The 49650-nt window shown below is 73.5% G+C and carries 47 protein-coding genes and 1 riboswitch; of the genes, 29 read left to right on the top strand and 18 right to left on the bottom strand.

From position 1 onward, the window contains the following. Window positions 1-514 precede the first annotated feature (514 nt). The 5 genes from AB0G32_RS33800 (at window position 515) to AB0G32_RS33780 (ending at window position 5336) form a co-directional block, all read left to right on the top strand. Entirely contained in the window at window positions 515-1504 is a 990-nt protein-coding gene (locus tag AB0G32_RS33800) for a DEDDh family exonuclease (protein ID WP_361172297.1), read from the top strand. 139 nt (window positions 1505-1643) lie between these two features. Beyond that, window positions 1644-1877 carry a hypothetical protein gene (locus tag AB0G32_RS33795; RefSeq protein WP_361172294.1) on the top strand — a complete coding sequence of 78 codons (234 nt, stop codon included), beginning with the start codon at window positions 1644-1646 and terminating at the stop codon, window positions 1875-1877. 70 nt (window positions 1878-1947) lie between these two features. Further along, on the top strand, window positions 1948-2742 hold the full coding sequence (locus AB0G32_RS33790; RefSeq protein ID WP_361172306.1) for an SURF1 family protein: 795 nt from the start codon (window positions 1948-1950) through the stop codon (window positions 2740-2742). Window positions 2743-2790: 48 nt separating this feature from the next. Beyond that, window positions 2791-4575 (top strand): glycoside hydrolase family 15 protein, encoded by a 1785-nt coding sequence (locus AB0G32_RS33785; RefSeq protein WP_361172291.1) that lies wholly within the window; start codon window positions 2791-2793, stop codon window positions 4573-4575. A gap of 5 nt (window positions 4576-4580) precedes the next feature. Further along, on the top strand, window positions 4581-5336 hold the full coding sequence (locus AB0G32_RS33780) for an SDR family oxidoreductase (RefSeq protein WP_361172288.1): 756 nt from the start codon (window positions 4581-4583) through the stop codon (window positions 5334-5336). Window positions 5337-5350: 14 nt separating this feature from the next. On the opposite strand, the gene amaP is transcribed toward AB0G32_RS33780, so the two are convergent. The 5 genes from amaP to AB0G32_RS33755 are packed head-to-tail and all read right to left on the bottom strand — an operon-like array spanning window position 5351 to window position 7685. Continuing rightward, complete coding sequence (gene amaP, locus AB0G32_RS33775; RefSeq protein ID WP_361172285.1) at window positions 5351-5929, bottom strand: alkaline shock response membrane anchor protein AmaP; 579 nt, start codon at window positions 5927-5929, stop codon at window positions 5351-5353. 7 nt (window positions 5930-5936) lie between these two features. Next, a complete protein-coding gene (locus tag AB0G32_RS33770; RefSeq protein ID WP_361172282.1) occupies window positions 5937-6581 on the bottom strand; it encodes a DUF6286 domain-containing protein in 645 nt (214 codons plus the stop codon). Next, a complete protein-coding gene (locus tag AB0G32_RS33765; RefSeq protein WP_361172279.1) occupies window positions 6578-6970 on the bottom strand; it encodes a hypothetical protein in 393 nt (130 codons plus the stop codon). The genes AB0G32_RS33770 and AB0G32_RS33765 overlap by 4 nt, the downstream gene beginning before the upstream one ends. A 5-nt stretch (window positions 6971-6975) precedes the next feature. Then, a complete protein-coding gene (locus tag AB0G32_RS33760; RefSeq protein WP_361172276.1) occupies window positions 6976-7161 on the bottom strand; it encodes a hypothetical protein in 186 nt (61 codons plus the stop codon). Between the two features lie 38 nt (window positions 7162-7199). Then, window positions 7200-7685, bottom strand: coding sequence for an Asp23/Gls24 family envelope stress response protein (locus AB0G32_RS33755; RefSeq protein WP_361172273.1), 486 nt, complete (start codon window positions 7683-7685; stop codon window positions 7200-7202). 88 nt (window positions 7686-7773) lie between these two features. Here AB0G32_RS33755 and AB0G32_RS33750 point away from each other — a divergent pair, with 88 nt between their 5' ends. Further along, window positions 7774-8490: a nucleopolyhedrovirus P10 family protein gene (locus AB0G32_RS33750; RefSeq protein ID WP_361172270.1), complete on the top strand. Its 717-nt coding sequence runs from the start codon at window positions 7774-7776 to the stop codon at window positions 8488-8490. A gap of 125 nt (window positions 8491-8615) precedes the next feature. Here the strand turns inward: AB0G32_RS33750 and AB0G32_RS33745 are convergent, their stop codons facing one another. From AB0G32_RS33745 to AB0G32_RS33735, 3 genes are all read right to left on the bottom strand, one after another. Further along, entirely contained in the window at window positions 8616-9407 is a 792-nt protein-coding gene (locus tag AB0G32_RS33745) for an enoyl-CoA hydratase/isomerase family protein (protein WP_361172267.1), read from the bottom strand. Window positions 9408-9553: 146 nt separating this feature from the next. Continuing rightward, entirely contained in the window at window positions 9554-9775 is a 222-nt protein-coding gene (locus AB0G32_RS33740) for a helix-turn-helix domain-containing protein (protein ID WP_018567695.1), read from the bottom strand. 372 nt (window positions 9776-10147) lie between these two features. Continuing rightward, window positions 10148-11746, bottom strand: coding sequence for an ABC-F family ATP-binding cassette domain-containing protein (locus AB0G32_RS33735; RefSeq protein ID WP_361172264.1), 1599 nt, complete (start codon window positions 11744-11746; stop codon window positions 10148-10150). Between the two features lie 188 nt (window positions 11747-11934). On the opposite strand from AB0G32_RS33735, the gene AB0G32_RS33730 reads away from it, so the two are divergent. Beyond that, complete coding sequence (locus tag AB0G32_RS33730; RefSeq protein ID WP_361172261.1) at window positions 11935-12330, top strand: VOC family protein; 396 nt, start codon at window positions 11935-11937, stop codon at window positions 12328-12330. A gap of 35 nt (window positions 12331-12365) precedes the next feature. Here the strand turns inward: AB0G32_RS33730 and AB0G32_RS33725 are convergent, their stop codons facing one another. From AB0G32_RS33725 to AB0G32_RS33715, 3 genes are all read right to left on the bottom strand, one after another. Beyond that, on the bottom strand, window positions 12366-13694 hold the full coding sequence (locus AB0G32_RS33725; protein ID WP_361172303.1) for a hypothetical protein: 1329 nt from the start codon (window positions 13692-13694) through the stop codon (window positions 12366-12368). A 185-nt stretch (window positions 13695-13879) separates the two neighbouring features. Then, complete coding sequence (locus AB0G32_RS33720; protein ID WP_361172258.1) at window positions 13880-14998, bottom strand: alpha/beta fold hydrolase; 1119 nt, start codon at window positions 14996-14998, stop codon at window positions 13880-13882. A gap of 94 nt (window positions 14999-15092) precedes the next feature. Then, window positions 15093-15767, bottom strand: coding sequence for a class II aldolase/adducin family protein (locus AB0G32_RS33715; RefSeq protein WP_361172255.1), 675 nt, complete (start codon window positions 15765-15767; stop codon window positions 15093-15095). 222 nt (window positions 15768-15989) lie between these two features. On the opposite strand from AB0G32_RS33715, the gene AB0G32_RS33710 reads away from it, so the two are divergent. The 9 genes from AB0G32_RS33710 to cobI all read left to right on the top strand — a co-directional run bounded on the left by AB0G32_RS33710 (window position 15990) and on the right by cobI (window position 28862). After that, window positions 15990-17279, top strand: coding sequence for an inorganic phosphate transporter (locus tag AB0G32_RS33710; protein WP_361172252.1), 1290 nt, complete (start codon window positions 15990-15992; stop codon window positions 17277-17279). Between the two features lie 32 nt (window positions 17280-17311). Further along, window positions 17312-17533, top strand: a complete 222-nt coding sequence (locus AB0G32_RS33705; protein WP_361172249.1) for a hypothetical protein — start codon at window positions 17312-17314, stop codon at window positions 17531-17533. 175 nt (window positions 17534-17708) lie between these two features. Then, window positions 17709-17851: riboswitch (cobalamin riboswitch) on the top strand. A gap of 103 nt (window positions 17852-17954) precedes the next feature. After that, complete coding sequence (locus AB0G32_RS33700; protein ID WP_361172247.1) at window positions 17955-18926, top strand: cobalamin biosynthesis protein; 972 nt, start codon at window positions 17955-17957, stop codon at window positions 18924-18926. Beyond that, the gene (locus tag AB0G32_RS33695) at window positions 18923-20431 is read left to right on the top strand and encodes a cobyric acid synthase (RefSeq protein WP_361172245.1); all 1509 of its coding nucleotides are present in this window, start codon (window positions 18923-18925) and stop codon (window positions 20429-20431) included. Before AB0G32_RS33700 ends, AB0G32_RS33695 begins: the two co-directional genes overlap by 4 nt. Further along, window positions 20428-24084, top strand: a complete 3657-nt coding sequence (gene cobN, locus AB0G32_RS33690) for a cobaltochelatase subunit CobN (RefSeq protein WP_361172242.1) — start codon at window positions 20428-20430, stop codon at window positions 24082-24084. Before AB0G32_RS33695 ends, cobN begins: the two co-directional genes overlap by 4 nt. Then, window positions 24081-26093 (top strand): putative cobaltochelatase, encoded by a 2013-nt coding sequence (locus AB0G32_RS33685; RefSeq protein ID WP_361172239.1) that lies wholly within the window; start codon window positions 24081-24083, stop codon window positions 26091-26093. Before cobN ends, AB0G32_RS33685 begins: the two co-directional genes overlap by 4 nt. Beyond that, window positions 26093-26692, top strand: a complete 600-nt coding sequence (gene cobO / locus AB0G32_RS33680) for a cob(I)yrinic acid a,c-diamide adenosyltransferase (RefSeq protein WP_361172235.1) — start codon at window positions 26093-26095, stop codon at window positions 26690-26692. The genes AB0G32_RS33685 and cobO overlap by 1 nt, the downstream gene beginning before the upstream one ends. Next, window positions 26689-28104 carry a cobyrinate a,c-diamide synthase gene (locus AB0G32_RS33675; protein ID WP_361172300.1) on the top strand — a complete coding sequence of 472 codons (1416 nt, stop codon included), beginning with the start codon at window positions 26689-26691 and terminating at the stop codon, window positions 28102-28104. The genes cobO and AB0G32_RS33675 overlap by 4 nt, the downstream gene beginning before the upstream one ends. After that, on the top strand, window positions 28089-28862 hold the full coding sequence (gene cobI / locus AB0G32_RS33670) for a precorrin-2 C(20)-methyltransferase (protein ID WP_361172232.1): 774 nt from the start codon (window positions 28089-28091) through the stop codon (window positions 28860-28862). The genes AB0G32_RS33675 and cobI overlap by 16 nt, the downstream gene beginning before the upstream one ends. 11 nt (window positions 28863-28873) lie before the next feature. Here the strand turns inward: cobI and AB0G32_RS33665 are convergent, their stop codons facing one another. Then, window positions 28874-29599 (bottom strand): ZIP family metal transporter, encoded by a 726-nt coding sequence (locus AB0G32_RS33665; protein ID WP_361172230.1) that lies wholly within the window; start codon window positions 29597-29599, stop codon window positions 28874-28876. Between the two features lie 86 nt (window positions 29600-29685). On the opposite strand from AB0G32_RS33665, the gene cobM reads away from it, so the two are divergent. From cobM to cobC, 4 genes are read left to right on the top strand one after another with little or no spacing between them, the layout of a single operon-like run. Then, window positions 29686-30555 carry a precorrin-4 C(11)-methyltransferase gene (gene cobM / locus AB0G32_RS33660; protein ID WP_361172227.1) on the top strand — a complete coding sequence of 290 codons (870 nt, stop codon included), beginning with the start codon at window positions 29686-29688 and terminating at the stop codon, window positions 30553-30555. Further along, window positions 30552-32252: a precorrin-3B C(17)-methyltransferase gene (gene cobJ, locus AB0G32_RS33655; RefSeq protein WP_361172224.1), complete on the top strand. Its 1701-nt coding sequence runs from the start codon at window positions 30552-30554 to the stop codon at window positions 32250-32252. The genes cobM and cobJ overlap by 4 nt, the downstream gene beginning before the upstream one ends. A gap of 35 nt (window positions 32253-32287) precedes the next feature. Next, window positions 32288-33193, top strand: a complete 906-nt coding sequence (locus AB0G32_RS33650) for a sirohydrochlorin chelatase (protein WP_361172221.1) — start codon at window positions 32288-32290, stop codon at window positions 33191-33193. After that, complete coding sequence (cobC, locus tag AB0G32_RS33645) at window positions 33183-34235, top strand: Rv2231c family pyridoxal phosphate-dependent protein CobC (protein WP_361172218.1); 1053 nt, start codon at window positions 33183-33185, stop codon at window positions 34233-34235. Before AB0G32_RS33650 ends, cobC begins: the two co-directional genes overlap by 11 nt. Before the next feature lie 35 nt (window positions 34236-34270). Here cobC and AB0G32_RS33640 read toward each other — a convergent pair whose 3' ends face one another. Next, a complete protein-coding gene (locus AB0G32_RS33640) occupies window positions 34271-35362 on the bottom strand; it encodes an amidohydrolase family protein (RefSeq protein ID WP_361172215.1) in 1092 nt (363 codons plus the stop codon). A gap of 236 nt (window positions 35363-35598) precedes the next feature. On the opposite strand from AB0G32_RS33640, the gene AB0G32_RS33635 reads away from it, so the two are divergent. The 5 genes from AB0G32_RS33635 to thpD all read left to right on the top strand — a co-directional run bounded on the left by AB0G32_RS33635 (window position 35599) and on the right by thpD (window position 40273). Beyond that, window positions 35599-36702, top strand: coding sequence for an aminotransferase class V-fold PLP-dependent enzyme (locus AB0G32_RS33635; protein WP_361172212.1), 1104 nt, complete (start codon window positions 35599-35601; stop codon window positions 36700-36702). 316 nt (window positions 36703-37018) lie between these two features. Next, complete coding sequence (gene ectA / locus AB0G32_RS33630) at window positions 37019-37531, top strand: diaminobutyrate acetyltransferase (RefSeq protein WP_361172209.1); 513 nt, start codon at window positions 37019-37021, stop codon at window positions 37529-37531. Window positions 37532-37607: 76 nt separating this feature from the next. Further along, window positions 37608-38879, top strand: a complete 1272-nt coding sequence (gene ectB / locus AB0G32_RS33625) for a diaminobutyrate--2-oxoglutarate transaminase (protein ID WP_361172206.1) — start codon at window positions 37608-37610, stop codon at window positions 38877-38879. A gap of 80 nt (window positions 38880-38959) precedes the next feature. Beyond that, window positions 38960-39358, top strand: coding sequence for an ectoine synthase (locus tag AB0G32_RS33620; protein ID WP_361172203.1), 399 nt, complete (start codon window positions 38960-38962; stop codon window positions 39356-39358). A 6-nt stretch (window positions 39359-39364) separates the two neighbouring features. Continuing rightward, window positions 39365-40273 (top strand): ectoine hydroxylase, encoded by a 909-nt coding sequence (thpD, locus tag AB0G32_RS33615; protein ID WP_361172200.1) that lies wholly within the window; start codon window positions 39365-39367, stop codon window positions 40271-40273. Window positions 40274-40342: 69 nt separating this feature from the next. On the opposite strand, the gene AB0G32_RS33610 is transcribed toward thpD, so the two are convergent. Together AB0G32_RS33610 and AB0G32_RS33605 are read right to left on the bottom strand one after the other, a co-directional pair. Then, entirely contained in the window at window positions 40343-41386 is a 1044-nt protein-coding gene (locus tag AB0G32_RS33610; RefSeq protein ID WP_361172197.1) for an aminotransferase class V-fold PLP-dependent enzyme, read from the bottom strand. Between the two features lie 174 nt (window positions 41387-41560). Next, window positions 41561-43090, bottom strand: coding sequence for an aldehyde dehydrogenase (NADP(+)) (locus AB0G32_RS33605; RefSeq protein WP_361172194.1), 1530 nt, complete (start codon window positions 43088-43090; stop codon window positions 41561-41563). A 103-nt stretch (window positions 43091-43193) separates the two neighbouring features. On the opposite strand from AB0G32_RS33605, the gene AB0G32_RS33600 reads away from it, so the two are divergent. The 3 genes from AB0G32_RS33600 to AB0G32_RS33590 all read left to right on the top strand — a co-directional run bounded on the left by AB0G32_RS33600 (window position 43194) and on the right by AB0G32_RS33590 (window position 45616). Continuing rightward, on the top strand, window positions 43194-43967 hold the full coding sequence (locus AB0G32_RS33600) for an IclR family transcriptional regulator (protein ID WP_361172191.1): 774 nt from the start codon (window positions 43194-43196) through the stop codon (window positions 43965-43967). Window positions 43968-43970: 3 nt separating this feature from the next. Next, window positions 43971-44093 (top strand): hypothetical protein, encoded by a 123-nt coding sequence (locus AB0G32_RS33595; RefSeq protein WP_361172188.1) that lies wholly within the window; start codon window positions 43971-43973, stop codon window positions 44091-44093. Between the two features lie 65 nt (window positions 44094-44158). After that, entirely contained in the window at window positions 44159-45616 is a 1458-nt protein-coding gene (locus AB0G32_RS33590) for a penicillin-binding transpeptidase domain-containing protein (protein ID WP_361172185.1), read from the top strand. Here the strand turns inward: AB0G32_RS33590 and AB0G32_RS33585 are convergent. The 3 genes from AB0G32_RS33585 to AB0G32_RS33575 form a co-directional block, all read right to left on the bottom strand. Continuing rightward, window positions 45613-45810: a hypothetical protein gene (locus tag AB0G32_RS33585; protein ID WP_361172182.1), complete on the bottom strand. Its 198-nt coding sequence runs from the start codon at window positions 45808-45810 to the stop codon at window positions 45613-45615. The genes AB0G32_RS33590 and AB0G32_RS33585 overlap by 4 nt on opposite strands. A gap of 68 nt (window positions 45811-45878) precedes the next feature. Then, window positions 45879-47267: a ricin-type beta-trefoil lectin domain protein gene (locus tag AB0G32_RS33580; protein WP_361172179.1), complete on the bottom strand. Its 1389-nt coding sequence runs from the start codon at window positions 47265-47267 to the stop codon at window positions 45879-45881. Between the two features lie 88 nt (window positions 47268-47355). Next, entirely contained in the window at window positions 47356-48765 is a 1410-nt protein-coding gene (locus AB0G32_RS33575; protein ID WP_361172176.1) for an NCS2 family permease, read from the bottom strand. A gap of 268 nt (window positions 48766-49033) precedes the next feature. On the opposite strand from AB0G32_RS33575, the gene AB0G32_RS33570 reads away from it, so the two are divergent. Then, a complete protein-coding gene (locus AB0G32_RS33570) occupies window positions 49034-49636 on the top strand; it encodes a SigE family RNA polymerase sigma factor (RefSeq protein ID WP_361172173.1) in 603 nt (200 codons plus the stop codon). Window positions 49637-49650: the final 14 nt, after the last annotated feature.

Below are 49650 nucleotides of genomic sequence, written 5' to 3'. Positions count from 1 at the left end.
CCCGCCCCGCGCGGCCCGCATCCGGCCGACCCGCCGGCGATCTCCTCACCCACCCGCGCAGGTTCACCGTCTCCGCACCACGCTCCCCCACCGGCCCGCCGGCGACCGACCGCCTCCGCCCGAGAGCGGCCCCCGCCACCGCCGCCCCACCCCGCGCGGCCCGCATCCGGCCGACCCGCCGGCGATCTCCTCACCCGCCCGCGCAGGTTCACCGTCTCCGCACCGCACATCCCCCCACCGGCCCGCCGGCGACCGACCGCCACCGCCCGAGAGCGGCCCCCGCCACCGCCGACCCGCCCGGTCGGCCCGCATCCGGCCGACCCGCCAGCGATCTCCTCACCCACCCGCGCAGGTTCACCGTCCCCGCACCGCACGTCCCCTACCGGTCTCCGCGCCGCACGTCCCCTACCGGTCCCCCGGCGGTCGTGCGAAGGGCTTCGCCCGCGGCGGAAGTTGGCGGTGAGCGGGGGCTCGGGGGCCGGGCTGTCAGTCGTGGCCCGTATCCTCTGGGACCATGCTCGAAGACCAGACGACGGCGGTGTCCTCCCCCACGGCGTGGCCGGCCGCGTATCCGCAGGGATACGCGGTCGTTGACGTCGAGACCACCGGCCTGGCCCGCGACGACCGGATCATCTCGGCGGCCGTATACCGGCTCGACGCGCGCGGCGAGGTCGAGGACCACTGGTACACGCTGGTCAATCCGGAGCGGGACCCGGGCCCGGTGTGGATACACGGCCTGACGAGCGAGGTGCTCGAAGGGGCGCCGCTCTTCCGGGACGTCGCCGAGGAGTTCGCGGCCCGCCTCGACGGGCGGGTGCTGGTCGCGCACAACGCGGTCTTCGACTGGCAGATGATCGCCCGCGAGTACGCCCGCGCGGAGCGCGAGGCACCGGTGCGCCAGCGGCTGTGCACCATCGCGCTCGCCAAGGAGCTGGCGCTGCCGCTGCCCAACCACAAGCTGGAGTCGCTCGCCGCGCACTTCGGCGTGGTGCAGCGGCGGGCGCACCACGCGCTGGACGACGCGCGGGTGCTGGCCGAGGCGTTCCGGCCGAGCCTGTCCGCCGCGGCGGCCGGCCGGGTCCGGCTGCCGCTCCAGGAGTGCCGGCCGCTGACCGAGTGGGCGGACCGCCCTTCGCCCCGGATCGGCCACCAGGCGGGCGGCTCCGGCGGCTACCGGCCCACGAGTTGGCGCCCGTCCCGCAAACGGCCCGCATGCCCCTATCCCAACCCGGGCCGGTACGAAGACGGCAAACCGCTCAAGCAGGGCATGCGGATCGCCTTCTCGGGTGACACCTCGATCGAGCGGGAGCTGCTGGAGGACCGGGCGGCCGAGGCCGGTCTGCATGTCGCGACCAGCCTGTCCCGGCTGACCAGCCTGCTGGTCACCAACGACCCCGACTCGGGCACCTCCAAGGTGGTCAAGGCCCGGCAGTTCGGCACGCCGGTGGTGGACGAGGCGGCGTTCGGGCAACTGCTGCGGGACGTGGAGCCGGCCGACGGCTGACGTACGGCCGGCCGGCACCGGCGGGCTCGTACGACTGTGTGACACCGGTCGGGTGAAAGCCGGACGAGACGGGTGAATGCCGGGCGACTCGCCCGGCGTCCGCTCGCCCGCGCCACCGCGACGGCTCACCCTGTGGCGCATGGCGACATGTGAAGTCTGCGGCAACAACTACGGCATGAGCTTCGAGGTCCACGCGCAGGGCGCGGTGCACGTCTTCGACTGCTTCTCCTGCGCGATCCACCGCATGGCCCCCATCTGCGAGCACTGCCGGGTGCAGATCATCGGGCAGGGCGTGGAGGTCGACGGCCACTGGTTCTGCGGCGCGCACTGCGCGCGCTCGGAGGGGAGGACGGGCGTCATCGACAAGGTGTGACGGAACGCGGCGGGCCGCCGAGCCCGCACCCGGCTGCCGACACCCCATGGCCGAGTTGTACGGTCATGGGGTGTACCGCTTCCTGTTGTCCCGGCAGTGGGTGATCCTCACGCTGGTCGCCCTGCTCCTCATCCCCACGATGATCAGGCTGGGTTTCTGGCAGCTGCACCGCTACGAGGAGCGCACCGCCCGCAACGACCTGGTCGCCGAGGCGCTCGGCGCCGACCCGGTGCCGGTGGAGCGGCTGACCGCCCCGGGGCAGAAGATCACTACCGGCGAGCGGTACCGCACCGTGTCCGCCAAGGGCCGCTTCGACACCGCCGACGAGGTCGTCGTCCGGCGCCGCACCAACGCCGACGACGAGGTCGGCTACCACGTGCTCACCCCGTTCGTCCTCGACGACGGCAAGGTCCTGCTGGTCAACCGGGGCTGGATCGCCGCGGACGGCCCCAGTCAGACCGAGTTCCCGAAGATCCCCGCCCCGCCGTCCGGCGAGGTCACCGTCACCGGGCGGATGATGCCCGACGAGACGACCGAGGCCAGCGGCATCAAGGACCTCAAGGGCCTGCCCGACCGGCAGATCATGCTGATCAACAGCGAGCAGGAGGCCGAGCGGCTGGACGCGTCGGTGCTCGGCGGGTACATCGTGCTGACCGCGCCGGAGCCGAAGGGCGGCGCCCCGGAGCTGATCGGCAGGCCCGGCAACGAGGACGCGGCGCTGAACTTCGCGTACGCCATCCAGTGGTGGCTGTTCTCCGCGGCCGTCCCGGTCGGCTGGTGGTTCCTGGTCCGCCGCGAGGTGCGCGACCGCGCCGAGGCGACGCGGGACGCCGAGGCCGAAGCGGCGCAGCCGGCCGCCGTGTAGCCGCGCCGCCGCTTGATTGCGGGGCACCCTCTTGGGAAGACGGTCCCCGTGCACCCCCGTATCGAGGACTACGCGATCATCGGCGACGAGCAGACCGCGGCGCTGGTCGCCACGGACGGCTCCGTGGACTGGCTGTGCCTGCCCCGCTTCGACTCCGCCGCCTGCTTCGCCAAGCTGCTCGGCGGTGAGGACAACGGCCACTGGCGCATCGCCCCCGCGGGCGCCGAACGCTGTACCCGGCGCGCCTACCGCCGCGACACCCTGGTCCTGGACACCGAGTGGGAGACCGCGGACGGCTCGGTCCGGGTCACCGACCTGATGCCGCAGCGCGACCGCGCCCCCGATCTGGTCCGGGTGGTCGAGGGGATCAGCGGCGAGGTGACCGTGCGCAGCACGCTGCGGCTGCGCTTCGACTACGGGTCCGTGGTGCCCTGGGTGCGCCGGACCGACGGGCACCGGGTGGCCGTCGCCGGGCCGGACTCGGCGTGGCTGCGCAGCGAGCCCGAGGTGCCCACCTGGGGCGAGGACTACGGGACGCACTCCGAGTTCACCGTCAAGGCGGGCGAGAAGGTGGCGTTCGTGCTCACCTGGCATCCCTCGCACGAGCCCCGGCCGTCGCTGGTCGACCCGTACGAGGCGCTGGAGCACAGCGTCGCGGACTGGCGGTCCTGGGTCTCCCGCTGCCGCTACGACGGCCCCTACCGGGACGCGGTGGTCCGCTCCCTCATCACGCTCAAGGCGCTCACCTACAAGCCGACCGGCGGCATCGTGGCCGCCGCCACCACCTCGCTGCCGGAGGAGCCGGGCGGGGTGCGCAACTGGGACTACCGGCACTGCTGGCTGCGCGACTCCACGCTCACCCTGGGCGCGCTGCTGGCGGCGGGCTACGTGGACGAGGCCGAAGCGTGGCGGAACTGGCTGCTGCGCGCGGTGGCCGGCTCCCCGGCGGACCTGCAGATCATGTACGGGCTGGCCGGTGAGCGCCGGCTGCCCGAGTCGGAGCTGCCCTGGCTGTCCGGTTTCGAGGGGTCGACGCCGGTGCGGATCGGCAACGACGCGGTCAACCAGCTCCAGCTGGACGTGTACGGCGAGGTGATGGACACCCTGTCGCTGGCCCGGGCGGCGGGGATGCCGGCCGAGCACCAGATGTGGCAGTTGCAGCGGGCCCTGCTGGACTTTCTGCGCACCGCGTGGCGCCGCCCCGACGAGGGGCTGTGGGAGGTGCGCGGCGGGCGCCGCCAGTTCGTGCACTCCAAGGTGATGGCGTGGGTGGCGGCGGACCGCGCGGTGCGCACCCTGGAGGACGAGCCGGAGCTCGGCGGCGACCTGGAGGGCTGGCGGGCGCTGCGCGACGAGATCCACCGGGAGGTGTGCGAGAAGGGCTACGACCCCGAGCGCAACACCTTCACCCAGTACTACGGCTCGCGGGAGCTGGACGCCGCGCTGCTGTTCATCCCCCGGGTCGGCTTCCTGCCGCCGGACGATCCCCGGGTGACCGGCACCATCGACGCGGTCTCCCGGGAGCTGACCCGCGACGGCCTGGTGCAGCGGTACAGCACCTCGGGCAGCACGGTGGACGGGCTGCCGGGCGGCGAGGGGACCTTCCTGGTGTGCTCCTTCTGGCTGGCGGACGCGCTCCAGCTGACCGGCCGCGGCAAGGAGGCGCGGGCCCTGTTCGAGCGGCTGGTGGGGCTCGCCAACGACGTGGGACTGCTGGCGGAGGAGTACGACCCGGTGGCCGGCCGGCAGCTCGGCAACTTCCCGCAGGCGTTCAGCCACATCGGCCTGGTGCACACCGCCCTCGCGCTGGCCGGGGCCGAGGGGGCAGGATAGGAAACATGGATCTTGGACTGAGGGACCGGGTGTACGTCGTCACCGGGGCCACCCGGGGCCTGGGCAACGCCACCGCGCGGGCACTGGTCGCCGACGGAGCGAAGGTGGTCATCAGCGGACGGGACGAACAGAGCGTCGCGGACGCGGCCACCGCGCTCGGACCGAACGCGGTCGCGGTGGCCGCCGACAACGCCGACCCGGAGACCGCGGGGCGGCTGATCGGCGCCGCGCGGGACCGGTTCGGCCGGTTCGACGGCGTGCTGATCAGCGTGGGCGGACCGCCGGCCGGGTTCGCCGCCGACATCACCGACGAGCAGTGGCAGGGCGCGTTCGAGTCGGTCTTCCTCGGCGCGGTGCGGCTGGCCCGGACGGCGGCGGCCGAACTGGGCCCCGGCGGCGTCATCGGCTTCGTGCTGTCCAGCTCGGTGCACGAGCCGGTGCCGGGCCTGACCGTCTCCAACGGGCTGCGGCCGGGGCTGGCCGGCTTCGCCAAGTCCCTCGCGGACGAGCTGGGCCCGCACGGCATCCGGGTGGTCGGCGTGCTGCCGGGCCGCATCGACACCGACCGGGTCCGCGAGCTGGACGGCCTGTCCGCCGACCCGCAGGCCACCCGCACCGCCTCCGAGTCCCGTATCCCGCTGCGCCGCTACGGCGCCCCCGAGGAGTTCGGCCGCGCGGCCGCGTTCCTGCTCTCCCCGGCGGCGTCGTACGTCACGGGCGTCATGCTGCCGGTGGACGGCGGCTCACGGCACGGTTTCTGACCTCGGCGACCGGGTCAGCTCACCCGCTCCGCCCGGTGCCCGACGCCCTTGAGCCGGACCTCGGCCGGCAGCGCTTCGAGGCCGGCCGAGGCGCGGGCGTGGGCGAGGGCCCCGGTGGTGAGGCCGTCCAGGGCGGTGCCGGGGTCGATGTGCGGTTCCAGGCGGAGCCGTACCCGGGCCCTGGGGGCGCCGCGGCGTCCGGTGAGCCGTACGTCGGCCCGGGCCACGCCGTCCAGCCGGCCCGCGTCGGCGGCGCACGCGTCCTCCAGCGCCCGGCCGCGCAGCACCGCGCCCTCGCCGTCGCCGGTGTCGACGAGGACCTCGCCGAGCCGGCGGCGGCGCAGCACCGCGACCAGCCACCACAGGGCGAGCAGCAGCAGGACGGCGAGCGCGGCGATCAGCACCGGCCACCACCAGCCGGCGTCCCGCCACCGGGTCCGCTCGGTCTGGCTGAGCAGCACGTCGTGGCGGGAGTCGTGGATCCACCAGGAGGGCGCCTTCACCCCGAGCCCGACGGCGAGCACCGAGCCGCCGAGCACCAGCAGCACCAGCCCGACCAGCGCGAGCAGCACCCGGTCGACAGTCCTGAGCACCGTTGCCTCACCCCTTCCGTCCGGGCCGCCGCACCTTCACCGACAGGCGGGGCGGCCGGGCCAGGCCCAGCCCCCGCACCGTGTCGCCGAGCGCGGTGTCCAGATCGGCGCGTACGTCGTCCAGTTCACGGAAGTGCGACACCGCCCGCGCCTTGGCCTTCGACCGGCGGACGCGGACCTTCGCCGACTGCACCCCGGCGACCTCCATCGCCCGGTCGCGCAGCACCGTCGCGGCGGCGTCCCGGTGCAGTCCGGCCCGGACGTCGGGGTGCGTGCGGCGCATCGGCAGCACGGCGCGCAGGCCGGGCGTCAGGGCGAGCAGCAGCAGCCACAGGCCGAGGGCGGCGGCGATCCCGGCGCCGGCCAGCACCCAGGTGTCGTCCAGCGGGCGCCGGGCGAGCTGCCGGGCCAGTTCGCGGCGCCAGGCCATGCCGGGCCGGTCGGCGCGCACGGCCACGATGTCGTACAGGAAGAGGACCGCGAGGGCCAGGAGCAGCAGCGCGACGATGCCCGCGGGGATCCGCCGCGCCGACCAGAAGCGGTGCGCCCGGCCGCCGGCCTCGGCAACCGGTGCCGGCGGCCGGCCGTCGTGGCCCTTCTCCAGGACCGGCGGCCGGGCCGTGCTGCCCTGGGGATCGGCTGGTTGGCTCATCGCGTCCTTCCCTGTGCCGCGCCGTACTCCGCCGCCGGGTGCAGCCGTTCGACCTGCACGGCGACCTCCGGCACCTTCATGCCCGTCAGCGTGGACACCCGCTCGGCGACCCGGTGCCGTACCCGGCCGCAGCGGGCGCCGACGTCACAGGGGTAGCCGAGTTCGACGTGGACCCGGATCCGGGCCACCTCGTGGCGCACCACGACGGTCGCGTGCGGGCGCTCGGCGTCCGGCGGCAGTTCGCCGACCGCCTCGCGCGCCGCCTGGGCGGCCACCTTGGCGACGACCCGGTCGGCGATCCGGGTGGCGCCGCGCTCGCCGGGCGGTACGGCGTCCTCGGGCTCGGCGGTGTCCTGTGCCGCGTGCGGCTCGGTGGCCGCACCGCTCACGCCGGTCACCGCCGGCGGTCGTCGCGGCTGCGGAAGAAGTCGCCCAGCTCCATGTCGCCCTCCAGGAGCCGGCCGACCACGAAGCCGACGGCGCCCAGGGCGGCCACCAGCAGGAAGGCGCCGAATCCGCCGAAGTATCCGGCGAAACCGAGTGCCATGCCGGCGATCATGCCGACCACGGCCATGTTCATGGTGCGCTCTCCTCAAGTCCGGAGCTGTCGGGGCCGTCTCACTGGAGCCGCGACTCCGACTGATCCTCGTCCTCTTCGTCCGGCAGTCTGACGTCGCTGACCGCGATGTTGACCTCCACGACCTCGAGGCCGGTCATCCGCTCCACCGCCGCCACCACGTTTTCCCGCACATCGCGGGCCACGTCGGCGATCGACACTCCGTACTCGACGACGATCTCCAGATCGAGCGCCGTCTGCTTCTCACCGACCTCGGCCTTCACGCCGCGCGCCACGCCCGACTTGGAGCCGCCGGGCACCCGGTCGCGTACCGCGCCGAAGGTGCGCGACATGCCGCTGCCCATGGCGTGCACACCCGCCACGTCGCGTGCCGCCATTCCGGTGATCTTCTCCACCACGCCGTCCGCGATGGTGGTCCGGCCCCGGCTGCCGGGGTCGCCGCCGCCGCGCCTGACCGACTGTCCCTTGCCCAGGCCCTCGGCCCCGAAGTCCTGCCCGGACCGGCCTCGCTCCGTTGTCTCACTCATCGCCGTACGTCCCTTCCGGTCGTCGTCCTATGACCCACGTTAAGTGTGGTGGCGCGCTCGCGCGCCGGGGATGCGGCAGGCTGGACGAATGACGACGGCCGACCGGTGGACACGGACAGTACGGGAGCAACTGGGGCTGGGCAGGTTCCTGCCCCTGGGCGGCCCGCCGGACGGGGCCTGGATCACCGAACGGGCGGCGCGCGAGGTGCTGCTGGCGGCGGTTGCCGCGCTGCCCGGGGTCCGGCTGGACCGGCTGCGCGTCGCCGCCGCCGGCCCGGACACCGCGGCCGAGCCGGCCGTACCGGCGCCGCCCAGCGGGCTGGGGCCGGGGCCGCTGCGGGTGACGGCCGACCTGGCGGCGACCGCGGCGGAGCCGTTGCCGGCGGTGGCGGCGCGGGTGCGGGAGACACTGGCGGAGGCGGCGGCGCTCCGGCTCGGTCTGACGGTGGACGAGGTGGACCTGCGGGTGACCGCGCTGCTGGACTCCGCTCCGCAGCCGGTCGCGCCCGGCGGCGGCGCCGTCCCCGAGGACGGCGAGATTCCCGGGGACGGCGAGGAAGGCCAGGTGGGGCGGGCCGTGCTGGCGGTCACGGGCGTGACCCGGCTGACCGGCACGCTGGGCCGGTCCGTGCAGTTCTCGACGCCGGAGCAGGGTGCGGTGCTGCCTCGGCGGCATGTGCGGGTGGAGTGCGCGGTGGACGCCGGTCACCGTGCGGTGGAGGTGGTCCGGCGGGTGCGGGCCGCGGTCGTGCAGGCGCTGCCGGATCACCCGTCCGTGGCGGTGCTGGTGACTGCCGTCGATTGACAGGGGGGTGCGTTGCCGGGTGCGGGTGCGTTGTGGTTGCTCGCGCCCCTTGAGGTACCTCCAGCGCGGTTGCTTTCAGGGGCGCGGGGAACTGCGCGACCAGCCACGACGCTCCCGCACCGGTGTTACTCGCCCAGCCCCGCGAGGTCTCGCAGCCGCCGCGCCTGCGCCGCGCGCTCGGCGGCCCGCTGCGCCTCCAGGTCCCTGGAGAGCGCGCCCTGGAGCAGCGCCTTGGTCTCGATCACCGCGTCGCGCGGTGCCGCCAGGACCGCCGCCGCCAGGTCGCGTACGGCGTCCGCCAGCTGGTCCGCGGGCACGGCGAGGCTGGCCAGCCCGCTGCTGACCGCTTCCTCGGCCAGGACGAAGCGGCCGGTCACGCAGATCTCCAGGGCGCGCGCGTATCCGACCAGGCCGACGAGCGGATGGGTGCCCGTCAGGTCGGGGACCAGACCGAGCGAGGTCTCGCGCATGGCGAACTGCGCGTCGTCGGCGACCACCCGCAGGTCACAGGCGAGCGCGAGCTGGAAGCCGGCCCCGATGGCATGTCCCTGCACGGCGGCGATCGACAGGATGTCGCTGCGCCGCCACCAGGTGAACGCCTCCTGGTACTCGGCGACCGCCGCGTCCAGTTCGGCGTCGCTGCCGCGCGCGAGGTCCAGGAACGACGGTTCGCCGTCGAAGCCCTCGGGCGTGAACGCCTGCCGGTCGAGCCCGGCCGAGAACGACTTGCCCTCGGCCCGCAGCACCACGACCCGCACGGAGCCCGGCAGCCGCCGTCCGGCCTCGGTGAGCGCCCGCCACAGAGCGGGGCTCTGCGCGTTGCGCTTGGCCGGGTTGGTCAGCGTCACCGTGGCGATCGCGTCGTCGACGGTGAGCCGTACGCCGTTCTGGTCGAGTACGGGGTCCTGCGCGGCCATGAGGCGCCTCCGATGCGTGCGGTCGGCTCGGTAGGCCGTACGGAGGTCCGTACGGCGCACTTAAGTGACTGCACAGTAACCACCCGGTCGGTCAAGTGTCCGACCGGGTGGCCACCATCGGAGAGCCGAGGGGCCGCCCGGGGAAATCAGGCCGAAGCGGCCTTCTTGCCCCGGGTCGCCCCGCCACGCCCTCGCAGCGTGACGCCCGACTCACTGAGCATGCGGTGCACAAAGCCATACGAGCGGCCGGTCTCCTCGGCCAACGCCCGGATGCTCGCACCGGCGTCGTACTTCTTCTTCAGGTCTGCCGCGAGCTTGTCGCGCGCGGCGCCGGTAACCCGGCTGCCCTTCTTCAGAGTCTCGGCCACCCGTGCCTCCTCATGGGAAGTGCGCTCTGGTTCTCCTCATGATCACCCCTCCGGGCCCCGATGGCCACCCATTCGGCAAGGTCGATGAGACAAGGTTGTGACGACAGGAGCGGTTCCCCACAAGCGGAATAACGAATTCCAAGACTTCGCGTCCGTACACCCGAACGGGTTGCCCGGAAGAAGTTCCTGGTCAGAAAGGCGAGACGGCCGAGCCCCCGGGGACGGGTGACTCGGCCGTGAAATCGATGTATGACACACCTCGGTACGAGGAGATCTCACACAGATGGTGGATCACGGATCGGCTGAATGATCCATACGCCGTGGATCATTCATTCGATCAAGCAAGGGCGACGGTCGGAGAAGAGACGACGATCAGGCGAGGGCGACGAGATCCGCGTAGTCGGCGCCCCAGAGGTCCTCGACACCGTCCGGGAGCAGGATGATCCGCTCCGGCTGGAGCGCCTCTACCGCGCCCTCGTCGTGGGTGACCAGGACGACGGCGCCCTTGTAGGTGCGCAGCGCGCCGAGGATCTCCTCGCGGCTGGCCGGGTCGAGGTTGTTGGTGGGCTCGTCGAGCAGCAGCACGTTGGCCGAGGAGACCACCAGGGTGGCGAGCGCCAGGCGGGTCTTCTCGCCGCCGGAGAGGACCCCGGCCGGCTTGTCGACGTCGTCGCCGGAGAACAGGAACGAGCCGAGCGTCTTGCGGACCTCGACCAGGTCCAGGTCGGGGGCGGCGGAGCGCATGTTCTCCAGGACCGTGCGCTCCGGGTCGAGGGTCTCGTGCTCCTGCGCGTAGTAGCCGAGCTTGAGGCCGTGGCCCTCGATGACCCGGCCGGTGTCGGGCTTCTCCGCGCCGCCCAGCAGGCGCAGCAGGGTCGTCTTGCCCGCGCCGTTGAGGCCGAGGATGACGACGCGGGAGCCCTTGTCGATGGCCAGGTCGACGTCGGTGAAGATCTCCAGCGAGCCGTACGACTTGGACAGGCCCTCGGCCATCAGCGGGGTCTTGCCGCACGGCGAGGGCTCGGGGAAGCGCAGCTTGGCGACCTTGTCGGACTTCCGCTCGGCCTCCAGGCCGGCCAGCAGCTTGTCCGCGCGGCGGGCCATGTTCTGCGCGGCGACCGTCTTGGTGGCCTTGGCGCGCATCTTGTCGGCCTGCGAGTGCAGCGCGGACGCCTTCTTCTCGGCGTTCTGCCGCTCGCGCTTGCGGCGCTTCTCGTCGGCCTCGCGCTGCTGCTGGTAGAGCTTCCAGCCCATGTTGTAGACGTCGATCTGGGCGCGGTTGGCGTCCAGGTAGAACACCTTGTTCACGACCGTCTCGACCAGGTCGACGTCGTGGGAGATCACGATGAAGCCGCCGCGGTAGGTCTTCAGGTAGTCCCGCAGCCAGATGATCGAGTCGGCGTCGAGGTGGTTGGTGGGCTCGTCGAGCAGCAGGGTGTCGGCGTCCGAGAAGAGGATGCGGGCCAGCTCGATCCGGCGGCGCTGGCCGCCGGAGAGGGTGTGCAGGGGCTGGCCGAGCACCCGGTCGGGCAGGTTGAGCGCGGCGGCGATGGTGGCGGCCTCGGCCTCGGCGGCGTACCCGCCCTTGGTGAGGAACTCGGTCTCCTGGCGCTCGTACTGCCTGAGCGCCTTGTCGCGGGTGGCGCCCTGGCCGTTGGCGATGCGCTGCTCGTTGTCCCGCATCTTGCGGATCAGGGTGTCCAGGCCGCGGGCGGACAGGATGCGGTCGCGGGCCAGCACGTCGAGGTCGCCGGTGCGGGGGTCCTGCGGCAGGTAGCCGACCTCGCCGGAGCGGGTGATGGCGCCGGCGGCCGGGATGCCCTCGCCGGCCAGGCACTTGGTGAGGGTGGTCTTGCCGGCGCCGTTGCGGCCGACCAGGCCGATGCGGTCGCCCTTGGCGACGCGGAAGGTGGCGCTCTCGATGAGGACACGGGCACCGGCGCGCAGCTCGATACCGGAGGCGGAGATCACGGACAGACTCCAGGGCGGGTTGGGTGGCGGGGACAGGCGGCTGAGGACGTGCCCGCCGGCTAATGCGCGAGGAGAATGGCCATGGGGCCAGTCTAACGGTGCCGTGCAACCACTTTTTCCTGCGTTGTCAGTGGCCGGTGCGAGACTCGGAAGTGGGGACCGAGCTGTTTCACGAGGGAGTGATCGGCATGGCGGGCGGAATCTTTCCGGCGCTGCAGTACACGGACGCCAAGGCGGCGATCCGCCAGCTCAAGGAGGCGTTCGGCTTCAGCGAGCTGGCGGTGTACGAGGGCGAGGACGGCAAGGTGGTCCACGCCGAGCTGGCGCTGGGCGGCGCGGCGCTGATGCTCGGCTCGAAGGGCACCGGCAGCCGTTTCGACAAGCTCATGGAGGGCTCCGGCCACACCGGGGTGTACGTCGTGGTGGACGACCTCGACGCCCATCACCGGCGGGCCGTGGAGCACGGCGTGGAGATCGTGATGGAGCCGGCCGACCAGGACTACGGCTCGCGCGACTACATGGCCCGCGATCTGGAGGGCAACATCTGGAGCTTCGGCACGTACGCCCCGGAGATACCCGCCTGAGATCCGGAGCTACCCGCCTGAGCGGCGGGGGCCGGTCAGCTTCCTCCCGTGTGGACCTGGAAGGCGGCCCGGCGGACCGCCTTGGCCAGTGCCGGGTCGGGGTGCGCGGCGGCCAGCGCCACCAGGACCTGCACGGTCCGGGGGTGCCCGACCGCCTGCACCTCCTCCAGGAGCATCGGCACGGTGGGCTGGATCGCGGCCTCCAGGTGCCGTACGAGCAGCGGGGCCTCGCCGTGGTCGGCGACGGCGGCGGCGGTGTCGACCCACAGCCAGGTGGCCTCCTGGCGGGTGAGCACCTCGTGCGCGTCCTCCGGGTCGACGCCGTCGTGCTCGGCCAGCCACAGCAGGGCGTACGGCCGCAGGGTCGGCTCCTCGGCCACCGACCGCACGTCGGGTTCGGCGGGGGCGCCGACCACGCGCAGCGCCTCGAAGGCCAGGCCGCGCAGCAGGGCGTCCTCGCCGCGGGCGGCGGCGAGGAGTTCGGTGACGGCGCTGCCCACGGGGCGGGCGGCGAGCCAGGCCCGGTACTCGGCGCGGGCCGCGTTGGGGCGGAGCTGGGCGCAGCCGCGCAGCATGTCCTCGGCGGCCTGCTCGATGTTGCCGGCGGGGCTCTGCGCGGCGACGCAGATCTGCTCCAGCTTGACCCAGACCGCCCAGTTGCCGAGCGGGGTGAGGGTGGCCTGCGCGTCGCCGTAGGTGAGCGCGCCGACGCCGGCCAGGGCGCCGAGGGCCCAGTCCAGGAGGGGGGCGAGTGCGGTGTCGTCGCCGGCCGGCTGCGCCGGGGGCTCGGCGCCGGGGCCGTCGTAGGGGACCTCGCAGCGCTCGGTGCGCAGTTCGGTGACGCGCTGCTGGAGCAGGTCGAGGAGCTGGGCCACGGGCACCGGGCCGGCCGACAGATGGAGGAAGGAGAGCACCTGGGGCATGGCCGAGACGACCTCGGCGACGGCGGCGTGCTCCTGCCCGGCCGGCTCGGGGTGAGCGAGCGACCAGGCGTCGAAGAGGGCGACCCAGCCGCGCAGTACGGCGCTGTCGTCCCGGTTCCAGGCGCGCAGCCGCCAGCCGGGGCGGGCGCTGTCGCCGTGCACTTCGACCAGTCCGGCGAGCCGGGCGATGTCCCAGTCGGCCTGGACCTGTACGGCGGTCAGGCCCAGTTCGGCGGCGGCGAGTTCGGCGGAGGCGGCGGAGAGGGTGGCCTTGCCGTCGGTGGTGCCGCTCGCCCGGCCGGGGCCGAGGGCGGTGTCCGCCCAGCGGGCGACGCGGGCGGCGGCGGCCAGTACGGAGCGTGCCATGCGGGCCAGCTCCGAGCGTGCGGGGGTGCCCTCCGGGGGGCGCGGCGCGGTGCGGCGCGGTGGCCGCTGGTTCATCGCTCTGGGGGCGGCGGCCAGGGGTCGCGGGCGGACGAGTCGGAGCCTGGAGTCGCGCGGGATACGGGACGTCACGGGTGCAGTCTTCCGGTTGACGGTCCGAAAACCCAAACGGACAGCTTCGACGGACCACGGACAAGTCCGGGGGCGGCTCCGGCGCGGGGGGCCGCGCGAGCGGCCCGGGGCTACATCAGCGGGGTCAGGAAGCGGCGCAGGGTCTCTTCGTAGGTGTCCGGGTCGGCGTTCCACATCGCGCCGTGCGCGGCGTGCGCGACGGTGTGCAGGGTGACCAGGCGGGGGTGGGCGTCGGCCAGGCGCCGGGAGAGCTGCCAGGGGGCGACGCTGTCGGCGGGGCCGTGAAAGACGAGGGCCGGGACGCCGAGCCGGCCGTGGCCGGCGGCGGGCCCGGCGTCGAGTCCGGTGCGGCCCTGCGCGGCGCGGACCGCGAGCGGCAGCAGCGCGCCCGGGGTGCGGCGGGCCGCGGCGAGGGTGCGTACGGTCGTCTGCCAGTCCAGGACCGGGGAGTCCAGGACCAGCCCGGAGATCCGGTCCCGCAGCCGGGAGCGGGTGGCGGTGCGCAGCGCCATGGTGGCGCCGGTGGACCAGCCGAGCAGGACGACCTTGCGGGCGCCGTGGCCGACGGCGTACCGGACGGCGGCCTCCAGGTCGCGCCACTCGGTCTCGCCGAAGTGCCGCAGGCCGTCCGGCGGCCGGGGCGCGCCGACGTCGCCCCGGTAGGCGAGGGCCAGCAGCGGGAACTCCAGGCGGTTCAGGAGGCCCATGAGGTTCAGGGTGTGCTCCCGGGTGGTGCCCAGGCCGTGCACCGCGATGATCCAGGTGCCGCGCGCGCCGGGCAGGAACCAGGCCGGCAGCGCGCCGAGGTCGCCGGGCACCTCGACGTCGGTGTGGCGCAGGCCGAGGGCGGTGCCCGGGTTGCCGACGTACAGGTTGGCGGTCAGCCAGGCCCGGTCGCCGGGGCCGAGGGTGCCGTGTGTGACGCCTTCCAGGCGGCGCACGACGGTGTCGGCGGGGTGCCGGTCGCCGGGCAGCACGGGGCCCACGACGGCGTGCGAGCCGTCGCCGGCCAGCCCGTACCGGCCGGGCCGCAGTGCGGCCAGGTGCCGGGTGAGGGTGATCTGTCCGGCGGCGGTGCCGTGCACCGTGAGCCGGGGTTCGGTGGGCAGGGGCCGGCCGGGCGTCGCCTTGAGGGCGGCGTCGCTGGCGAGGCGGCCGGCGGCGACGCTCGCGGCGCCTGCTGCCAGGGCCGCGGTGACGGCGGCGGTCGTTGCGGTGACGGTGCGCACAGCTCCCAGTTTCCCGGCGTGCCCCGTCGTAAGCCACCGGAAGGACGACTCCGGGTGAGGGGCGGGTGGCGCGGGCGGGCGCCGGGGCCTGCCCTCAGCCCTGCTGCCCGTAGCCGCGCAGCCGCTCCGCCACCCGGGCGAGCTGGTCCTCCGTCAGCAGGGACGGGGTCAGGCCGGGGACCGAGGAGGCGGTCAGCCACAGCCGGCACATCCACTCCAGCTGGGCGGTGCGGTCGTAGGCCTGGTCGAGGCCGGCCCCGTAGGTGATCGTCCCGTGGTTCTGGAGGAGGCAGCCGGAGCGGCCGTCGAGGGCCCGGAGCATGTGCGCGGCCAGTTCCTCGGTGCCGTACGTCGCGTACTGGGCGACCCGGACGGGGCCGCCGAGGGCCGCGGCCATGTAGTGCGCCAGTGGCAGTTCCGGGACCAGGGTGGAGACGGCCGTGGCGTGCACGGCGTGGGTGTGGACGACGGCGCCCGCGTCGGTGTGCCGGTACACCGCGAGGTGCATGGGCAGTTCGCTGGTCGGGACCAGGGCGCCGAGCACCTGCCGTCCGTCGGCCAGCGCGACGCCGGTGACGTCGTCCGGTGCGAGCCGGTCGTACGGCACGCCGGACGGCGTGACCAGGACGGTGTCGCCGACCCGGACCGAGACGTTGCCGGAGGTGCCGACCACCAGACCGTCGGCGACCGTGCGCCGGGCGGTGGCCACCAGCGCCGCCCAGGCGCGCGCCTCTTCCGGGCGCACGACCCCGCCCCGCGACTCGGACACGATGCCGCCTCCTTCACCCGGTGGTTCCCGCCCCGGCGATCCTGCCAGGCGGGGGCGGACCGGCGCACCGGGCGGGCAGTGATCCTCCGCCCGGGGAGTCGAGACCGAGGGGGGGCGGTGGCTCCGATTCCGGACACCATGAAGCCCCCCTCAGTTCATCTTCCGTTCACCCTGGTTGCCTACGTTCAACCAGCCAATGACCTCGAACGATTGCCTGGGTAAATGGAAAGCTTCTCGCTGATCCTCGCGATTGTGGTGGTGACCGCACTCGCGTTTGATTTCACGAACGGTTTCCACGACACCGCGAACGCGATGGCAACGACCATTTCGACCGGTGCGCTCAAGCCCAAGGTCGCGGTGGCCATGTCCGCCGTGCTGAACCTCGTGGGCGCATTCCTCTCCGTGGAGGTCGCCAACACGATCTCCAAGGGTCTCGTCGACGAGACCGGCATCCGTCCCGAGGTCATCTTCGCCGCCCTGGTCGGCGCGATCCTCTGGAACCTGCTGACCTGGCTGGTCGGGCTGCCGTCCAGTTCCTCGCACGCCCTCATGGGCGGTCTGATCGGCGCCGCGATCGCCTCGGCGGGCGTCGGCGCGGTGCACGGCGACGTCCTCGTCACCAAGGTGCTGCTCCCGGCGGTCGCCGCCCCGGCGGTGGCGGGCGTCGCGGCCCTGGTCGCCACCCGGCTGTCGTACCGGCTGGGCCGGGGGGCCGACGGCCGGGCGGCCGAGAAGGGCTACCGGGCCGGGCAGATCGCCTCGGCCGGTCTGGTCTCGCTGGCGCACGGCACCAACGACGCCCAGAAGACGATGGGCATCATCACCCTCGCCCTGGTGGCCGGCGGCGCCCTCGCCCCCGACTCCGACCCGCCGGTCTGGGTCATCCTGTGCGCGGGCCTCGCCATCGCGATGGGCACCTACCTCGGCGGCTGGCGGATCATCCAGACCATGGGCAAGGGCCTGACCGACCTCCAGCCGCAGCAGGGCTTCGCCGCCCAGACCAGCGCCGCGACGGTCATCCTGGCCTCCTCCCACCTCGGCTTCTCCCTCTCCACCACGCACTCGGTCTCCGGTTCGGTGATGGGGGCCGGCCTCGGCCGCAAGGGCGGGGTGGTGCGCTGGTCCACGGCGACCCGGATGGTCGTCGCCTGGGTGCTGACGCTGCCGGCCGCGGCCCTGGTCGCCGCGCTCGCCGAGTGGGTCTGCTCGCTGGGCGACTGGGGCACGGCGCTGGTCGCGGTGCTGCTGGTCGCCGCGAGCTTCGCGATCTGGCGGATCTCCCGGCGCGAGGTCGTCGACCACACCAACGTCGCCGTCCCGGACGGCGCGGAACCGGCCGGCGTGGTGACCGCGGCGGTGGCCGCGGTGGCCCCGCCGCCGGTCGGCCCCCCGGCCGACGCCCCCGACGCCCCCGGCGGTCTCCCCCCGGTCGAGAGCCTCGCGGCCGCCATCCCGGCCCAGCCCTCCGAACTCCCCGACGCCCCGGCCCGTTCGGCCGCCACCCCCGTCTGAGTCCCGGCCGGGCCGGAAGGAAGAGAAGCAGTATGGACATCGACTGGGCAGCCCTCGGCTCCGTCTTCGGCGTCGGCCTCGGGGCCACCGTCGCCCTGGTGACCCTGTTCACCCTCGGCATCGCCGGCCTGACCCGCCAGGAGCGGGCCGCCGCGCAGGGCGGCTCGGCGGGCCTCGCGGTCACCGGCGCGTACGTCTGCTTCGCGGCGTGCGCGGCGGCGGTGGCGTACGGGATCTATCTGATCGTGGCCTGAGGCGCCGCCGGATGTGTCGTCGGCCACCCCGGCCCCCGGGGTGGCGCACCCGCCTCCCCTGGTCATGTCCGGGTCCAGGGAGGGCAATCCGGACCCGCACCGGGCTCTTTCGGCCCGCGCGGGCCGCCGTACGGCCGCCCGCGCTCCTCCGTCGCAGGTCAACGGCAAGTTGACGGGTGTTCTCGGCACGTGGTGGACTTCCGGGGCCATGTACGGCGGCAGGAGAGGAAGCCCGGTGCGAATCCGGCGCGGTCCCGCCACTGTGACCGGGGAGTGCTCCCCGGGAGTCAGGAACTCTCACCGCCGGTCTCGTCGAACCAGGGCGTGGACACCCTAGTGAGGACATAACGCGATGCTCGGCCGCCGTTCAGACCGCAGGTCCGGTTCCCCCGTCTCCGATCGCGTGACCGGCTGACGTCCCGTGCGTGCCGGACGCGTCTTCGCGTACGGCGCCACCGCCGGCCTCCTCGGTGACCTGCTCCTCGGCGATCCCCGCCGCGGGCATCCGGTCGCCGTGTTCGGCCGCGCGGCCGGTGCCGTCGAACAACTGCTGTGGCGGGACCACCGGGGTGTGGGCGCCCTGCACACCGCCGTGTGCGCCGGTGGCGCCGTCGCCCTGGGCGCCGTGGCCGCCCGGGCCGTACGCCCCTGGCCCGCCGCCTCCATCACCCTGACCGCCGCCGCCACCTGGGCCGTGGTCGGCGGGACCTCGCTGGCCCGGGAGGCGTCCGCGATCGGACGGGCGCTGACGGCCGGGGACGTCGAGGGCGCCCGGGAGCGGCTGCCGCACCTGTGCGGGCGGGACCCGCAGGCACTGGACGCCGACGGGATCGCCCGGGCCGTGGTGGAGTCCGTCGCCGAGAACACCTCCGACGCGGTGGTGGGCGCGCTGGTGTGGGGGGCCGCGGCCGGGGTGCCGGGGCTGCTCGGCTTCCGGGCCGTCAACACCCTCGACGCCATGGTCGGCCACAAGTCGCCCCGCCACCGGCGCTACGGCTGGGCCTCGGCCCGGCTGGACGACGTGGCCGGAGGGCCGGGCGCCCGGCTGACCGCCGTACTGGCCGCCGCGGCCGGCGGCGATCCCCGGGGTGCCGTACGGGCCTGGCGGACCGACGCCGGCCGGCATCCGAGCCCCAACGCCGGGCCGGTGGAGGCGTCCTTCGCGGGCGCCCTCGGGGTACGGCTGGGCGGGACCCTGGCGTACGGCGGCCGGGTCGAGCACCGGCCCGTCCTCAACGGGGCGCACGGGCGGACCGTGCGCGTCGCCGACATCGACCGGGCGGTACGGCTGTCCCGGCGCGTGAGCTGGCTCGCGCTCGGCGTGTGCGCGGGCGCCCGGATCGCAGGCGCCCAGATCGCGGGGGCCCGGCTGCTGAAAGGACGTGACGCGTGAACGGCGGTCTGCTCGTCGCCGGTACCACCTCCGACGCCGGCAAGAGCGTCGTGACCGCCGGGATCTGCCGGTGGCTGGTGCGGCAGGGCGTGAAGGTGGCTCCGTTCAAGGCGCAGAACATGTCGCTCAACTCGTTCGTGACCCGGGAGGGCGCGGAGATCGGACGGGCGCAGGCCATGCAGGCGCAGGCGTGCCGGGTGGAGCCGACCGCGCTGATGAACCCCGTGCTGCTCAAGCCCGGCGGCGAGCAGAGCAGCCAGGTCGTGCTGCTCGGCAAGCCGGTCGGTGAGATGAGCGCCCGCGGCTACCACGGCGGACGGCAGCGGCGGTTGCTCGGCACCGTGCTGGAGTGCCTGGCCGAACTGCGGGGCACGTATGACGCGGTGATCTGTGAAGGGGCGGGCAGTCCGGCGGAGATCAACCTGCGCCGGACCGACATCGTGAACATGGGGATCGCGCGCGGCGCCGGGCTGCCCGTCCTGGTCGTCGGGGACATCGACCGGGGCGGTGTCTTCGCCTCCTTCTTCGGCACGGTCGCGCTGCTCGCGCCCGAGGACCAGGCGCTGGTCGCCGGGTTCCTGGTGAACAAGTTCCGGGGCGACGTGTCGTTGCTGAAACCGGGCCTGGACATGCTCCACGGGCTCACCGGGCGGCGGACGTACGGCGTGCTGCCGTACCGGCACGGGCTCGGCATCGACGAGGAGGACGGGATGGCGGTGTCGCTGCGCGGCGCCGTCCGGGAGTCCCGGGTCACCGCCCCCGTCGGCGCGGACGTGCTGCGGGTCGCCGTCTGCGCGGTCCCGCTGATGTCCAACTTCACGGACGTGGACGCGCTCGCCGCCGAACCGGGGGTCGTGGTGCGGTTCGTGGACCGGCCGGAGGAACTGGCCGACGCGGATCTGGCCGTGGTGCCGGGGACCCGGGGGACGGTCCGGGCCCTTGCCTGGCTGCGGGAGCGGGGGCTCGCGGACGCGCTGACGCGCCGGGCCGCCGAGGGCCGGCCCGTGCTCGGCGTCTGCGGCGGCTTCCAGCTCCTCGGGGAGCACATCGAGGACGACGTCGAGTCGCGCGCCGGGCACGTGGCCGGGCTCGGCGTGCTGCCGGTGCGGGTGCGGTTCGCCCGCGAGAAGACCCTCACCCGGCCGGTCGGCGAGGCCCTCGGCGAACGGGTCGAGGGGTACGAGATCCATCACGGCGTCGCCGAGGTGACGGGCGGCGAGCCGTTCCTGGACGGCTGCCGGGTCGGCCAGACCTGGGGCACGCACTGGCACGGTTCGCTGGAGTCGGACGGGTTCCGGCGGGCGTTTTTGCGCGAGGTGGCCGCCGCCGCGGGCCGCCGCTTCGTGCCCGCGCCCGACACGAGCTTCGCCGCGCTGCGCGAGGAGCAGCTCGACCGGCTCGGCGACCTGATCGAACAGCACGCGGACACGGACGCGCTGTGGCGGCTCATCGAGTCCGGCGCGCCACAAGGACTGCCTTTCATTCCACCGGGAGCGCCCGCATGAGCACTGTCTTGTTGTTGTCGACCGCCGACACGGATCTGCTGGCGGCCCGGGCCGCGTCCGGCGCCGCGTACCGGATCGGCAACCCGAACCGGGTCGACGTCCAGGAGGAACTGCCCGCGCTGCTGGCGGGCGCCGACCTCGTCGTCGTACGGCTGCTCGGCGGCAAGCGGGCCTGGGAGGACGGGCTGGCGGCGCTGAAGGCGTCCGGGGTGCCGACCGTGCTGCTCGGCGGGGAGTCGGTGCCGGACGCGGAGCTGATGGCCGAGTCGTCGGTGCCGGCCGGTGTGGTGGCGCAGGCGTTGCGCTACCTGGTCGAGGGCGGGCCGGACAACCTCACCCAGCTCGCCCGGTTCCTCTCCGACACCGTGCTGCTGACCGGCGAGGGCTTCGAGGAGCCGCGCAGGATGCCGGAGTACGGCGTGCACGGCGAACGCCCGTACACGGAGGGCCGCCCGACCGTGGGGGTGCTCTTCTACCGCGCCCACGAACTGAGCGGCAACACCGGCTTCGTCGACACGCTGTGCGACGCGATCGAGGCGAAGGGCGCCAACGCCCTTGCCGTGTACTGCGGTTCGCTGCGCGGCGCGGACGCCGGGCTGTACGAGATCCTCGGCCGGGCCGACGCCCTGGTCGCCACCGTGCTCGCGGCCGGCGGCACGCACGCCTCGCAGGCGTCGGCGGGCGGCGACGAGGAGGCGTGGGACATCGGCGCGCTGGCCGACCTGAACATCCCGGTGCTGCAAGGGCTCTGCCTCACCTCGTCCAAGGCGGTCTGGGAGGCGTCCGACGCCGCGCTCTCCCCCATGGACGCGGCGATGCAGGTCGCGATCCCGGAGTTCGACGGCCGGCTGGTGACGGTGCCGTTCTCCTTCAAGGAGCAGGGTCCCGACGAGGTCCCGGTCTACGTGGCCGACCCCGAGCGGGCCGGGCGGGTCGCCGGGATCGCGGTGCGGCACGCGGCGCTGGGGCACAAGGCCAACGCCGAGAAGAAGATCGCGCTGGTCTTCACCGCGTACCCGACCAAGCACTCGCGGGTGGGCAACGCGGTGGGTCTGGACACCCCGGCGTCGGCGGTCCGGGTGCTGGACGCGCTGCGGGACGCCGGGTACGCGGTCTCCGGCTACCCCTCCGGCGGCGACGAGCTGATCCACCGGCTGATCGAGGCCGGCGGGCACGACGTCGAGTGGCTGACGGAGGACCAGTTGGCGGCGGCGCCCGCGCGGGTGCCGCTGGCGGACTACCGGGCGTGGTTCGAGAAGCTCGACCCCTCGCTGCGGGACGGCATGGTGGAGGCGTGGGGCGAGCCGCCGGGCTCGCTCTACGTGGACGGCGACGACATCGTGCTGGCGTCCCTCCAGTTCGGGAACGTGGTCGTGATGATCCAGCCGCCGCGCGGCTTCGGGGAGAACCCGATCGCGATCTACCACGACCCCGACATGCCGCCGTCGCACCACTACCTGGCCGCCTACCGCTGGCTGGACCACAGCTTCGGCGCCGACGCGGTGGTGCACATGGGCAAGCACGGCACGATGGAGTGGCTGCCGGGCAAGGGGCTCGGGCTCGGCGCGGGCTGCGCGCCGGACGCGGTGCTCGGTGACCTCCCCCTCATCTACCCGTTCATCGTCAACGACCCCGGCGAGGGCACCCAGGCCAAGCGGCGCGGCCACGCCACGGTCGTCGATCACCTGGTGCCGCCGATGGCCCGCGCCGACACCTACGGCGACCTGGCCAAACTGGAACAGCTGCTGGACGAGTACGCGCTCGTCTCCGACCTGGACCCCACCAAGGCGCCGGCGGTGCGGGCGCAGATCTGGACGCTGGTCAAGGCGGCCGAGCTGCACCACGACCTGCATGTCGACGACCAGCCGGACGACGCCGCCTTCGACGAGTTCGTGATGCACATCGACGGCTATCTGTGCGAGATCAAGGACGTGCAGATCCGCGACGGGCTGCACATCCTGGGCGGCGGGCCGGAGGGCGAGCCCCGCGTCAACCTGGTGCTGGCCGTGCTGCGCGCCTCGCAGGTGTGGGGCGGCCGGGCGAACGCGCTGCCCGGCCTGCGGGCGGCACTGGCCGCGCACTTCGGGCTGGTGGAGAAGGACCTGCTGGCCGAGCCGGGCGCGCCGGTGAAGGTGCCGGCCGAACTGACCGGGCTGGTCGCCGGCCCGGACCGGACCGGCGCCGACGCGATCGACCTGCTGGAGCAGCTGTGCCGGCGGTTCGCGGAGGGCATGGAGGCGCGGGACTGGGCGGTGGCGGCCGTCCCCGCTCTGGTGCGGGAGGTGCTGGGCGGCGAGCTGCCCGAGGCGGTCGCCGTGCTGGAGTTCGCCTGCGTGGAGGTGGTGCCGCGGCTGGCCCGGACCACGGACGAGATCGGGCACATCCTGCGTGCGCTGGACGGCGGTTACGTCCCCGCCGGGCCGTCGGGTTCGCCCACCCGCGGACTGGTCAACGTGCTCCCCACCGGCCGGAACTTCTACTCCGTCGACCCCAAGGCGATCCCGTCCCGGCTGAGCTGGGAGGTGGGGCAGTCGCTCGCGGACTCGCTGATCGCCCGTTATCTCCAGGACACCGGGGAGTACCCGAAGTCGGTCGGCCTGACGGTGTGGGGCACGTCCGCGATGCGCACCCAGGGCGACGACATCGCCGAGATCCTGGCCCTGCTGGGCTGCCGCCCGGTGTGGGACGACGCCTCGCGGCGGGTGACCGGCTTCGAGGTGGTGCCGGTGAGCGAGCTGGGCCGGCCGCGCATCGACGTCACGGTCCGTATCTCGGGCTTCTTCCGGGACGCGTTCCCGCACGTGGTGGGGCTGATCGACGACGCGGTACGGGCGGTGGCGGAGCTGGCCGAGCCGGCCGAGTCCAACTACGTACGGGCGCACGTGGAGGAGGACGCCGCCGCGCACGGGGACCGGCGGCGCGCCACGGCCCGGATCTTCGGCTCCAAGCCGGGGGCGTACGGGGCCGGGCTGCTGCCGCTGATCGACGCCCGCAACTGGCGCTCGGACGCGGACCTCGCCGAGGTGTACGCGGTGTGGGGCGGCTACGCCTACGGACGGGGGCTGGACGGGCGGGCGGCCCGGGGGGACATGGAGACGGCGTTCCGGCGGATCGCGGTGGCGGCGAAGAACGTCGACACGCGTGAGCACGACCTGGTCGACGCCGACGACTACTTCCAGTACCACGGCGGCATGGTCGCGATGGTGCGGCATCTGACGGGGGCCTCGCCCGAGGCGTACGTCGGGGACTCCGCCACGCCGGACCAGGTGAAGACCCGCACGCTGGGCGAGGAGACGCACCGGGTGTTCCGGGCCCGGGTGGTGAACCCGCGCTGGATGGCGGCGATGCGCCGGCACGGCTACAAGGGTGCCTTCGAGATGGCGGCGACCGTGGACTACCTGTTCGGGTACGACGCGACGGCCGGGGTGGTGGACGACTGGATGTACGAGCGGTTGTCGGCCGAGTACGTCTTCGACCCGGAGAACCGGGACTTCATGCGGCAGTCCAACCCCTGGGCGCTGCGCGGCATCACGGAACGGCTGCTGGAGGCGGCGGACCGGGGGCTGTGGGCGGAGCCGGACGCGCAGACCCTGGAGCGGCTGCGCGCCACATATCTGGAGCTTGAGGGCGACTTGGAGGGCGACGAGAAGTGACCACTCCCTTTCCGTTCACGGCCGTTGTCGGCCAGGACGACCTGCGGCTCGCGCTGCTGCTGAACGCGGTGTCCCCGGCGGTCGGCGGGGTGCTGGTGCGCGGCGAGAAGGGCACCGCCAAGTCCACGGCCGTAAGGGCGCTGTCGGCGCTGCTGCCGGCGGTGGACGTCGTCCCCGGGTGCCGTTTCTCCTGTGACCCGCACTCCCCCGACCCCGGCTGCCCGGACGGGCCGCACGAGATCGGCGGCGGCCAGGCGCGGCCGGCCCGGATGGTGGAGCTGCCGGTCGGGGCCTCCGAGGACCGGCTGGTCGGCGCCCTCGACATCGAGCGGGCGCTCGCCGAGGGCGTGAAGGCGTTCGAGCCGGGACTGCTGGCCGACGCGCACCGCGGGATTCTCTACGTCGACGAGGTCAACCTGCTGCACGACCATCTCGTCGACCTGCTGCTGGACGCGGCGGCGATGGGCGCCTCGTATGTCGAGCGCGAGGGCGTGTCCGTACGGCACGCCGCCCGCTTCCTGCTGGTGGGGACCATGAACCCGGAGGAGGGCGAGCTGCGGCCGCAGCTCCTCGACCGGTTCGGGCTCACCGTCGAGGTGGCCGCCTCGCGCGAGCCGGACCAGCGGGTGGAGGTCGTGCGCCGGCGGCTCGCCTACGACGACGATCCGGCCGGTTTCGCGGCGCGCTGGACCGACGAGGAGACCGCCGTACGGGCGCGGATCGTCGCGGCGCGGGAGCTGCTGCCGGCGGTGCGGCTCGGCGACGGGGCGCTGCGGCAGATCGCGGCGACCTGTGCCGCGTTCGAGGTGGACGGGATGCGGGCCGACATCGTGATGGCGCGCACGGCCACCGCGCTGGCGGCGTGGGCCGGGCGGACCGAGGTGCTGGCGGAGGACGTACGGCAGGCCGCGTTGCTCGCGCTGCCGCATCGGCGCCGGCGGAACCCGTTCGACGCGCCGGGGCTCGACGAGGACAAGCTCGACGAGACGCTGGCGGAGTCCGGAGGGCCGGAGGGCCAGGAAGACCAAGGAGACCAGGGAGACGGGGACGACGATCCCGGCGGGCCCGGTGGTCCGGGCGGGGGCGGTGGGCAGCCGGCTCCCGACGACGACGGTCCCTCGGCTCAGCCCGAGGCCGGGGACGACGGCGAGCCGCGGTCGTCCGGCGGCGGGGGCGGTGAGCAGCAGCCCGCGCGGGCGGCGGAGCCGTTCCGCACCAAGGTGCTGAGCGTGCCGGGCCTGGGTGAGGGCAGCGCCGGGCGGCGGTCGCGGGCCCGGACCGAGCACGGGCGGACCACCGGGGCCCGGCGGCCCCGGGGCGCGCTGACCAAGCTGCATCTGGCCGCCACCGTGCGGGCCGCGGCGCCGCATCAGCGGGCCCGGGGGCGCAGCGGTCCGGGGCTGGTGATCCGGCGGGACGACTTGCGGCAGGCGACGCGGGAGGGGCGGGAGGGCAACCTCGTGCTGTTCGTCGTCGACGCCTCCGGGTCGATGGCCGCGCGGCAGCGGATGAGCGCCGTGAAGGGCGCTGTGCTGTCGCTGCTGCTCGATGCCTATCAGCGGCGGGACAAGGTGGGGCTGGTGACCTTCCGGGGGTCGGCGGCCGAGGTGGCGCTGCCGCCGACCTCGTCGGTGGACGCGGCGGCGGTCCGTCTGGAGACGCTGCCCACGGGTGGGCGTACCCCCCTCGCCGCCGGGCTGCTGCGGGCGCACGAGGTGCTGCGGGTGGAGCGGCTGCGGGACCCGGCGCGGCGGGCGCTGGTCGTGGTGGTGACGGATGGACGGGCGACGGGTGGTCCGGAGCCCGTCGCCCTGGCCGGGCGGGCGGCTCGGCTGTTCGCCGCCGAGGGCGTCGCGTCCGTGGTCGTGGACTGCGAGACCGGGCCGGTGCGGCTGGGGCTCGCCGGGCAGCTCGCGGGTGAGCTGGAGGGTACCGCGGTGACGCTGGACGAGCTGCGGGCGGATTCCATCGCCGGCCTGGTGAAGGACGTACAGAGGAGGGCGGCCTGATGCCGCAGGGGCAGCCGAGTGTCGTACCGGACGACGGACTGACCACCCGTCAGCGACGGAACCGGCCGTTGGTGGTCGTGCACACCGGGGTCGGCAAGGGGAAGTCGACGGCCGCGTTCGGGCTGGCGCTCAGGGCCTGGAACCAGGGGTGGCCGATCGGGGTGTTCCAGTTCGTCAAGTCGGCGAAGTGGAAGGTCGGCGAGGAGAACGCGCTGCGGGTGCTGGGGGCCAGCGGCGAGGGCGGGTCGGTGGACTGGCACAAGATGGGCGAGGGCTGGTCCTGGGTGCAGCGCGACGCGCAGATGGACAACGAGGAGAAGGCCCGGGAGGGCTGGGAGCAGGTCAAGCGGGACCTGGCCGCCGAGACGTACAAGCTGTACGTGCTGGACGAGTTCGCCTACCCCATGCACTGGGGGTGGGTGGACACCGACGAGGTGATCTCCGTGCTGCGGGACCGGCCCGGTACCCAGCATGTCGTGATCACCGGGCGGAACGCGCCCGCCGCGCTCGTGGAGTACGCGGATCTGGTCACCGACATGTCCAAGGTCAAGCATCCGATGGACGCCGGGCAGAAGGGGCAGAGGGGCATCGAGTGGTGACCTCCCGCGTTCCTCGGCTGGTCGTCGCCGCGCCCTCGTCGGGAAGCGGGAAGACCACCGTCGCCACCGGGCTGATGGCCGCGTTCGCCGGGCGGGGGCTCGCCGTGTCGCCGCACAAGGTGGGGCCGGACTACATCGATCCGGGCTACCACACGCTGGCCACGGGGCGCCCGGGGCGCAACCTCGACGCCTATCTGTGCGGGGCGGAGCTGGTCGCTCCGCTGTTCCTGCACGGGGCCTCGGGGTGTGACATCGCCGTGGTCGAGGGTGTGATGGGGCTGTACGACGGGGCCGCCGGGGAAGGCGAACTGGCGTCCACCGCGCAGGTCGCCAAGCTGCTGGGGGCGCCGGTGGTGCTGGTGGTGGACGCGTCCGCGCAGTCGCGGTCGGTGGCGGCGCTGGTGCACGGGTTCGTGTCGTGGGACCCGGGGGTGCGGGTCGGGGGCGTGATCCTGAACAAGGTCGGGTCGGACCGGCACGAGGCGCTGCTGCGGGAGGCGCTGGAGTCGGCCGGGGTGCCGGTGCTGGGGGTGTTGCGGCGGGCCGCGCCGGTCGAGGTGCCGTCCCGGCATCTGGGGCTGGTGCCGGTTGCCGAGCGGGCCGCTGAGGCGGTCGACGCCGTTGCCGCCATGGCGGCGCTGGTGTCCGCCGGGTGTGATCTGGACGCCCTTCTCGCGTTGGCGCGGGCTGCCGGACCGCTGCCAGGGGGCTCCGCCCCCTGGACTCCCGAGCCTTCGCCCGCCCTCCCGCACGCTCGGCTGCGCTCGCGCGGGGGGACCCCCATCCCGACTCGGCCAACTGAAAGGCCGACGCCGCGCGTCGCCGTCGCCGGCGGGTCCGCGTTCACCTTCTCCTACGCCGAGCACACCGAGCTGCTCGCCGCCGCCGGCGCCGAAGTCGTCCCCTTCGATCCGCTGCGGGACGAGGAACTCCCGGAGGGGACGGCGGGGTTGGTGATCGGCGGCGGGTTCCCCGAGGTGTACGCCGCCGAGCTGTCCGGCAACGAGACGCTGCGCAAGTCGGTCGCGGAGCTGGCGGCGCGCGGTGCTCCGGTGGCCGCCGAGTGTGCCGGGCTGCTGTATCTGTGCCGGGAGCTGGACGGGCTGCCGATGTGCGGGGTGCTGGACGCGACCGCGCGGATGGGCGAGCGGCTGACGCTCGGCTACCGGGACGCGGTGGCCGTCTGCGACAGCGCGCTGGCCGCCGCCGGGACCCGGCTGCGGGGGCACGAGTTCCACCGGACGGTCGTCGAACCGGGGGCCGGCCCGGCGGCGGCGTGGGGGATGCGGGCGCCCGAACGGCGCCTGGAAGGTTTTGTACAGCAGGGCGTGCACGCGAGTTATCTGCACACGCACTGGGCGTCCCAGCCCGGTGTCGCCCGTCGGTTCGTGGAGAGGTGCCGGACGTCATGAGCAGCCATCAGGGCAGCCAGCTGGTCGGAGTCGGGGTGGGCCCCGGTGATCCCGAGCTGGTGACCGTCAAGGGGGTCAACGCGCTGCGGGCGGCCGAGATCGTCGTCGTACCCGTAATGGCTGCGTCTGATGGAAAGGACGGCGGCGAGCGGGGCCGGGCCGAGGCGACCGTGCTGCACTATGTGGCCGCCGAGAAGATCGTCCGGGTCGTCTTCGCGCTCAACGAACGCAGTGACCGGGCGCGGCGGGAGGCCGCCTGGGACGCCGCCGGTGAGCGGGTGGCCGGGTTGCTGCGCACCCACGGCAGCGTCGCCTTCGCCACCATCGGGGACCCCAACGTGTACTCGACGTTCACCTATCTCGCGCAGACCGTCGCCGCTCTGGTGCCGGGCACGGTGGTGGAGACGGTGCCGGGCATCACCGCCATGCAGGACTTGGCGGCCCGCTCGGGCGCGGTGCTGACGGAGGGCACCGAGCCGCTGACGCTCGTCCCCGTCACCGCCGGGACCGCCGTGCTGAAGGACGCGCTGAACGGGCCGGGGACGGTGGTGGCGTACAAGTTCGGGCGGCAGGCGGCCGAGGTGGCCGAGGCGTTGCGGGAGACCGGGCGGCTGGACGACGCGGTGTGGGGGTCGGCGCTCGGGCTGGAGCGGGAGTCGATCCGGCCGGCCGCCGATCTCGACGGCGGTCCGCTGCCGTATCTGTCGACGCTGATCGCGCCCGCGCGGCGGGACGGCGGCCGGGGCGGGAAACTGTGACCGGCCGGCCGCTACTCGGCGATGCCGACCACCAGCCAGATGAATCCCGCGCCGGCCACCGTGCACAGCAGGGTGGAGCGGGCCGGGTGGTCGTGGTGGGCCTCGGGGAGGATCTCGGCGGCGGCGAGGTAGAGCAGGACACCGCCGAAGAGGCCGAGATAGGCGCCGAGGGCCTGTTCGGGGATGGTGAAGAACAGGGTCGAGGCCGCGCCCAGGACGGGGGCGCAGGCGTCGGCGACCAGCATCGCGACGGCCCGGCGGCGGGCGTTGCCGTACAGGCTGGTCAGTGTGTAGGTGTTGAAGCCGTCGGCGAAGTCGTGGGCGATCACCGCCATCGCGACCGCCGCGCCCATGCCGCCGCCGATCTGGAAGGCCGCGCCGATCGCCACGCCGTCCATCGCGCTGTGCCCGACCATCGCGGCGGCCGCGGTCAGACCCACCTCGGGGGCCCGGGCGTGCTCGTCGGCGCCGTGCGCGGCGCGGCGCGCGGCCAGCAGGCGTTCCACCAGGTGGGCGAGGAGGAAGCCGGCGACGAACAGCAGCAGGGCTTCCGGTACGCCGAACACCTCGGTGCCGGCCGCCTCCAGCGCCTCCGGGAGCAGGTCGAGGCCGACCACGCCGAGCATCAGACCACCGGCCAGGCCCAGTACCAGGTGGCGGCGGTCGGTCACGCGCTGTGCCGTCCAGCCGCCGGCCAGCGTCATCAGGAACGCGCCGAGCGCGACGAGAACCGCCATGTGCCCTTGCTATCCGATCGGAGCGCCTGCGCGCGCGTCCGACAGCGGCAACCGCAGTAAGTATGAGCAGGAGAGGACCCCACCCCATGCCACCCGAACCCGAGGGCGACGTGCCCGCCGGCAAGGTGACCTTCGTCGGCGCCGGTCCCGGTGCCGCCGATCTGCTGACGTTCCGGGCCGCGCGGGCCATCGCCGAGGCCGATGTCGTGATCTGGGCGGCGAGCCTGGTGCAGGCGGAGGTGCTGGAGCACGCGCGCGCGGACGCGGAGGTGCTCGACTCGGCGGCGATGTCGCTGGAGGACGTCGTCGCCGTCTACGCGCGGGCCCGCCGGGAGGGGCTGGCCGTGGCCCGGGTGCACTCCGGTGACCCGGCGCTGTGGGGCGGCACGCAGGAACAGCTCGACCGGTGCGCGGAGCTGGGGGTCGCGACCGAGATCGTGCCGGGTGTCTCGTCCTTCTCGGCGGTCGCCGCGCTCGCCCAGCGGGAGCTGACCGTCCCGGAGGTCGCGCAGTCGGTGATCCTGACCCGGCTGGGCGGCGGCAAGACGCCGATGCCGCCCGGCGAGGAGGTCCGGGAGTTCGCCAGGCACGGCACGACGATGGCGGTGTTCCTGTCCGCGGCCCGCAGCGGTCAGCTGGTGCGGGAGCTGCTGGAGGGCGGCTATCCGACGGACACCCCGGTGGTGGTGGCGTACCAGGTGACGTGGCCGGAGGAGCTGGTCGTGCGGTGCACGGTCGGCACGCTGGAGGAGACGGTCAAGGAGCACAAGCTGTGGAAGCACACGCTGTTCCTGGTCGGCCCGGCGCTCGACGCGCGCGGCACCCGCTCGCACCTGTACCACCCGGGGCACTTCCACGGTTTCCGCAAGGCCGACCCGGAGGCCCGCCGGGCGCTGCGCGCCGCCCGCCGGGCGGACCGGACCGAAGGCGACCGCAGTGAAGGAGTCACCCAGTGATCGGCATCGTCAGCGCCACGGCGGCGGGTGCGGCGGCCGGTGCCCGGCTGACCGCCGCGTGGCCGGAGCGCACGCGGGTGTACGGGGGTCCGGTCGCGGACGCCGTGCGGGCCGCGTTCGCCGAGTGCGAGCAGGTCGTGTGCTTCCTGGCGACCGGGGCCGTGGTGCGGCTGATCGCCCCGCTGCTGGCCGACAAGCGGACCGACCCGGGGGTGGTCTGCGTCGACGAGGCGGGACGGTTCGCCGTGTCGCTGGCCGGCGGGCACGGCGGCGGGGCCAACGACCTCGCCCGTGCGGTGGCCTCGGTGCTGGGCGCCGAGCCGGTGGTGACCACGGCGACGGACGCGGTGGGGGTGCCGGGACTCGACACCCTCGGGCTGCCGGTCGAGGGCGATGTGGCGGGGGTGACCCGGGCGTTGCTGGACGGGGCGCCGGTGGCGCTGCGGGCCGAGGTGGCCTGGCCGCTGCCGCCGCTGCCGGTCGGCGAGGGCGACGCGGACGGTGCGTACACGGTCCGGGTGACGGACCGGCTGGTCGAGGGGGCCGCGCGGGAGGTGGTGCTGCGGCCGCCGTCGCTGGTGGTCGGGGTCGGGGCCTCCCGGGGCGCGCCCGCCGAGGAGGTCGTCGGGCTGGTCGAGGGGGCCTTGGCGGAGGCCGGGCTGTCCCCCGCGTCCGTGGCCCGGCTCGCCACCGTGGCCGCCAAGGCGGCGGAGCCCGGCATCGTGGCCGCCGCCGAGCGGCTCGGGGTGCCGCTGGTGACGTACTCCGCCGAGGAACTGGCCGAGGTGGCGGTGCCGCATCCCTCCGACGCGCCGCTGGCCGCCGTCGGCACCCCGTCGGTCGCGGAGGCCGCCGCGCTGCTGACGGGCGGTGAACTCCTCGTCCCCAAGCGGAAGTCGGTACGGGCCGACGGCCGGCCGGCGATGGCGACCTGCGCGGTCGTACGGCGGCCCGGGCGCGGCCGGCTCGCGGTGGTCGGGCTCGGACCCGGCGCCCGGGACCTGCTCACCCCGCGCGCGGCGGCCGAGCTGCGCCGGGCGTCGGTGCTGGTCGGCCTGGACCAGTACGTCGACCAGATCCGCGACCTGCTGCGGCCCGGCACCCGGGTGCTGGAGTCGGGGCTCGGCGCGGAGGAGGAGCGGGCCCGCACCGCGGTCGAGGAGGCGCGGCGCGGACACGCCGTCGCGCTGATCGGCAGCGGCGACGCGGGGGTGTACGCGATGGCCTCGCCGGCGCTGGCGGAGGCGTCCGACGACATCGACGTGGTCGGGGTGCCGGGCGTGACGGCGGCGCTCGCGGCCGGGGCGGTGCTGGGCGCGCCGCTCGGCCACGACCACGTCTCCATCAGCCTGTCCGACCTGCACACGCCGTGGGAGGTCATCGAGCGCCGGGTGCGGGCCGCGGCCGAGGCCGACCTGGTGGTGACGTTCTACAACCCGCGCAGCCGGGGCCGCCACTGGCAGTTGCCCAAGGCGCTGGCGATCCTCGCCGAGCACCGGGCGCCGGGCACGCCGGTCGGGGTGGTGCGCAACGCCTCCCGGGCCGACGAGTCCGCCCGGCTGACCACGCTGGCCGCGCTCGATCCGGCGTCCGTCGACATGATGACGGTCGTCACGGTGGGCAACACCGCCACCCGCGAGATCGCCGGGCGCATGGTGACGCCGCGCGGCTACCGCTGGCAGGAGAGCGCCCGATGATCCCCGTATCGAACCCCTCTTCTCTAGGAGAAACCTTGACCACCCCGCCCGCCCTGCTCATCGCCGGACACGGCACCCGGGACGACGCCGGGGCCGAGGCGTTCCGGGACTTCGTGCGCGAGCTGGGCCGCCGGCATCCGGAACTGCCGGTCGCCGGCGGGTTCATCGAGCTGTCCCCGCCGCCGCTGGGCGACGCGGTGGCCGAGCTGGTGGAGCGGGGGGTGCGGCGGTTCGCGGCGGTGCCGCTGATGCTGGTGTCCGCCGGGCACGCCAAGGGCGACATCCCGGCGGCGCTGGCCCGCGAGAAGGAGCGGCACCCGGGGCTGACGTACAGCTACGGCCGTCCGCTGGGGCCGCATCCGGCGCTGCTGCGGGTCCTTGAGCGGCGGCTCGCCGAAGCGGTGGACCCGGGGTGGGACCCGGCCGAGGTGACCGTGCTGCTGGTCGGGCGCGGGTCGACCGACCCGGACGCCAACGCCGAGGTGTTCAAGGCGGCGCGGCTGCTGTGGGAGGGCCGGGGCTGGGCGGGGGTGGAGACGGCGTTCGTGTCGCTGGCGAAACCGGACGTGCCGGGCGGTCTGGAGCGGTGTGCGCGGCTGGGTGCCCGGCGGGTCGTGGTGCTGCCGTACTTCCTGTTCACCGGCATTCTGCCGGACCGGGTGCGGGAGCAGACCGAACAGTGGGCCGCCGCGCACCCGGAGACCGAGGTGCGGGCGGCGGACGTCATCGGGCCCGAGCCGGAACTGCTCGACCTGGTGTGGGAGCGGTACGAGGAGGCGGTGCGCGGCGATCTGCGGATGAACTGCGACTCGTGCGTGTACCGGATCGCGCTGCCGGGCTTCGAGGACAAGGTGGGGGCGGCGCAGCAGCCGCACTTCCACCCCGACGACGACGGCCATCACCACCACGGGCACGGGCATGTGCATTCCCATGCCCACTGAGGGGCATGACCTGCGGCACCACGGGGACGCCGAGGTCCGCGACGACGGTTCGGCGCTGGTGGATCTCGCGGTCAACGTGCGCGCGGGCACCCCGCCGGCCTGGCTGCGCGAGCACCTCGCCCAGGCGCTCGGCTCCCTCGCCGCCTATCCGGACGGGCGGGCGGCGCGGGCGGCGGTGGCGGCGCGGCACGGGCTGCCGGCGCGGCGGGTACTGCTGACGGCGGGCGCGGCGGAGGCGTTCGTGCTGCTGGCGCGGGCGCTGAAGGTGCGCCGGCCGGTGGTGGTGCATCCGCAGTTCACCGAGCCGGAGGCGGCGCTGCGGGACGCCGGGCACACCGTGGACCGGGTGCTGCTGCGCGCCGGGGACGGCTTTCGGCTCGACCCGGCGGCGGTGCCGGACGACGCCGACCTGGTGGTGATCGGCAACCCGACCAATCCGACGTCGGTGCTGCATCCGGCCGCCGGGCTCGCCGGGCTGGCCCGGCCGGGGCGGACGCTGGTGGTGGACGAGGCGTTCATGGACGCGGTGCCGGGCGAGCGGGAGGCGCTGGCCGGGCGGACGGACGTGCCCGGGCTGGTGGTGCTGCGCAGCCTGACCAAGACCTGGGGGCTGGCCGGGCTGCGGATCGGATACGTGCTGGCGGCCCCGGAGACGGTCGCGGACCTGGAGCGCGCCCAGCCGTTGTGGCCGGTGTCCACGCCCGCGCTGGCGGCGGCCGAGGCGTGTGTGGGGCCGCGGGCGCTGGCGGAGGCCGCGCACGCCGCGCACCGTGTCGCCGCCGACCGGGACCGGCTGGTCGCCGGGTTGCGGGAGTTCGCCGGGCGCGGGCTGCGGGTGGTGGAACCGGCCGAGGGGCCGTTCGTCCTGGTCCGGCTGCCGGACGCGGCCGGGGTGCGGCGGCGGCTGCGGGAACTGGGGTACGCGGTCCGGCGCGGGGACACCTTCCCGGGGCTGGGCGAGCAGTGGCTGCGGCTGGCGGTGCGGGACCGGGGGACGACGGACGGGTTCCTGGGGGCGCTGGACCGGGCGATCGGGGGCTGAGGGGCGTACGGGAAGGGTTTCAGCCTGGAAGGGTTTCAGCCCACCACCCGCCCGTTCAGCACCACCCGCGACGGTGCCCCCAGCACCCGTACGTCCGCCCGCGGGTCGCTCTCGTACACCACCAGGTCGGCCGGGGCGCCCTCCTGGAGGGCGGGGCGGCCGAGCCAGTCCCGGGCCGCCCAGGTGGCCGCCGACAGCGCGGACAGCGGCGGGATGCCGGCCGTGACCAGTTCCGCGACCTCCGCCCCCGCCAGCCCGTGCGGCAGCGTGCCACCCGCGTCGGTGCCGACGAAGACCGGGATACCGGCGTCGTAGGCGCCCCGGACGGTGTCGTAGCGGCGGGCGTGCAGCCGGCGGATGTGGGCGGACCAGCGGGGGAACCTGGCCTCGCCGCCGGCCGCCAGGTCCGGGAAGGTGGCGATGTTGACGAGGGTGGGGACGATCGCGACGCCCCGGGCGGCGAACAGCGGGATCAGGTCGTCCGTGAGGCCGGTGGCGTGTTCGACGCAGTCGATGCCCGCCTCCACCAGGTCGCGCAGCGAGTCCTCGGCGAAGCAGTGCGCGGTGACCCGGGCGCCCAGCCGGTGCGCCTCGGCGATGGCCGCCTCGACCGCGCCGCGCGGCCAGCAGGCGGACAGGTCGCCGAGGTCGCGGTCGATCCAGTCGCCGACCAGCTTGACCCAGCCGTCGCCGCGCCGGGCCTCCTGGGCGACGTAGGCGGGCAGGTCCTCGGGCTCGACCTCCCAGGCGTAGTTCCGGATGTAGCGGCGGGTGCGGGCGATGTGCCGGCCGGCCCGGATGATCTTCGGCAGGTCGGCGCGGTCGTCGGTCCAGCGGGTGTCGGAGGGCGAGCCGGCGTCGCGCAGCAGCAGCGCGCCCGCGTCCCGGTCGGTCAGCGCCTGCTTCTCGGCGGCTTCCGCCGGGATCGCCCCGTGCCGGTCCAGGCCCACGTGGCAGTGGGCGTCGACCAGGCCGGGCAGCGTCCAGCCGGTGACGGTCCGGACGTCCCGGGCGGCGGCCGGACGGTCGTAGCTGATCCGGCCGTCGATCACCCAGAGCTCGTCGCGGACCTCCTCGGGTCCGACGAGCACCCGGCCCGTCACGTGCAGCACCTCGCCATCGCTCATGTCCGGCAGCCTAATCAGACCGTCCGGCCGCGCGGGCGGCCACCGTGGCGGAAGCTGTGATTCCGGGCGTGACCATGTCGCAACGGAGGGACTCCGGCGCGAGTCGGGCGGCGCGCCGCGGTTACTCTCGACCCGTACGCCCGCGTATCTCCGCCCGCGTACGTCCGTCCGTGAGCAGTTCGCCCGTGAGCAGTTCGCCCGTGAGTAGTGCCGTGTGTAGTGAAGAGAGCGCCGCCGTGACCCACCCCTTCCTGGACCTGCCGCCGCTGACCGCCGGCCGTTTCGCCGCGATCGAGGACCGGGTGGCGCGGCTGCTCGGTACCCGGCGGGACGTGGTGATCGCGCAGGGCGAGGCACTGCTGCCGCTGGAGGGGGCGATCCGGGGGACGGCCGGGCCGGACACCGTGGCGCTGAACGTGATCACCGGGCCGTACGGGCAGACCTTCGGGGACTGGCTGCGGGACTGCGGCGCGAGGGTGCACGACCTGGCGGTGCCGTTCCACGCGGCGGTGACGGCCGAGCAGGTGCGGGAGGCGTTCGCCGAGCACCCGGAGATCGGCTTCGTGTCGCTGGTGCACGCCGAGGCGGCGACCGGGAACACCAACCCGGTGGCGGAGATCGGCGCGGTGGTGCGGGAGCACGGCGCGCTGTTCTACCTGGACGCGGTGGCCTCGGTGGGCGCCGAGCCGGTGCTGCCGGACACCTGGGGCGTGGACCTGTGCGTGATCGGGGCGCAGAAGGCGATGGGCGGTCCGGCCGGGGTGTCGGCGGTGTCGGTGAGCGAGCGGGCCTGGGCGCGGATGGCCGCGAACCCGGGGGCGCCGCGCCGGTCGTACCTCTCCCTGCTGGACTGGAAGGAGCGCTGGATCGACGGCGGGCGCCGGGCGCTGCCGCACGCTCCGGCGCAGTTGGAGATGCTCGCCCTGGAGGCGTGTCTGGAGCGGATCGAGGCGGACGGCCTGGCCGCGGTGACGGCGCGGCACGCGGCGGCCGCGGCGGCCACCCGCGCGGGCGTGCTCGCGCTGGGCGGCGGGGCGGCGCCGTATGTGCGCGAGGCGCGGGACGCGGCGCCGGTCGCGACGACGCTGCGGGCGCCGGCCGGGGTGGACGCCTCGGAGCTGGTGGCGCGGGCCCTGGAGCGGGACCCGGCGCTGCCGCTGGCCGCGGGCGGGGGCGCGCTCGCCAAGGAGATGATCCGGGTCAACCACTACGGGCCGCACGCGGCCCCCGGGACCGTGCGCGACTGTCTGGCGGCCCTCGGCGCCGTACTCGCGGACAAGGGTCTGCCGACCGATCCGGAAGGCGCCCAGCGGGCCGCCGAGGACGCCTGGCGAGCGTAACGGGACCTGAATTCCAGGTTTCTTCGAGAATATCAACTGAATCAATTCGGGAATTCTTTTCCGGGCAGCTTCCCATATTCTTCTGCCCGCTTTCCTGAAGGCTAAACACTAAGATTTCGCAGAGGCTTCCGACGGGTTACCCGATTGTGACCCGTTGCACAAGCGGTCCGTTTTGCGCAATAAATTCCGGGCAAACCATCCCAAACCGATGGCCCTTCACGCGGCCACTCGCGCCCGCGTGATAACACACGACATCTCCATTCGTAACCCCATCCGGCGATGCATTTTTCAATTTCGCTGGGTAAGTTCAATTTGCATGACTGCCGCACAAGCAGACCTGGAGATCGACCGACCGAGAGTGGCCGACGGAGCCGCGCTGTGGCGGATAGCGAAGGATTCGAAGGTCCTGGACCTGAACTCCTCCTACGCCTATCTGCTGTGGTGCCGGGACTTCGCCGCGACCTCGGCCGTCGCTCGCGCGGCGAGCGGCGAAGCGGTCGGATTCGTCACCGGCTATGTGCGGCCGGACCGTCCCGGCACCCTGCTGATCTGGCAGGTGGCGGTGGACGAGGCGTACCGCGGCCGCGGACTGGCCGCGACGCTGCTCGACGGTCTGGTCGCGCGCACCGTGACGGAGCAGGCGCTGACCACGCTGGAGACGACCATCAGTCCGGACAACCTCCCCTCCCAACGGCTGTTCACCTCGTTCGCCGAGCGGCACGGCGCCGCGCTGGAGCGCGAGACGCTGTTCGACGCCGGCCTGTTCCCCGACGGACCGCACGAGCCCGAGGTCCTGTACCGCATCGGCCCCCTGTCCGCCCCCCGCTGACACCGGACCCCCCTCACAGACTTCGACTTCCCTCACCTCACCCCTCACCCCTCACCGCATCGAGGAGCGATTCGTCGTGACCATCACCCAGCCCGACCTGAGTGTCTTCGAGACCCTGGAGTCCGAGGTACGCAGCTACTGCCGCGGCTGGCCCACCGTCTTCGACCGCGCGCGCGGCAGCCGCATGTACGACGAGGACGGCCACGAGTACCTCGACTTCTTCGCCGGAGCCGGGTCGCTCAACTACGGGCACAACAACCCCGTGCTGAAACGGGCGCTGATCGACTACCTGGAGCGGGACGGCGTAACGCACGGTCTCGACATGTCGACCACCGCCAAGCGGCGCTTCCTGGAGACCTTCCAGAACCTGGTGCTGCGCCCCCGTGACCTGCCGTACAAGGTCATGTTCCCCGGCCCGACCGGCACCAACGCGGTGGAGTCCGCGCTGAAGCTGGCCCGCAAGGTCAAGGGCCGCGAGTCCATCGTGTCCTTCACCAACGCCTTCCACGGCATGTCGCTGGGCTCGCTCGCGGTGACCGGCAACGCCTTCAAGCGGGCCGGCGCCGGCATCCCGCTGGTGCACGGCACGCCGATGCCGTTCGACAACTACTTCGACGGCGCGGTCGAGGACTTCCTGTGGTTCGAGCGGCTCCTGGAGGACCAGGGCTCCGGCCTGAACAAGCCCGCCGCCGTGATCGTGGAGACCGTGCAGGGCGAGGGCGGCATCAACGTGGCCCGGCCCGAGTGGCTGCGCGCGCTGGCCGAGCTGTGCGAGCGGCAGGACATGCTGCTGATCGTCGACGACATCCAGATGGGCTGCGGCCGTACCGGCGCGTTCTTCTCCTTCGAGGAGGCGGGCATCACCCCGGACATCGTCACCGTGTCCAAGTCCATCAGCGGCTACGGCCTGCCGATGTCGCTGTGCCTGTTCAAGCCGGAACTGGACGTCTGGGAGCCCGGCGAGCACAACGGCACCTTCCGCGGCAACAACCCGGCCTTCGTCACCGCGACCGCCGCCCTGGAGACCTACTGGGCGGACGGCTCCGCGATGGAGAAGCAGACCCGCACCCGCGGCGAGCAGGTCGAGCAGCACCTGATCTCCATCACCGAGGAGAACCTCGCCGACATCAAGGAGTACCGGGGCCGCGGCCTGGTCTGGGGCCTGGAGTTCCACGCCAAGGACCGGGCGGGCCGGGTCGCCAAACGCGCCTTCGAGCACGGACTGCTGATCGAGACGTCCGGCCCGGAGAGCGAGGTCGTCAAGCTGCTCCCCGCGCTCACCCTCACCCCCGACGAGCTGGACGAGGGCATGAAGATCCTCGCCCGCGCCGTCCGCGAGACCGTCTGACGGGCGACCGGCACCGAACGCCGCCCGCCGGGCAGAGCAAGACAAGACACGCACACTCACCGAGGAGGCATCGCCACACCGTGATCGTCCGTTCGTTCGACGAGTACAAGGGCACCGACCGGCACGTCAAGTCCGCGTCCGGCACCTGGGAGAGCACCCGCATCGTCCTCGCGAAGGAGGGCGTCGGCTTCTCCGTGCACGAGACGATCCTCTACGCGGGTACGTCCACCGACATGTGGTACGCGAACCACATCGAGGCTGTCGTCTGCACCAAGGGCGACGCCGAGCTGACCGACCGCGAGACCGGGAAGACGTACCACATCACGCCCGGCACCATGTACCTCCTCAACGGCCATGAGCGGCACACGCTCAAGGTCAAGGAGGACTTCCACTGCATCTGCGTCTTCAACCCGCCCGTGACCGGACGGGAGGACCACGACGAGAACGGCGTATACCCGCTGCTCACCGAGGAGGTGTGAGGCACCGTGACCGCGACCACCACCGCCGCCGCCACTGTCACCGATCTCTACCCGACCCGAGGCGCCACCGAGGTGGCCACTCCCCGGCAGGACCCGGTCGTCTGGGGCGCGCCCGACGCGCCCGGGCCGTTCGGGCCGGGTGACCTCCAGTCCTTCGAGCGCGACGGCTTCTTCGCCATCGACCAGCTCATCGGCACGGACGAGGTCGCCGTCTACCGGGACGAGCTGGACCGCCTGGTGACCAGCCCGGAGATCCGCGCCGACGAACGCTCGATCGTCGAGCCGCAGTCCAAGGAGATCCGGTCCGTCTTCGAGGTGCACAAGATCAGCGAGGTCTTCGCCAAGCTGGTGCGCGACGAGCGGGTGGTCGGCCGGGCCCGGCAGATCCTCGGCTCGGACGTCTACGTCCACCAGTCGCGGATCAACGTCAAGCCGGGCTTCGGCGCCAGCGGCTTCTACTGGCACTCGGACTTCGAGACCTGGCACGCCGAGGACGGTCTGCCCAACATGCGCACGGTGTCGGTCTCGATCGCGCTGACCGAGAACTACGACACCAACGGCGGCCTGATGATCATGCCGGGGTCGCACCGGACGTTCCTCGGGTGCGCGGGCGAGACGCCGAAGGACAACTACAAGAAGTCGCTCCAGATGCAGGACGCGGGCACGCCCTCCGACGCGGGTCTGACCAAGATGGCCTCGGAGTACGGCATCAAGCTGTTCACCGGCAAGGCCGGCTCGGCGACCTGGTTCGACTGCAACTGCATGCACGGTTCCGGGGACAACATCACCCCGTTCCCCCGCTCGAACGTCTTCATCGTGTTCAACAGCGTGGAGAACGCGGCGGTCGATCCGTTCGCGGCGCCGGTACGGCGCCCCGAGTTCATCGGCGCGCGGGACTTCACGCCGGTGAAGTGACCGGGTGACCCCGCCTTCCGGGCCGGTGCCTCCTTCCGTACGGGACGGGGCACCGGCCCGGTCGTGCGGCTACAGGGCGTTCAGCAGCCGGTCGACGTCGGCGTCCGTGTTGTACAGGTGGAAAGCGGTCCGCAGGTGGCCCGCCCGGTCGGAGGCCATGATCCCGGCCCGTTCCAGCTCCTCCTGCCGTCCCCCGAGGCCGGGCACCGAGACGATCGCCGACCCCGGCGCGGCCACCGGCTCGTGGCCCAGCCGCCGTACGCCCGCCCGGAACCGGTCGGCGAGCGCGAGGTCATGGGCGTGCACGGCGGCCACCCCCAGTTCCTCGATCAGCGCGAGGGAGTGCCGGGCGCCGGCGTAGGAGAACAGCGACGGGCTCTCGTCGAACCGCCGCGCGGACCGGGCGAGTTCCGCGACCGGCCCGTACGTGCTGTCCCAGGGGCGCTCCCCCGCCACCCAGCCCGCGAACAGGGGCGTGAGACCGCCGAGGTCCCGCGGTACGACGAGGAACGCGATGCCGCGCGGGCCGAGCAGCCACTTGAAGCCGACGCTGACCACGAAGTCGTGGCCGTCCGCGGCCAACGGCAGCCAGCCCGCGGACTGGGAGGCGTCCACCAGGGTCCGCGACCCGTGCGCCCGGGCGGCCTCGGCCAGCGCGGCCAGGTCGGCTACCCGGCCGTCGGCGGACTGCACGGCGCTGACGGCGACCAGGGCGGTCTCCGGCCCCACCGACTCGGCGAGCCGCTCCAGCGGAACGGTCCGCACCTTCAGGTCGCCGCGCACCTGGAAGGGATTGACCAGGGAGCTGAAGTCGCCCTCGGCGGTGACCACTTCGGCACCCGCGGGCAGGGCGGCCGCGATCAGCCCGCTGTACACGGCGACGGACGCACCGGCCGCGACCCGGTCGGCGCCGACCCCGGCCAGCCGGGCGAAGGCGGTCCGGCACGCCTCCACGTCGGCGAACATGTCGGCCGGCTCCCCGGCCGCCACGGACGCCACCGCGTCCCGCATCGCGACCACACTGCGGGCGGGCAGCAGCCCGGTACTGGCGGTGTTGAGGTAGGTGCTCTTCGGACGGAACTCGGCGCGGACGAGGCTCTCGAAGGTCTCCATGCCCCTTACTGTGCGGCCCCCGGGGGCGCCCCGTCCATCGGGCCCCGGCACCGCGCGGCCGTCGGACGCCGGGGGCGCGGGGCTGTGTTCGGCATGCCGCTCCGCCGCGTGGGCGCGGCAAGCCACGACGGACCGGCAGCCGCACTGCCACCGCACCCCTGCGGCGCGGGCGTATTACCTCTCCAGCCGCCCGTTGAACCGCCGCGGCAGCCCCAGCTCGTTCGCGTCCCGCAACTCCACCGGCAGCAACGCCTCCGGCGTGTTCTGGTACACCACCGGCCGCAGCCACCGCTCGATCGCCGTCCCGCCCACCGACGTGGACGTCGACGTCGTGGCGGGGTACGGCCCCCCGTGATGCTGCGCCGGCGCCACGGCGACCCCCGTCGGCCAGGCATTGACCAGCACCCGTCCGGCCAGCGGCGTCAGCTCCGCCAGGATCTCCGCGCCCCGTCCCTCACCGGCCGCCTCCGCGGCGGACAGGTGCACCGTCGCGGTCAGGTTGCCCGGCAGCCGGGACAGCACGGCCTCGGCCTCGGCCTGGTCCGCGTAGCGCACCACGACGGTGACCGGCCCGAAGCACTCCTCCAGGAGCAGGTCGTACGCGCCCTCCTGGGCCAGCCGGCCGGCCGGCACCGTGAGGAACCCGGGGCTGACGGTGTGCTCGCCGCCCGCGCCCGGCGTCACCGGGGACTCGACGTCCGGCAGTTCGGCGCGCTCGGCGACACCGGCGAGGAAGTTGTCCCGCATCCGGTGGTCGAGCAGCACACCGGCGTCGGTGTCGCTGACCGCCTCGGTGAGCGACTTGACGAGCTGGTCGCCGGCCGCGCCGCTGGGGGCGAGGACCAGGCCGGGCTTGACGCAGAACTGACCGACGCCCATCGTCATCGACCCGGCGAGCCCGGTGCCGATCGCCTCGGGGCGCTCGGCCGCCGCGGCCTCGGTGATCACGACCGGGTTGAGGGAGCCCAGCTCGCCGTGGAAGGGGATCGGCACCGGGCGGGCCGCCGCCGCGTCGAACAGGGCCCGGCCGCCGCGCACCGAGCCGGTGAAGCCGGCCGCCGTGATCAGCGGGTGCCTGATCAGTTCGAGGCCGGCCTCGAACCCGTGCACGAGACCGAGCACGCCCGCCGGGATGTCGTGCCGGGCGGCGGCCCGGCGCAGTACCGAGGCGACCAGTTCGGACAGCGCCGGGTGGTCGGGGTGGGCCTTGACCACCACCGGGCAGCCGGCCGCCAGGGCGCTGGCGGTGTCGCCGCCGGCCACGGAGAAGGCGAAGGGGAAGTTGGAGGCCGAGTAGACGGCGACCACGCCGAGCGGCACCTTGTAGCGGCGCAGGTCCGGGATGGGCGGGGTCGCGGTGTCGTCCGGGTGGTCGATGACGACACCCAGGAACTCGCCCTCGTCGACGATCTTCGCGAAGGCCCGCAGCTGGTAGCAGGTGCGGGCGAGTTCTCCGGTCAGCCGGACCGGGCCGAGCGCCGTCTCGGCGTCGGCGACCTCGACGAGGCTGTCCTTGGCGGCCTGAAGCTCGTCGGCGGCCGTGCGCAGGAAGGCGGCGCGCACGGCGCGGTCGGCGAGCGACTCGCGCGCGGCGTGCGCGGCGCGCACCGCGGCGTCCACCTCCTGGGCCGTCGCCTCCACCGCGACCTGTTCGCGCTGCTTCCCGGTACGGGGGTCGACGCTCCAGACTGGTGCTGCTGCCACCGCGGGTCCCTCCAGATCTAGGGACGTTCGATATACTGAACGCTGTCTCCATGGATGAATACGTCGGGAGACTATTTCCCGTCCGACGAAGGGGTCAAGGCCGATGCCGACAGCCGAGACAGGCGGCGGAGCGCAGGTCAAGTCCGCGGTGCGGACCGTCGAGCTGCTGGAGTACTTCGCCGGACGCCCCGGCATGCACTCGCTCGCCTCGGTCCAGGAGGCCGTCGGCTATCCGAAGTCCAGCCTCTACATGCTGCTGCGCACCCTGGTCGACCTCGGCTGGGTGGAGACGGACGCGACCGGCACCCGGTACGGCATCGGCGTGCGGGCACTCCTGGTCGGCACCTCGTACATCGACGGCGACGAGGTGGTCGCGGCGGCCCGCCCGACCCTGGACCGCCTCTCCGACGACACCACCGAGACCATCCACCTGGCCCGGCTGGACGGCACCAACGTGGTCTACCTGGCCACCCGCCAGTCCCAGCACTACCTGCGCCCCTTCACCCGGGTCGGCCGCCGGCTCCCGGCGCACTCCACCTCGCTCGGCAAGGCGCTGCTGAGCACGTACACCGACGAGCAGGTCCGGGGGCTGCTGCCGCAGACACTGCCGGCGCTGACCGAGCACACGATCACCGACCGGGAGCGGCTGATCGAGGAGCTGCGGCAGATCCGGGAGCAGGGCTTCGCAGTGGACCGCGAGGAGAACACGCTGGGGCTGCGCTGCTTCGGCGTGGCGATCCCGTACCGCACCCCCGCGCGGGACGCGATCAGCTGCTCGGTACCGGTGGCGCGGCTCACCCCGGCGCACGAGCAGCTGGTCAAGGACGCGCTGTTCGACGCCCGTGACCGGCTGACCCTGGCCACCCGGAGGCTCTGAGCGATGCGGGTGGAACCGCGCGAGGTGCACGACAGCGGCCTGCCGGTGTTCTGCCGCCGGTTCCAGGACCCCGAGGCGCTGGCCGAGGTGGCGGAGATCGTCCTGCGGCTGGACGGCCCCGCATGAAAGCCCGATGAGAAAACGGGACGAGTGGGAACGATTCCGCCCGGTCGGTCGTCGTCCTGAGCGGGATGAACAAGACGATCAGGCGCGCCTCGGTCTTCACCCTGCTCCTGGTACTCGCACTGCTGGTGCGGGCCACCTGGGTGCAGTTCTACGACGGCCAGGCGCTCGCGGACGACAAGGACAACCGGCGCAACGCGATCCAGACGTACGCGGGGCCGCTCGGGAACATCATCGTGGCCGGCGAGGCGGTCACCGGATCGGCGCGGACGGAGGGCAGCGACCTCGCGTACAAACGCACGTACACGGACGGCGAGTTGTACGCGGCGGTGACGGGCTACGCCTCACAGGCGTACGCGCCGACACAGCTGGAGGGCATCTACGAGGATCTGCTCAACGGCACCGACCCGCAGCTGAAGACGGTCATGGACACCGTCACCGACCAGCGGGCCGATCCGGGCAACGTGATCACGACGATCGACCCGGACGTGCAGAAGGCCGGGTACGAGGCGCTGGGCGACACCAAGGGCGCCGCGGTGGCGATGGACCCGAAGACCGGCAAGATCCTCGGGGTGGTGTCCACCCCGTCGTACGACCCCACCTCGCTCACCGACGCCAACACGGCCGGTTCCGCCTGGAAGAAATTGAACGCGGACGACGACAAGCCGCTGACCAACCGCGCGCTGCGCCAGCCGCTGCCGCCGGGTTCGACGTTCAAGCTGGTGGTGGCGTCGGCGGCGCTGGAGGACGGCCTGTACTCGTCGGTGGACGAGAAGACCGACAGCCCCGACCCCTACACCCTGCCCGGCACCGTCACCCCCCTCTCCAACGAGAACCCCTCCGCCCCCTGCGAGAACGCGACCATCCGCGTCGCGCTCCAGTACTCCTGCAACAACGTCTTCGGCAAGATGGCCGTCGACCTGGGCCAGGACAAGGTGCGGGCGATGGCGGAGAAGTACGGCTTCAACGACGACGAGCAGGACGTCCCGGTACGGGCGTACACCAGCGTCTACCCGTCCGACATGGACAAGGCGCAGACGGGCCTGTCCGGCATCGGCCAGTTCGACGTGACCGCGACGCCGCTGCAGATGGCGATGGTCTCCGCCGCCATCGCCAACGGCGGTGAGCTGGTCTCCCCGCACATGGTGGCGCAGACCACCGACAGCGGCGGCGACGTCCTGGAGGACTACGACGAGGACGCCTCGACCAAGCGGATCGTCAGCTCCTCCACCGCCGAGCAGCTCCAGTCGGCGATGCAGACGGTGGTCGAGGACGGCACCGGCTCCAACGCGCAGATCGACGGCGCGACGGTGGGCGGCAAGACCGGCACCGCGCAGCACGGCGAGAACAACAGCAAGACGCCGTACGCCTGGTTCACCTCGTACGCCAAGTCCGACTCGACGGGCGATGAGGTCGCCGTCGCGGTGATGGTCGAACAGTCGGACGCGGCCCGCTCGGAGGTCAGCGGCAACGGGCTGGCGGCCCCGGTGGCGAAGGCGATGATGGAGGCGGCGCTGACGGACTAGCCGCGCAGCTTGAGAAGCTGGGCGTCGAGGAAGGCGTCGGGGACATCGGGCGTACCACTGAGGTAGGCAACGGTGTCCCCGGCGCGCAGCACGAAGGCCCGCGTCCCACCGGCGCTCAGCCCGACCGCCTGGTCGACCCCGGCGGGTGCCTCCACGCCCCAGGCGCCGTGGATGATGTGGGCTGCCTTCACCACGGTGATCACCCGCACCAGCGAGTGGGCGACAACGAAGCTGACCTTCGGCTGACGAACGGAGGCCCGTCCTAGTCCTCCACCCGCCACTTCTGGTTGGGCTGGCCGTTGCAGGTCCACAGCAGCAGGTCCGTGCCGTTGCCGGTGCCGTTGTCCTTGGCGTCGACGCACTTGTCGGCCTGCGGGTTGACGAGGTCGCCCGCGGTCGACAGCACGAACTGCTGGGCCGGGTTGCCGCTGCACCGGGCGAGCTGGATGACGGCGCCGTCCTCCTTCGAGCCCCAGGCGACATCCATGCACAGGCCGAGGGAGCGTACGGTGCCGTCGCCCCGGAAGTCCCACTTCTGGTTGCCGGTGCCGCCGCAGTCCCAGAGCTGGAGGGGGGTGCCGTCCTTGCCCTCGGTGAGTTTCTTGGCGCCGGTGACCTCGATACAGCGGTCGGAGCCCTCGCCGATGATCTGGGAGCCGGCGGCCACGGTCTGTGTCTCGGACGGAGTGGGTTCGGCCTTCTGTCCGCCGCCGCCGGTACCGGAGCCGGACCCGGAGTCCGAGCCGTCCGAGTCGCCGCTGTCCTGCTCCTCCTGCGAGGTCTGGGGAGCGGCGACGTCGGGAGCGGCCGGCACCGAGGACGAGACGCCGTCCGGCACGGTCTGCTCCGAAATGGACGGGCTGGGCAGGGTGCCGACGCCCACCTCGTCCAGTTGCTCCGTCGCGAGCGTGGCGACCCTGGGCTGGTAGGCGAACCAGATCATGACGAAGGCGATCGCCAGCGAGAGGGCGATGCCCAGGGTGGCGGCGAGCCAGCGGGGCAGGAAGCCGCGCTGCACGTACATGCCGTCCACGGGCAGGGCTTCGGCGCCGGAGCGCAGCACGTGCAGCGCGTACGGCCGCTGCTGCTTGGAGCCGAACCAGATGATCTGCCGGGGCTTGAGCCGGGCGTCCACGAACGCCGCCCGGCCGGGCTCGATCTGGACGTTCTGCGGGCGCAGTTCGTAGGAGAGCTCGTCACCGTTGTCACTCGCGGACAGCGAGGCCGTCACCTTGGTGTTGCCGAGGTTGTCGACGGCGAGCCGGGGCTTGCCCCGGAAGACACCCTTGACGGTGTGCGGCACCAGTTCGGCGCGGAGTTCGGTGAACGGGGTGACGGTGAGGTTGCCTTCCGTGACCGTCACGGCCTCGGGGTGCTCGGTCGGCACGACCCGCACGGCGTACGGGTTCGGCCCGGCCTGCGCGTCGGGGGTCCGCGGCGGCGCGAAGGCCAGTTCCGCGGTGCCGGTCGTCCCCGGGTAGAGCCGCAGCGTCTGCGGCTCCACCGTCATCCAGGGGGACAGCGGGCCCACCGGTTCGAGGCGGTATTCGTCGACCACGTCGCCGGTGTTCCGCAATCTCAGCCGCACCCGTGCGGTGCCGCCGGGATCCACGGTCGCGGAAGCCGGCTCCAGTGAGGTCCACATGCTCATAACACGAACCCAAGCAGCTGAAAAGTCCTCCGTCAGGAGACGGCGGGGCAGTGCTGTTGCCCGTTCGGACACCGCCCCGCCCCGCCGCTCACTTCACGCCCAGCACCTGCTCCACCGGATCGATCGCGAAGTACACCAGGAACAGTGCCGAGGTGACCCACAGCAGCCAGTGCACCTGCCGGGCCCGGCCCAGCACCGCCATGATCATGACGTAGGCGAGGAAGCCGGCGCCGATGCCGTTGGTGATCGAGTACGTGAACGGCATCACGGCGATGACCAGGAACGCCGGTACGGCGATCTCGTAGCGCTCCCAGTCGATGTGCTTGACCTGGGTCATCATCAGGAAGCCGACGGCCACCAGGGCGGGGGCGGCGGCCTGCATGGGGACGATGGTGAGCAGCGGGGTGAGGAAGAGCGCGAGGGCGAACAGGGCGCCGGTGACCAGGTTGGCGAAGCCGGTGCGGGCGCCCTCGCCGACGCCGGCCGCCGACTCCACGTAGGAGGTCGCGGAGGAGGCCGAGGCGGCGCCGCCGGCCACCGCCGCCGCGCCGTCCACCAGCAGTACCCGGCCCAGGCCCGGCACCTTGCCCTGCGCGTCCAGCAGCCCGGCCTCGGCGCTGACGCCGACCACCGTGCCCATGGTGTCGAAGAAGTCGGACAGGATCAGCGTGAACACCAGCAGGACGACGGTGATGGCGCCGGTCTCGCCGAACGCGCCGAACAGGCTGAAGTCGCCGACCAGGGCGAAGTCGGGGGCGGCCACCAGCCGGTCCGGCCAGGCGGGGGTGGTCAGGCCCCAGGAGGGCACGTCGGCCACCGAGTCGATGACGATCGCCAGCAGGGTCATCGACACGATGCTGATCAGCAGGGCGCCCTTGACCTTGCGGGCCAGCAGGGCGAGCGTGAGCAGCACGCCGAGGCAGAAGACCAGCACCGGCCAGCCGGTCAGTGCGCCGGAGCCGCCGAGCTGGACCGGGACGGTGGTGTTCGCGGCATCCGGGACGCGGCTGACGAACCCGGCGTCCACGAAGCCGATCAGGGCGACGAACAGGCCGATGCCGACGCCGATGGCCTGCTTGAGCGGCTGCGGTATGGCCCGCATGACGGCCTCGCGCAGACCGGTCACCACCAAGGCGCAGATCAGCAGGCCCTCCAGCACGATCAGCCCCATCGCGTCGTCCCAGCTCATCAGCGGGGCGATCTGGAAGGCGACGACCGCGTTGAGGCCGAGTCCGGCGGCGAGGGCGAGCGGCAGGTTGCCGACGACGCCCATGACGATCGTCATCACGGCGGCCACCAGCGCGGTGACGGTGGTGAGCTGGACGGCGTCCAGCCGGTCGCCGTGGATGTCCTGGGCGCCGCCGAGGACGAGCGGGTTCAGGACGAGGATGTAGGCCATCGTGAAGAACGTGGCGAGACCGCCGCGGGTCTCCCGGGCGAAGGTGGATCCCCGTTCGGAGATCCGGAAGAACCGGTCGAGGGTCTGGAGTAGTGGCATCGCGGGTGCTCCCGGTCGCGGTTGGTCGGTCGGGCGGGCGGGCGGTTGGGCGGTCGGATCGTCAAGTGCGCTGATCGACTGGATTGTTGCCGTGGTGAACCTGGTTCGGGTTTTCGCCGTGTTACGGAATTACCGAATCGCGGTTCGGCCCGCCATACGCCGTTCGACGAACCGCACAGACACCCGGCGGACGCTGGTACAGTGCCGCACCCCGTCCCGGCGTACGGCTGTTCGACGCCGGGGAAGCCGCTGCGAGGAGAGACCGCCCGTGGGCACAGTCGTCGACGACGCCGCCTCCGTGGAGTTCCATGACTTCTTCGAGCTTCACTACGCCGAACTGTCCCGGCTGGCCCGGCTGTTGACGGGCGAACCGGACCTCGCCGACGACCTGGCGGCGGACGCGCTGCTGGCGCTGTGGCACCGCTGGGACCGGGTGCGCGCGGCCGACCATCCGGTGGCCTACGCCCGTGGCGTCGTCGCCAACCTGGCCCGGACCCGGGCGCGCAGCGCGGTCCGGGAGCGGCGCCGGGTCGCCCTGTTCTGGTCGCAGCGCGAGGAACGGACCGAGGACCCGGACGTGGCCGACGTGGTGGACGTCCAGGAGGCGCTGCGGAGGCTGCCGTTCCGCAAACGGGCCTGTGTGGTGCTGCGGCACGCCTTCGACCTCTCGGAGAAGGACACCGCGCTCGCGCTGGGCGTCTCGGTGGGTACGGTGAAGAGCCAGACCGCCAAGGCGATGGCCGAACTCCAGCGGTGCCTGGGCACGGAGCGCGCCGCGCCGCGGGTCCGCGCGGCGGCCCGCGCGGCGCGGGTGACCCAGGTGGCGAACGTGGCGCGCGGCACCGGCACGGCCGCGGAAGGGAACCGGTGACCGTGCGGCACGAC

The organism is Streptomyces sp. NPDC023723 (genome assembly GCF_040639815.1).
Classification (GTDB): domain Bacteria; phylum Actinomycetota; class Actinomycetes; order Streptomycetales; family Streptomycetaceae; genus Streptomyces.
Note: the sequence above shows the minus strand (reverse complement) of the source record. Positions and strands in the feature narration are given on the sequence as shown.

Excerpts from the sequence above, each read along its gene's own strand:
- AB0G32_RS33800 (WP_361172297.1), top strand. The coding sequence starts at position 515 with ATGCTCGAAGACCAGACGACGGCGGTGTCCTCCCCCACGGCGTGGCCG.
- AB0G32_RS33795 (WP_361172294.1), top strand. The coding sequence starts at position 1,644 with ATGGCGACATGTGAAGTCTGCGGCAACAACTACGGCATGAGCTTCGAG.
- AB0G32_RS33780 (WP_361172288.1), top strand. The coding sequence starts at position 4,581 with ATGGATCTTGGACTGAGGGACCGGGTGTACGTCGTCACCGGGGCCACC.
- AB0G32_RS33770 (WP_361172282.1), bottom strand. The coding sequence starts at position 6,581 with ATGAGCCAACCAGCCGATCCCCAGGGCAGCACGGCCCGGCCGCCGGTC.
- AB0G32_RS33760 (WP_361172276.1), bottom strand. The coding sequence starts at position 7,161 with ATGAACATGGCCGTGGTCGGCATGATCGCCGGCATGGCACTCGGTTTC.
- AB0G32_RS33755 (WP_361172273.1), bottom strand. The coding sequence starts at position 7,685 with ATGAGTGAGACAACGGAGCGAGGCCGGTCCGGGCAGGACTTCGGGGCC.
- AB0G32_RS33750 (WP_361172270.1), top strand. The coding sequence starts at position 7,774 with ATGACGACGGCCGACCGGTGGACACGGACAGTACGGGAGCAACTGGGG.
- AB0G32_RS33745 (WP_361172267.1), bottom strand. The coding sequence starts at position 9,407 with ATGGCCGCGCAGGACCCCGTACTCGACCAGAACGGCGTACGGCTCACC.
- AB0G32_RS33730 (WP_361172261.1), top strand. The coding sequence starts at position 11,935 with ATGGCGGGCGGAATCTTTCCGGCGCTGCAGTACACGGACGCCAAGGCG.
- AB0G32_RS33725 (WP_361172303.1), bottom strand. The coding sequence starts at position 13,694 with ATGAACCAGCGGCCACCGCGCCGCACCGCGCCGCGCCCCCCGGAGGGC.
- AB0G32_RS33710 (WP_361172252.1), top strand. The coding sequence starts at position 15,990 with ATGGAAAGCTTCTCGCTGATCCTCGCGATTGTGGTGGTGACCGCACTC.
- AB0G32_RS33705 (WP_361172249.1), top strand. The coding sequence starts at position 17,312 with ATGGACATCGACTGGGCAGCCCTCGGCTCCGTCTTCGGCGTCGGCCTC.
- cobN (WP_361172242.1), top strand. The coding sequence starts at position 20,428 with ATGAGCACTGTCTTGTTGTTGTCGACCGCCGACACGGATCTGCTGGCG.
- cobO (WP_361172235.1), top strand. The coding sequence starts at position 26,093 with ATGCCGCAGGGGCAGCCGAGTGTCGTACCGGACGACGGACTGACCACC.
- AB0G32_RS33665 (WP_361172230.1), bottom strand. The coding sequence starts at position 29,599 with ATGGCGGTTCTCGTCGCGCTCGGCGCGTTCCTGATGACGCTGGCCGGC.
- cobM (WP_361172227.1), top strand. The coding sequence starts at position 29,686 with ATGCCACCCGAACCCGAGGGCGACGTGCCCGCCGGCAAGGTGACCTTC.
- cobC (WP_361172218.1), top strand. The coding sequence starts at position 33,183 with ATGCCCACTGAGGGGCATGACCTGCGGCACCACGGGGACGCCGAGGTC.
- AB0G32_RS33640 (WP_361172215.1), bottom strand. The coding sequence starts at position 35,362 with ATGAGCGATGGCGAGGTGCTGCACGTGACGGGCCGGGTGCTCGTCGGA.
- ectA (WP_361172209.1), top strand. The coding sequence starts at position 37,019 with ATGACTGCCGCACAAGCAGACCTGGAGATCGACCGACCGAGAGTGGCC.
- AB0G32_RS33610 (WP_361172197.1), bottom strand. The coding sequence starts at position 41,386 with ATGGAGACCTTCGAGAGCCTCGTCCGCGCCGAGTTCCGTCCGAAGAGC.
- AB0G32_RS33600 (WP_361172191.1), top strand. The coding sequence starts at position 43,194 with ATGCCGACAGCCGAGACAGGCGGCGGAGCGCAGGTCAAGTCCGCGGTG.
- AB0G32_RS33595 (WP_361172188.1), top strand. The coding sequence starts at position 43,971 with ATGCGGGTGGAACCGCGCGAGGTGCACGACAGCGGCCTGCCGGTGTTC.
- AB0G32_RS33590 (WP_361172185.1), top strand. The coding sequence starts at position 44,159 with ATGAACAAGACGATCAGGCGCGCCTCGGTCTTCACCCTGCTCCTGGTA.
- AB0G32_RS33580 (WP_361172179.1), bottom strand. The coding sequence starts at position 47,267 with ATGAGCATGTGGACCTCACTGGAGCCGGCTTCCGCGACCGTGGATCCC.
- AB0G32_RS33575 (WP_361172176.1), bottom strand. The coding sequence starts at position 48,765 with ATGCCACTACTCCAGACCCTCGACCGGTTCTTCCGGATCTCCGAACGG.